Here is a 57671-nt window from a genome sequence, read left to right as displayed (position 1 = left end):
CAGTCGTACGGGAGTAGAAATGACGATCAACCCTTATGTCCCGATCGTCGGGTTGCTGATTCTAGGCGCCCTGTTCGCGTTGTTCTCGGTGTCCGTCGCCCCCATCGTCGGGCCCAAGCGCTTCAACCGCGCGAAACTCGACGCTTATGAGTGCGGAATCGAGCCGGCGCCACAACCGATCGGTGGCGGGCGGTTCCCGGTGAAGTTCTACCTGACCGCCATGCTCTTCATCATCTTCGACATCGAGACCATCTTCCTGTACCCGTGGGCCGTCTCCTTCGACATGCTCGGCCTGTTCGGGTTCGTGGAGATGGTCCTGTTCATCCTCACCGTCTTCATCGCCTACGCGTATGTGTGGCGGCGTGGCGGCCTCAACTGGGACTGATGTGACATGGGAATCGAAGAGAAACTCCCGGCAGGCATCCTGCTGACGAGCGTCGAGAAACTGTCCAACTACGCTCGGAAGTCGTCGTTCTGGGGCGCCACGTTCGGCCTCGCCTGCTGTGCCATCGAGATGATGGCCTCCGGCGGTCCCCACTACGACCTCGGTCGTTGGGGGATGGAGGTGTTCCGGGCCTCGCCCCGTCAGGCCGACCTGATGATCGTGGCGGGCCGGGTCAGCCAGAAGATGGCACCGGTGGTCCGGCAGATCTACGACCAGATGCCCGAGCCGCGATCGGTGATCTCGATGGGCGTCTGTGCGTCGTCCGGCGGGATGTTCAACAACTACGCGATCGTGCAGGGTGTCGACCACATCGTCCCGGTCGACATCTACCTTCCGGGCTGCCCGCCGCGCCCCGAGATGCTGATCGACGCGATCCTCAAGATGCGCGAGAAGGTCATGGCGCAGCCGCTCGGCCCCAATGGTCGGAAGATGCTCGAAGCTCGGCAGGCCGAGGGCCGAGTTCCGGTCGTCGCTCCGGGAGCCATGCCGTCGTCCTACCGCGTGGACAAGGTCCGTCGCGAGGAATGGACCCAGGCCGTTAAAGAGGGACGCGAAGAGCAATTGCGGATCGAGAACTGGATGAAACTCCAGCCGCATTTGCGGGAGGCTCACAAATGAGTATTGAACCCGGAACTCAGGGTAGTGTCCCGGCGGGCGCCGAATTGGGTGCTCCGGCTCAGACGCCGCCCAGCCCGGATAAGGGCATGTTCGGCGTCAAGGGGACCGGAGACGTTTCCGGCTTCGGTCGCCTGGTCCGCCCCCGACCTGCTGTTTTTGACAGCCCACGGCCGTACGGCGGGTATTTCGACGACGTCTATGACGCGTTGGAAGAAGCTTATCCGGCCATCTCCGAAGCCATCGAGAAGGTGGTCGTAGATAGGGCCGAGCTCACACTTCACGTACGCGCCGAGCACATCGTCGACGTGTGTCAGGTAATGCGTGACGACGCCTCTTTGCGCTTCGAACTGTGTTCGTCCGTTGACGCAGTGGATTATCTCGGCTCCGACGAGCGCCGTTTCCACGTCGCTTATCAATTGACTTCGATGACCTATCGCCGCCGGGTGCGGCTGGAGGTCGCGGTGGCCGAGGGCGTGACCGTTCCGAGCGTCACCCGGGTCTACCCGACCGCCGACTGGCAGGAGCGGGAGGTCTACGACATGTTCGGCGTCGTCTTCGCCGGCCATCCGAACCTGACCCGCATCCTCATGCCGGACGACTGGGAGGGCCACCCCCAGCGCAAGGACTACCCGCTCGGCGGCGTGCCCGTCGAGTACAAGGGCGCCGAGATTCCGCCTCCCGACCAGCGGAGGGTCTACCAGTGACCATTTCTGAGAACCTGTCCGGACCTGAGTACGCGACCGAGCGCGAGACCACCGAGGGCCGGGTCTTCACGGTCACCGGCGGCGACTGGGACAGCATCACGTCCAGCATCGACCCGCTCAGCAACGAGAAGATCGTCGTCAACATGGGTCCACAGCACCCGTCGACGCACGGTGTGCTCCGGCTCGTGCTGGAACTCGAGGGCGAGACGGTCACCGAGGTCCGGCCGGTCGTCGGCTACCTGCACACCGGGATCGAGAAGAACCTCGAATACCGGAACTGGACGCAGGGCGTCACCTTCGTGACCCGCATGGACTACCTCGCGAACATGTCGAACGAGACGGCCTACTGCCTCGCGGTGGAGAAGCTGCTCGGCGTCACCGACCAGATCACCGAGCGCACCACCACCATCCGCGTGATGTTCATGGAACTCCAGCGGATCGCCTCGCACCTGGTCTGGCTCGCGACCACGGGCATGGAGTTGGGCGCGATCTCGATGATGCTGTACGGCTTCCGCGAGCGGGAGTACATCCTCGACATCTTCGAGGAGACCTCCGGCCTGCGGATGAACAACGGCTACATCCGCCCCGGCGGACTCGCCCAGGATGTGCCGGACTCGGCGATCCGCAAGATCCGCGACTTCCTCAAGTACCTGCCGAAGAAGCTCAAGGAATACGAGGACATGCTGTCCGGCCAGATCATCTGGCAGCAGCGGACGCAGGGTGTCGCCGTGCTGGACGTGACCGGGTGCCTCGCGCTCGGCATCACCGGCCCGGTGCTGCGCTCGGCGGGCCTGCCCTGGGACCTGCGCAAGACCATGCCGTACTGCGGTTACGAGACCTACGAGTTCGACGTGCCGACCGCGACCACGGCCGACGTCTGGGGCCGCTACCTGGTCCGGATGGCGGAGATCCGCGAGTCGCTGAAGATCGTCGAGCAGGCGCTGGACCGCCTGAAGCCGGGGCCGATCTGGATCGAGGACAAGAAGATCGCCTGGCCGGCGCAGCTCGCGCTCGGTCTGGACGGGCTCGGGAACTCCCTCGAACACGTCGCCAACATCATGGGTCAGTCGATGGAGTCGCTGATCCACCACTTCAAGCTCGTCACCGAGGGCTTCCGGGTTCCGCCTGGTCAAGTCTATGTCGCGGTCGAGCACCCGCGTGGCGAACTCGGCGTACACGCGGTCTCCGACGGTGGCACCCACCCCTACCGGGTGCACTACCGCGAGCCGAGCTTCGTGAACCTCCAGGCCATCCCCGCGATGGCCGAGGGCGCCCTGCTGGCCGACGTCATCGCCGGCGGCGCCTCGCTGGATCCCGTGATGGGTGGGTGTGACAGGTGACAACCGTGGAATTCTCGCCGGCGGCCGAACCGCTGGCGGCGAAGCTTCTCGAACCGGCCCGGGAGATCCTGGCCCGGTACCCGGCCGGCCGGGAGCGTTCGGCGCTGCTGCCGCTGCTGCACCTGGTGCAGACCGAGGAGGGCTTCGTCAGCCCGAACGGGGTGGCGTTCTGCGCCGAGATCCTCGGCATCAACAAGGCCCAGGTCGGCGCGGTCGCGACGTTCTACACCATGTACAAGCGCCGGCCCACCGGCGAGTACCTGGTCAGCGTCTGTACCAACACCCTCTGCAACGTCATGGGCGGCCAGGAGGTGTACGACGGACTGGTCGAGCACCTCGGTGTCGGCCACGGCGAGACCTCGGCCGACGGCAAGATCACGCTGGAGCACGCCGAGTGCCTCGCGGCCTGCGACTACGCACCGGTGGTGACGGTCAACTACGACTTCACCGTCGACCAGGCGACCCCGCAGAGCGCGGTCGAGCTGGTGGAGAACCTGCGCCAGGGGAAGGAGCAGACCCCGTCGCGTGGCGCGCGGATCTGCTCGCTCAAGGAGATGCAGTACCAGCTCGCCGGATTCGCCGACCCCCGCGACGGCGCGGTCGCCGACGGCGTGGCCGGAGCGCCGACGCTGCGCGGTGTACGGCTCGCCCAGGAGCACGGCGTGGCGGTGGCCGGGTTCGACCCCGACACCCCGATCACCAAGACCAAGCCGCTGCCCAAGGACGAGGTCACCACCAAGGCCGAGGCGGCCGGCGTGGCCGCGAACAAGCCGGCCTCGGACGCCAAGCCCGCCGGTGACGCCCGCCCGAGTGGTGGGGAGGGAGCGAAGTGACACAGCCCCGACAGGAGCTCCTCCAGAAGCTCACCCCGGTCCTGACCAAGCGCTGGCTGTCGCCGGACGCCTGGCAGATCGGGGTCTACGAGCAGCTGGACGGATACCGCGCGCTGCGCAAGTCGCTCGACGTGCACCCGGACGACCTGATCCAGCTGATCAAGGACTCCGGCCTGCGCGGTCGTGGCGGCGCCGGCTTCCCGACCGGTCTCAAGTGGGGCTTCATCCCGCAGGGCGACGGCAAGCCGCACTACCTCGTGATCAACGCGGACGAGGGCGAGCCGGGCACCTGCAAGGACCTGCCGCTGATGACCTACGACCCGCACTCGCTGGTCGAGGGCGCGATCATCGCCTCCTACGCGATCCGCGCGAACCGGGCGTTCATCTACATCCGCGGTGAAGCGGTGCACGCCGCGCGGCGGCTGCGCAACGCGGTCCAGGAGGCGTACGCCAAGGGGTACCTCGGCAAGAACATCCTGGGCTCGGGCTTCGACCTCGACCTGGTCGTCCACAGCGGCGCCGGCGCGTACATCTGCGGTGAGGAGACCGCACTGCTGGACTCTCTCGAAGGGTTCCGTGGGCAGCCCCGTCTCCGCCCGCCGTTCCCGGCCATCGCCGGGCTCTACGCGAGCCCGACCGTGGTCAACAACGTCGGCACCATCGCCAGCGTGCCGTACATCGTGTTGGGCGGCGCCGACTGGTGGAAGAGCATGGGCACGGAGAAGTCGTCCGGCCCGATGATCTACTCGCTGTCCGGCCGGGTGGTCAATCCCGGTCAGTACGAGTGCGGCCTCGGCATCACCCTGCGTGAGCTGATCGAACTGGCCGGTGGCATGCAGCCGGGCCACAAGCTGAAGTTCTGGACGCCCGGTGGCTCGTCGACGCCGCTGCTGACGGCCGAGCACATCGACACCGCGATGGACTTCGAGGGTGTGGCGGCGGCCGGGTCGATCCTGGGCACCACGGCGATGCAGATCTTCTCCGACCAGGACTGCCCGGTCTACAACACGTGGCGGTGGCTGGAGTTCTACCACCACGAGTCGTGCGGCAAATGCACCCCGTGCCGGGAGGGCAACTACTGGATGGTGCGCACCTACCGGCGGATCCTCGCCGGTCACGGCACCGTCAAGGACCTGGACACCCTCCAGGACACCGCGGACAACATCTTCGGCCGGTCCTTCTGCGGCCTCGGCGACGGTGCGGCGACGCCCGTCGTGTCGACGCTCAAGTGGTTCCGGGACGACTACCTCGGCTACATCGAGGGCCGCACCGCACCGCGGCTCTCCGAGAAGTCCCTCGTAGGAGCGCACTGATGACGGACGTAGCGAAGAGGGCCGACCAGGTCACTCTGATCATCGACGGGGTCGAGGTGACCGCGGAGAAGGGTGAGCTGCTCATCCGCGTCGCCGAGCGGATGGGAACCGCCATCCCGCGGTTCTGCGATCACCCGCTGCTCGCCCCGGCCGGCGCCTGCCGGCAGTGCCTCGTCGAGGTGGAGGGCCAGCGCAAGCCGGTCGCCTCCTGCACCCAGACGGTGGCCGAGGGCATGGTCGTAAAGACCCAGCTCAGCTCGCCGGTCGCCGCGAAGGCGCAGGCCGGCGTGATGGAGCTGCTACTGATCAACCACCCGCTCGACTGCCCCACCTGCGACAAGGGCGGTGAGTGCCCGCTGCAGAACCAGGCGATGAGCACCGGCCGTGCCGACTCGCGGTTCAAGGAGGAGAAGCGGGAGTACGAGAAGCCGATCCACATCTCCAGCCAGGTGCTGCTGGACCGGGAGCGCTGCGTGCTCTGCCAGCGGTGCACCAGGTTCTCCGAGGAGATCGCCGGCGACAAGTTCATCGACCTGATGGACCGGTCCTCCGGCGAGCAGATCAACGTCTATCGGGACGACTTCTTCGGGGGTACGGGCACCGGTGACGGACAGGTCGGTGAGGGCGACGGCGACGTCGCGTTCAACTCGTACTTCTCCGGCAACACCATCCAGATCTGCCCGGTCGGCGCGCTCACCGGCGAGCAGTACCGGTTCCGGGCCCGCCCGTTCGACCTGGTCTCCACGCCGAGCGCCTGCGAGCACTGCGCCTCCGGCTGCTCCCAGCGCACCGACCACCGGCGCGGGAAGGTGCTGCGCCGCCTGGCCGGTGACGATCCGGCGGTGAACGAGGAGTGGAACTGCGACAAGGGGCGCTGGGGCTTCCGCTACGCCACGGCCACCGACCGCATCCTCACCCCGCAGATCCGCGACGCCAAGACCGGTGAGCTGCGGGAGGCCTCCTGGAGCGAGGCGCTGCTCGCGGCGGCCGAAGGATTCCGGGCGGCCCGGGAGCGCGGCGTCGGGGTCCTGCCCGGCGGCCGGCTCACCGTCGAGGACGCGTACGCGTACGCCAAGTTCGCCCGGGCCGTCCTCGGCACCAACGACGTCGACTTCCGGGCCCGGCCGATCCGCGCGACGGGTTCCGCGGTGACCACGACCGAGGAGGCCGACTTCCTGGCCGCCGCGGTCGCCGGGATCACCGAGGTGACGTACGAGCAGGTGGAGAACGCCCCGTCGGTGGTGCTCGCCGGACTGGAGCCGGAGGAGGAGTCACCGATCCTCTTCCTGCGCCTGCGTAAGGGCCACATCCGCCGGAAGCTCAAGGTCACGGCGGTCTCGCCGTACCTCTCCCGCGGTTTGGAGAAGCTCGGCGCCGCGCTCGTCGCGGCAGTCCCCGGTGACGAGGCGAACCTTCTCGCGTCCGACGCCGTCGTGGCGGAAGCGCTCGGCGCCCCCGGCGCCCTGCTGATCGTCGGTGAGCGTCTGGCCACCGTGCCGGGTGCGCTCAGCGCGGCGGCCGGTCTGGCCGCCCGTACCGGCGCGAAGCTGGCGTGGGTGCCCCGCCGGGCCGGCGACCGTGGCGCCATCGACGCCGGTCTGCTGCCGAACCTGCTGCCCGGCGGTCGTCCGGTCGACGACGACTCGGCTCGCGCCGCGCTGTCGCTGGCCTGGGGGGTCGAGGCCGGTGTGCTGCCCGGGACTCCGGGCCGCGACACCGACCGGATCATCGCGGCGGCCGCGGACGGCACTCTCGGTGCCCTGTTGGTCGGCGGCGTGGACCCGGCCGACCTGGCCGATCCGGCGCTCGCCGAGAACGCGCTGGACACGGTGCCGTTCCTGGTCAGTCTGGAGATGCGGCAGAGCGCGGTGACCCGGCGGGCCGACGTGGTCCTGCCGATCGCGCCGGCGGTCGAGAAGGCCGGCACGTACATGGACTGGGAGGGTCGCCTCCGGTCGTTCGAAGCGGTGCTGAAGAGCACCGCGATGACCGACGGCCGGGTTCTCGAGGCCATCGCCGCACTGCTCGACGTCAGTCTGAACACCGGTGACGTCAACCAGATCCGTCGTGAACTCGGCTCTCTTCCCGGCACCACGGAGCAGCGGTCCGTGCCGACCGCTGCGGCTTCAACAGCGGCCGCACCCGGCCCGGGCCAGGCGGTCCTCGCCACCTGGCACCAGCTGATCGACCTGGGCTCGCTGCTCGACGGCGACCAGGTGCTGGCCGGCACCGCCCGGCCGCCGGTGGCCCGGCTCGGCAAGGACCTGGCCGAGTCGCTCGGTCTTGCCGACGGTGACCTGGTCACGGTCGGCACCGACCGGGGCTCGATCACGCTGCCGGCCGCGATCTCCGACCTGCCGCCGCGGGTGGTGTGGCTGCCGACGAACTCGCCGGGCTCGACGGTCCGGCGCAGTCTCGGGGTCACCGCCGGCGCGGTGGTCACGCTGGCGGCCGGTGTCCCCGGCCCGATCCTGGCCGAAGGGGCCGCGCGATGAACGACATCGTGGTGGCGGCGACCGCCGTCGACCCGACTCTGGAGACGTTCGAGAACGACGTCTGGTGGATCGTCCTGATCAAGCTGGTCGGCGTGTTCGCGCTGCTCCTGCTGCTGACGCTGTTCACCATCAACTACGAGCGCAAGGTCGTGGCCCGGATGGCGGTCCGGCCGGGCCCCAACCAGGTCGGCCCCAAGGGCTGGTTGCAGAGTCTCACCGACGGCCTGAAGCTGCCGTTCAAAGAGGAGATCATCCCGAAGACCGCCGACAAGGTGGTCTATTTCATCGCCCCGGTGATCTCCGCGACCACCGCGTTCACCGCGTTCTCGGTGATGCCGTTCGGCGGTGTGGTCACCATGTTCGGCCAGAAGACGGCACTCCAGCTCACCGACGTGCCGGTCTCGGTGCTGGTGCTGCTGGCCTGCTCGTCGATGAGCGTCTACGGCGTGGTGCTGGCGGGCTGGGCGTCCGGCTCGACCTACCCGCTGCTGGGTGGTCTGCGGTCGAGCGCACAGATGATCTCGTACGAGGTCGCGATGGGCCTGTCGATCGTGGCGGTGTTCATGACCGCGGGCACGATGAGCACCTCGCAGATCGTCGCGGCGCAGGCCTCCGGCGACCCGGTGCAGCTGTTCGGCTTCGAGGTGACCGCGCCCGGCTGGTACGCGGTGCAGCTCCTGCCGAGCTTCATCATCTACATGATCGCGGCGGTCGGTGAGACGAACCGGGCCCCGTTCGACCTGCCCGAGGCGGAGTCCGAGCTGGTCGGCGGCTTCCACACGGAGTACTCGTCGTTCAAGTTCGCGCTCTTCTTCCTCGCCGAGTACATCAACATGATCACCGTCTCGGCCTTCGCGACCACGCTCTTCCTGGGTGGATGGCGGGCTCCGGCTCCGATCACCACGTTCTGGGAGGGTGCGAACTCCGGCTACTGGCCGCTGCTCTGGTTCTTCGGCAAGGTGCTGATCCTGCTCTTCGGCTTCATCTGGCTGCGGGCCACGCTCCCCCGGATGCGTTACGACCAGTTCATGCGCTTCGGGTGGAAGGTCCTCATCCCGGTCAGCCTGGTGTGGATCCTCTTCCTGGCGTTCTTCAAGGTCGCCCGCAGCGGTGCCATCTCGGACACCACCCGCTGGGTCACCACCGGCGTCGTGGCGGTGCTCGTCCTGGGCATCGCCTGGGGCTGGCCGTCGCCGAAGAAACCGAAGCAGCTCTCCATCGAGGAGGAGCTGCATCAGCGGCCACCGGGCAGTTTCCCGGTCCCGCCGATGGACCTCCAGGTCCCGCCGAGTCCCCGCGCCCGCCGTGCCGTGGCCGAACGCGCCCCGGCCACCGTTCCCGCCTCGGCGGACGGCGACGAGCCCGAAACGAAGGAGGTGTGACGTGGGTACGTTCACCGGCTCCTTCAAGGGTTTCGGCGTGACCTTCGCGCACATGTTCCGCAAGGTGATCACGACTGACTACCCGTTCTCCCCGCCGAAGCCGGCGCCGCGCTACCACGGGCGGCACATCCTCAACCGGCACCCGGACGGCCTGGAGAAGTGCATCGGCTGCGAGCTGTGCGCCTGGGCCTGCCCGGCCGACGCGATCTACGTCGAGGGCGGCGACAACACCGACGAGCAGCGGTTCTCGCCGGGCGAGCGGTACGCGAAGATCTACCAGATCAACTACGCGCGGTGCATCTTCTGCGGTCTGTGCATCGAGGCCTGCCCGACCCGGTCGCTGACCATGAGCAACGAGTACGAGCTGGCCCGCGACAACCGCCAGGACCTGATCTTCACGAAGAAGGAGCTCCTGGCTCCGCTGCTGCCCGGCATGGAGCAGCCGCCGCACCCGATGCGCCTGGGCGACACCGACAAGGACTACTACGTCGGGGCGCTCACCAACCCGGGCACGTCGGTCGGTGCCGAGAAGGCTCCGCTTGTGCAGGGGGACCAGGAATGAACGCGGTCTCCACCGGCGAGCAGGTCGCCTTCTGGATCCTCGGCTCCCTCGCCGTGATCGGGGCGCTCGGGATGGTGCTGGCCCGCAACGCGGTGCACTCCGCGCTGTGGCTGGTCGTCACGATGCTGAACCTCGGGTTCTTCTACGTGATCAACTCGGCGCCGTTCCTCGGCTTCGTGCAGATCATCGTCTACACCGGCGCGATCATGATGCTGTTCCTGTTCGTGCTGATGCTGGTCGGCCGGGACGCGTCGGACTCGCTGATCGAGACGTTGCGCGGCCAGCGGATCGCGGCGATCGTGCTCGGCGTCGGGTTCGCGGCGCTGATCGGCGCCGGGCTGGCCCGGGCGCTCGGCTCGACCTTCACGGTCGGCCTGGACAAGGCCAACGCGAACGGCAACGTCGAGGGCCTGGCCTCCCTCCTGTTCACCAAGTACGTCTTCGCCTTCGAGGTCACCTCGGCGCTCCTGATCACGGCCGCCGTCGGCGCCATGATCCTGGCGCACGTCGAGAAGGCCAAGGAGGACGTGCGTGACCAGGTGACCCGGATGAAGGAGCGCTTCCGCCCGGGCAACTACCCCGGTCCGAAGCCCGGACCCGGCATCTACGCCAACACCATGTCGGTGGCCGCGCCGGCCCGCCTGCCGGACGGCAACGGGGCCGAGCGGAGCATCTCGCCGATCCTGCCGGTTCGTGAGCTGAGCCAGTCCGAGGCCGCGCCGAAGGGTACCGAAAAATGAGGGTTGCGAAGTGACTCCTGATTATTACCTGGTGTTGTCGGCCATCCTGTTCACCATCGGCGCTGCCGGGGTGCTGGTCCGGCGCAATGCGATCGTGCTGTTCATGTGCATCGAGTTGATGCTCAACGCCGCCAACCTCGCGCTGATCACCTTCAGCCGGATCAACGGCGGCCTGGACGGCCAGATCATCTCGTTCTTCGTGATGGTCGTCGCGGCGGCCGAGGTCGTCGTGGGCCTCGCCATCATCATGTCGATCTTCCGTACGCGACGCTCGGCGAGCGTCGACGACGCGAACCTCCTGAAGTACTGAAGGGGCATTTCGTGGAACACACATTCGCCCCGGCGACGGGAGTGCTGAGCAACATCTGGTTGCTCGTGGCCATCCCGCTGGCCAGTGCGACGATCCTGCTGCTGCTCGGCAAGCGGTCCGACCGCTGGGGGCACTGGCTCGGCGTGGCCTCGGTCGCGGCGTCGTTCGTACTCGGGCTGATCTTCTTTTTCAATCTCTCCGGTCTGGACCCGGCGAAGCGTTCCGCTGAGCTGAGTCTCTGGGACTTCATCGTGGTCGGCGATCTGAAGGTCGACTTCGGTCTGCTCTTCGACCCGCTGGCCGGTGTCTTCGTCCTGCTGATCACCGGTGTCGGCTCGCTGATCCACCTGTACGCGGTCGGGTACATGGAGCACGACCCCGGCCGCCGGAAGTTCTTCGCCTACTTCAACCTGTTCGTCTCGGCGATGCTTCTGCTGGTCCTGGGCAACAACTACGTGATGCTGTACTTCGGCTGGGAGGGCGTCGGTCTGGCGTCGTACCTGCTGATCTCGTTCTGGTACACCAAGCCGTCAGCGGCGACCGCCGGCAAGAAGGCGTTCCTGATGAACCGGGTCGGCGACGCCGGCCTGGCGATCGGCATCTTCCTGATGTTCACCGAGCTCGGCACCACCCAGTACGACGGAGTCTTCAACCGCGTCGACTCGCTGGCCGCCGGGACCATCCTGCTGATGGGCATCCTGCTGCTGCTCGGCGCCTGCGGTAAGTCCGGCCAGTTCCCGCTGCAGGCCTGGCTCCCGGACGCGATGGAGGGCCCGACCCCGGTCTCCGCCCTCATCCACGCGGCGACCATGGTCACCGCCGGTGTCTACCTGATCGCCCGGTCCAACCCGATCTTCTCGGCCAACGAGACGCTCCAGCTGATCGTGGTCAGCATCGGTGCGATCACCCTGCTGATGGGCTGTCTCATCGGCGCGGCCAAGGACGACATCAAGCGGATCCTGGCCTGGTCGACGGTCTCCCAGATCGGCTACATGTTCCTCGGCGTCGGGCTCGGCGGCGGGGCGTACGCCCTGGCCATCGTGCACCTGCTGGCGCACGGCTTCTTCAAGGCCAACATGTTCCTCGGGGCCGGCTCGGTCATGCACGGTATGCACGACCAGGTCGACATCCGGCGGTTCGGTGGCCTGTCCAAGCACATGAAGATCACCTGGCTGACCTTCGGGACCGGCTGGCTCGCGATCATCGGCATCTGGCCGCTCTCCGGCTTCTTCTCCAAGGAGCCGATCATCGCGGCCGCGTTCGTGGGCGAGGGCTGGCGGCCGTGGGTCTTCGGCGGCGCCGCGATGCTGGGCGCCGGTCTGACCGCCTTCTACATGACCCGGCTCTTCGTGCTGACGTTCCACGGGCCGGCCCGCTGGACCGAGGACAACCAGCACCCGCACGAGTCCCCGGCGATCATGACCATCCCGCTGATCCTGCTGGCGATCGGTTCGGTCGGTGCCGGCTTCCTCCTCGCCACCAGCGTGCCGGACTGGTTGACGCCGGTTCTGGGTGAGCACGGCGAAGAGGCCCACGGCGTGCTCTCGCACACCGTGATCACCATCCTGTCGCTGCTGGTCACGGTGATCGGGGCGGGCCTGGCCTGGGCGCTGTTCCGTAACGGCACCGCGCTCGAACCGCAGCCGGCCGGCGTGCTGGTCACCGCGGCCCGGCGCAACCTCTACACCGACGCGTTCAACGAGGCGGTCTTCGAACGGCCCGGCATCTACCTGACCCGGGCGCTCGTCTACCTCGACAACCGGGGGATCGACGGCCTGGTCAACGGCATCGCGGCGGCCATCGGCGGCGGTTCCGGCCGGCTGCGCCGGATGCAGACCGGCTTCGTCCGCTCGTACGCGCTGTCGATGCTCACCGGCGCCATGCTCGTCGTGGGCGCCTTCCTCGCGATCCAGCTGGGGTGGTTGGCGTGAAAGACTTCCCGTTCCTTTCCGTCCTCACCCTGCTGCCCCTGGTCGGGGCGCTGGTGGTGGCCTTCATCCCCAGGACGAAGGCCGAACTGGCCAAGATGGTCGCGCTCGGCTGGTCGGTGCTCGTCCTGGTGCTGAGCATCTTCATGTGGGTGGCCTACAACGTCGGCGGCGACCGCTTCCAGTTCCGGGAGTCGTACACCTGGATCCCGTCCTGGGGTGCGAACTTCACCTTCGCCGCCGACGGCATCGCGCTCGTCATGCTGATGCTGATCGCGGTTCTGTTCCCGGTCGTGATCCTGGCGTCCTGGCATGACGTCGACCAGAGCACCAGGTCGGCTCCGGCCTACTTCGCGCTGCTGCTGTCCTTCGAGTTCACGATGATCGGGGTGTTCGCCGCGGCGGACATCTTCCTGTTCTACGTGTTCTTCGAGATCATGCTGATCCCGATGTACTTCATCATCGGGTCGTTCGGCAGTGGCCAGAAGCAGTACGCGGCGGTCAAGTTCTTCCTCTACAGCCTGGTCGGCGGCCTCTTCATGCTGGCCTCGGTGATCGGTCTGTGGGTGCTCGGCGGGAAGACCTTCGACTTCACGAAACTGGCCGAGGCGACCGCGTCGATCGACCAGAACACCGCGCGGTGGCTGTTCCTCGGCTTCTTCGTGGCGTTCGCGATCAAGGCGCCGTTCTTCCCGTTCCACACCTGGCTGCCGGACTCCGGTGGAGCCGCTCCGGCCGGCGCGGCGGCGCTGCTGGTCGGCGTGATGGACAAGGTCGGCACGTTCGGCATCCTGCGCTACTGCCTCTCGCTCTTCCCCGAGGCGTCGCGCTGGTTCGCCCCGGCCGCCATGGTTCTCGCGGTGATCGGCATCATCTACGCGGCGCTGCTCGCGGTCGGCCAGAACGACCTGAAGCGCCTGGTGTCGTACACCTCGATCGCGCACTTCGGTTTCATCGGCATCGGCATCTTCGCCTTCACCACCCAGGCCGGTACCGGTGCGGTGCTCTACATGGTCAACCACGGCCTGGCCACCGGCCTGCTGTTCATCGTGGTCGGCATGTTCGTCGCCCGCCGCGGGTCGTCGTTGGTCAGTGACTTCGGCGGGGCCGGCAAGCTGATGCCGGTGCTGGCCGGAGTGCTGTTCTTCGCCGGTCTCGCCTCGCTGGCGCTGCCCGGCACCGCACCCTTCGTCAGTGAGTTCCTGGTGCTGATCGGCACGTTCAGCACCAACAAGGGGTACGCCGTGGTGGCCACTCTGGGCATCGTGCTGGCCGCGGCGTACGTGCTGTGGATGATCCAGCGGACCACCCAGGGCACCCTGAACCCGGCTCTCACCGAGGTGCCGGCGATGTCGAAGGACATCACCCTGCGCGAGAAGGTGGTCGTCGCGCCGCTGATCGCGCTGCTCCTGGTGCTCGGCTTCTACCCGAAGCCGGTCACCGATGTGATCAACCCCGCGGTACAGGCGACCATGCAGGACGTCGGCGTGAACGACCCGGCACCCACCGTGGAAGCCGGCGGAAAGGTGGGCGGCTGAGATGGAACCGTTGAAACTGCCCCCGATCGACTACGGGGCACTGCTCCCGATGCTGATCCTCTTCGGCGCGGCATGCCTTGGTGTGCTCGTCGAGGTGATCGTGCCGCGCCGGGCCCGCAACGCGGTCCAGCTGTCACTGGCGCTGTTCGCCGTCGTGTTGTCGCTGGTCGCTGTGGTGATGGAGCGCGGCACCCGGACGATCACCATCGGCGGCGCGGTCGCCGTGGACGGGCCGACCCTGTTCCTGCAGGGCTCGATCCTGGTGCTCGGCGGGGTGTCGCTGCTGCTGATCGGCGAGCGTTCGATCGAGCGTGGTGGCGTGTTCGTCTCGCAGGCCGCGGTCACCGTCGGCTCGCAGAAGGACGCCCAGCAGGCGAGCGGCCAGCCCGGTGCCACCGAGGTGTACCCGCTGAGTGTCTTCGCGCTCGGCGGCATGCTGCTCTTCGTGGCGGCGAACGACCTGCTCACCATGTTCGTGGCGCTGGAGGTCTTCTCGCTGCCGCTCTACCTGCTGTGCGCGCTGGCCCGTCGCCGGCGGCTGCTCAGCCAAGAGGCCGCGCTCAAGTACTTCCTGCTCGGCTCGTACGCCTCGGCGTTCTTCCTGTTCGGGGTGGCCTTCATCTACGGCTTCGCGGGCGGGATCCAGCTCGGTGTGGTGCACGAGGCGGTCGCCAACCCGCAGCGCAGCCAGGTGCTGCTCTACGTCGGCCTGGCGATGGTCTCGATCGGCCTGCTCTTCAAGGCCGCGCTCGCGCCGTTCCACGTCTGGACGCCGGACGTCTACCAGGGCGCGCCCACGCCGGTCACCGCGTTCATGGCGGCCTGTACCAAGGTCGCCGCGTTCGGCGCCCTGCTGCGGGTGCTGTACGTGGCGTTCGAGGGGGTGCGCTGGGACTTCCAGCCGATCCTCGGTGGCATCGCGGTGCTGACCATGTTCATCGGCGCGATCCTGGCGGTCACTCAGACCGACCTCAAGCGCCTGCTGGCCTACTCGTCGATCGCGAACGCCGGATACCTCATGGTGGGTGTCCTCGCGCTCAACGACGAGGGCCTCAGCAGCACGATGTTCTACCTGGTGGCGTACGGCTTCTCGGTGCTCGCCGCGTTCGCGGTGATCAGCCTGGTGCGCGACGCCGACGGCGAGGCCACCCACCTGTCCCGGTGGGCCGGCGTCGGCCGGAAGAGTCCGCTGCTCGCCGGGATCTTCACGTTCATCCTGCTCGCCTTCGCCGGTATTCCGCTGACCAGCGGCTTCACCAGCAAGTTCGCGGTCTTCGGGGCGGCGGTCGACGGCGGTCAGACGTGGCTGGTGATCTTCGGTGTGATCACCAGCATGCTGCTGGCCTTCCCGTACCTGCGGGTGGTCGTACTGATGTGGCTCTCCGAGCCGGGTGAGACCACTCCGGCCGTCTCCATCCCGGGTTTCCTCACCTCGGCGGTGTTGGGTCTCGGTGTGCTCGTCACGGTGGCGCTGGGCGTGGCTCCGGACGCGCTGCTCGACCTGACCCGAGAGGCATCGGAGTTCGTTCGCTGATTCTGATCAGTGCGTGGAGGCCCCGGCGATGCCGGGGCCTCCGTCGTCTCCAGGTCGTTCATCGGTTGTCGATCACGACCGTCTAACCTCGCCGCGTGTCTGATCCGACAGCGCTTCACAAAACCCTCCAGGCCTACCGGACATGTGAGTTCGCGACGCTGACCAAGAGCGGGGCGCCGGTCGCCTGGCCGACCTCCGGGCTGGTCCGCCCGGACGGCACGATCCTGCTCACCACCTCGCTCGGATACCCGCAGAAGGCCTTCAACGTCCGACGGGACGGGCGGGTGGCACTGCTCTTCTCCGACCCCACCGCGAGCGGTCTGAAGCAGCCCGAGCAGATTCTGGTACGGGGTGACGCGATCTGCCCGGACGAGGTCCACGTGCGGCCTGAGGGCGATCTGGCGGAGTTCTGGGAACTGCTGCTGGCCCGGCAGCCCCACTCGCAGTCCTACCTGGACTGGCCGATGACGGCGATGACCGATTTCTACTACATGCGATTGTTGATCACGATCACTCCGACCGAGGTGGTCCAGCGGCCGTTGCCCGTTCCGTCCCGGTCCAAGGTGACGTCGATGCTCGGCACCGAGGTGCTCGCGGGCTTCGACTCGGTGGTGCTGACCGCCGTCGACAAGTCCGGCGCCCCGGTTCTGCTGCGGACCACGGCGAGGGTGGCGTCCGGGGGGTACCGGATCGACGTACCGGACGACGTGCCGGTCGCCGAGGGCCCGGCCGGGTTGCTGGTGCATCGCCACGACGACAAGCTGTGGAACCTCTACAACGCGAGCGTGCGGGGCGAGTTGTTCGCCGACGGGGACGGCTGGCTGCTCAAACCGGACCGTCTCGTCGAACCCGGCGCCCGCCATAAGGGGAGCCCACTCGACCAGTTCCGCATCCTGCGGGAGACCAAGGCGGCCACCAAGCGGTACCTCGAACGTCGTGGGCTGGCCCGTCCGGTGATCCCGTGGGCGGACTATCGGGCGATCCGCTCCCGGGTCCGAAACGGCAGCTGAGAGGCCGTACCGCTGGTGTCGGATTTTTGATCTTGTCCCATGCCACCCTGGGACAGAAAGCGGTAGGGCCGTATGGCAAGGTGAATGCGTGGTGAGCACCGGTGATCTGACCCCGCGCGATCTCGCGCTGTCATCGCTGGGCCTCGACGTCGATCCCGCGATGGACGAGTCGGTGTCTGCGACGCTGGCCGCTGTGGAGGTTGCGCTGAGGGGCCATGTGGCCAGCGCCGATCCACTGGTGGCCGAGGCCGCGCGTCATCTTGCCGACGCCGGCGGCAAGCGGTTCCGGCCGCTGCTCGTCGCGCTCGGGGCGCAGTTCGGTGACCCGGAGTCGCCACAGATCGTCGATGCGGCGAATGTGGTGGAGCTGACCCATCTGGCCACGCTCTACCACGACGACGTCATGGATGAGGCGCTGGTGCGCCGTGGGGCGCCGAGTGCGAATGCGCGTTGGGGCAACTCGGTGGCCATCCTGGTCGGTGACTACCTCTTCGCCCAGGCCGCCGATCTGGCCGCCACCCTCGGCACCGAGGCGGTGCACCTGCAGGCGCAGACGTTCGCGCGACTGGTGCACGGGCAGATCGCCGAGACGGTGGGCCCGCGCGGCACCGACCCGATCGAGCACCACCTGCACGTCATCACCGAGAAGACGGCGTCCCTGATCGCCACGGCGGCCCGTTTCGGCGGGCTGTTCTCCGGCGCGCGCCCGGAGTTCGTGGAGGCGCTCGCCGGTTATGGCGAGACCATCGGCATCGCCTTCCAGCTCTCCGACGACCTGCTCGACATCGCCAGCGAGTCGGTCCAGTCCGGCAAGACCCCGGGCACCGACCTGCGCGAGGGTGTCCCGACGCTGCCGGTGTTCTACGCGCTGGCCGGCGACGACACCGACGCCTCCGCGGTCCGGTTGCGCGAGCTGCTGTCGGCCGGTCCGATCACCGACGACGAGCTGCACGCCGAGGCGCTGACGCTGCTGCGCGAGTCCTCGGCGATGAAACGGGCGCGGGAGACCGTGCGGTCCTACGCCGAGGAGGCGCGGGCCCGACTGGCTCCGCTGCCGGCCGGTGAGGCGAAACGGGCGATGGAAGCGCTCTGCGACTTCATCGCCGACCGCACGAACTGAGCTCTCTCAACCCTCTCGCCCACGTTTGCGTGGGTCAAAGCGGGCATTTCGGAGTTTCTCCACTGCGGACAGTTCCGTCGGTCGCACGCGCTGTGTAAATCGACCGTGATCCACTCCTGTTTGGCATTCCGTCCGAGGCCGATTGTTCATATGGTGTAAGTCCCTGGCCTCGGAGGTAGCTGTGCGTGACCCCCTAGCGGAGCCGTCAGATCTCATCCGGAGCGTTTCGCGTGCCCTGCGCGTGCTGGAGTCCGTGGGCCGGGCTCCGCGCGGACTCACCGTGAAACAGATCGCCCGTCGATGCGAGCTGACCGTCGCCACGACGTACCACCTCGTCCGGACGCTGGCCTACGAGGGCTACGTGATCCGGCGCGAGGACGGCACGTACATCGTCGGGCTCGAGATCGCCGATCGATACCGTGAGCTGGTCTCCGCCTTCCGTGGGCCACCCGCGGTCGGTGAGGCGCTGCGCCGGGCCGCGGTCGACAGTGGATACAGCCACTACCTCGGCCGGTTCGTCGGCGGGCGGATAGCGGTCACCGCCTCCGCCGAGGGCGCCCGCTCCCCGTTCATGGACGATGTGGCGCCCGGCTTCGACGAGGGTGGCCACGCCACCGCGCTCGGCAAGGCGCTGCTCGCCACGCTCACCCCCGACCAGCGTTCGCGCTATCTGCGTGATTACGGGATGCGGGCGTTCACCCCGGCCACCCTCACCACACCTGAGGCGCTGGAGGCCGATCTGGCCGCCGGTGAACGACGCGGCATGCAGATCGAGATGGGTCAGTTCCGGCAGGGTCTCGCGTCCGCCGCGGTGGTCGTCGTCGCCGACCGAGACATGGAGCGCCGCCTCGTTCTGGCCTGCTCGATGCCCGCGGCGGAGATGCTGACCTCGGCACGTGTGGTCCGGGCGAAGCTCACCGTGGCCGCGCGGAACGTCGCGGAAGCCCTGTCCGGAGGCGAGTCCGCAACTGCCTGAACGGGTGGTCGCTCTCCGAATTTGAGCCGCCACGGCTTGAGGTGGGGGTTTAAGGAATCGTTGAACCTTAGAGCCCGATGCCGCGTACCAGAGACCGGGAGAAGTGACCCGGTTGGAGGCGGTAGGAATGCGATGCGAGGACGGGCACGACGACGCCGCCTACGTCCTTGGCGCGCTGTCGCCGATAGAACGGGCCGCATATGAGCGTCACCTGGCAACATGCTCGTTCTGCCGGGAGGCGGTCGCCGATCTGGCGCTCGTGCCGGACATGCTCGACCGGCTCGACGCGGACGAGTTCGCCAAGCTGCTCGATCCCAGTCTGTCCAATCTGTCCCGGCCCGCGCATGCGCCGTCGTTGAAGAAAGTTCGGGCCCGGCCGATCCGGATCGTCAGTTCGATCGCGGCGCTCGTGCTCTTCCTCGTCATCGGGGGCGGGCTGGCGTACTGGGGACTGAACGCGGGTGACCCGACCAGCCCACCAGCCGGGCCGCCGATCGCGATGACGAAGGTCGACCCGGCGTCTCAGATCGCGGCCACCGTACGGATCACCAGCACCGGGGCCGGCAGCCGGGTCGAGATGGAATGTTCGTACAGCGATGTGGCCAAGCCGTACACGTTCCGGCTGATCGCCTACGGACCCGACGAGCAGACCGAACAGCTCGGGTCGTGGCTGGCCCAGCCGGGCAAGAAGTTCCAGATGCCGGCGGCCACCCACTTCACCCAGGGCAGCCTGTCCCGGCTCGAACTGGTTCGCTCCGACGACAAGGTGATGCTCGTCTACGAGCCGCAGAGCTAGGCGGTCATGGCCTGCGCGGCTCGGATCCGGGCCGCGTTGCGGACGCTGCGGATGCCGTCCGCGGTGAAGACGATCAGCGCCAGCCAGACCAGGCCGAACCCGGCGAGCCGGGCCGGTGGCATCGGCTCGTGGTAGATCAGCACCCCGACCGCGAGCTGGAGGATCGGCGCCACGTACTGAAGGATGCCGAGGCCGACCAGGGGCACCCGGTTCGTGGCGGCGGCGAACAGCAGCAGCGGGATCGCGGTCAGCACACCGGCGATCAGCATCAGTACGGTGTGCGTCGCCGAGACATGCCCGAACTTCGCCTCGCCGGACAGATTGAGCCAGGTCAGGAACGCCAGCGCCGGCAGCATCAGCACCGCCGACTCGACGAACAGGCCCTCGGCCGGCGGCAGTGACATCCGCTTCTTGATCAGCCCGTAGCAGCCGAACGAGGCGGCCAGGGTCAGCGCGATGTACGGCAGACGCCCGTAGTCGATGGTCAGGATCGCCACCGCCAGCCCGCCGATGCCCACCGCGGCCCACTGCAGCGGACGCAGCCGCTCACCCATCACCGTGACACCGAGCAGGACGACCAGCAGCGGTGTGATGAAGTAGCCGAGCGCGGTCTCCACCACCCGGGACGAGTTGACCCCGTAGATGTAGGTGCCCCAGTTGACGCCGATCAGCACGGCCGCCAGGGTGACCCCGCCGAGCAGCCGTGGAGTGCGCACCAGCCGTCCCAGGAACCGCCAGTTACGCATCACGGTGAGCAGCAGGGCCACGAAGACGACCGACCACACCACCCGGTGGGCCAGGATCTCCAGTGGCGGCGAGGGGCGCAGGAATTTGAAATAGATGGGGAAGAAACCCCACATCGCGTACGCCGTGAGGCCGTACACGTATCCGCGCCGCTCGTCGCTCATGCCCCCACCGTAAGGGCGGGGGCATGTTTCGGTCCTTGCAAATATGAAGCAGGTCACGAGGCCAATTCGGGCCTCCTGGCCTGCACTTGTGAATCAGTCTCCGTCCGGCACCAGCATGTTCAGCAGCCAGCTCACGACGCCGACCAGCAGCGCGCCGAGGACCGCGGGGAGGACGCCGTCCACGTGGAAGGCCAGGTCCAGCTTGTCCGCGATCCAGCTGGTGAGCAGCAGGAGCAGACCGTTGACCAGGACCGCCACCAGGCCCAGCGTGAGGACGTAGAGGCCGCAGCCGATGGTTTTGATGATCGGTCGGAGAACCGCGTTGACCAGGCCGAAGATCACTGCGACGGCGAGCAGTGTGCCCGCTTTGTTGGCGGCGGAGTCGGCGGTCAGCTCGATGCCGTCGATCACCAGAGTCGCGATCCACAGCGATACGGCGGTGATCACCAGCCGGATGAGGATGCCCATGGCCGGGAATCGTGCCATGGCCCGTCCACCTGTGGAAACGACACTCCGCGATCTTTGCCGGATCTATGCCGGCGCAGCCTCTTTGTTCGTGGCGCCGCACATGCTCTGTGGCGCGCCTTGCTTGATCTCTAGCGCCTTGCTTGGTCTATGCGCCTTGCTTGGTCTATGCGCCTTGCTTAATTTGTGCGCCTTGCTTGATTTGTGGCGCCTCGCTTGGTCTGGGTGCCTTGCTTGATCTATGGCGCCTCACGCCGGGGTCAGGGCCTGGCCGCGGGTCGGCTCGCCGATCAGGCTCTGCTCGATCGGTGTCTGGGAGAACACCGCCCACCGGACCGCCCGCCGGTTGATCACCGCGACCATGTCGGTGCGCATCCGGGGGAAGTACGACGCGGTCTCGCCCAGCCCCAGCGTGCCGCCGAGCAGTGTCGCCTCGGCCGGAGTCAGTCGCTGGAGCACCACCAGATCGGCCTCGGTGGCGTGCGGGACGTCCGGAGCGCCGAACTCGTCCCGGACCACCAGGGTGGTCTGCCAGCCCGCGTCCCGGGCCGGCTCCGGGCCGCCCGGGGCCGAGCCGGTGTCGAGGACGGTGAGCGTCGGGTGCCGAACCGAACCGGCCGGTGCCTCGAACGGGCGCCCCGGCGGCAGGATCGTGATCGCCTCCCCGGGCACCGCCGCACCCCGCGCGAACGGCTCCCAGGCGTGCGGCCGGGTCGTCCGGACCACGACCCGGGCCCCGGTCGCCATCGAACGGAACGCCAGCAACTGCGCGCCGGGTAGACCGCCGACCAGAAGCGCCCGGGTCGGCTCCGGCCGGAACAGCCGGATCAACACCGCGCCACCACCCTGGTTGCGGCCGATCATCAGGCCGGCCGGGCTGATCGGCAGCTCCGGAGCACCGATCTGCTTGCCGTCCACCGCCTCGCCGCCGAGCGGCAGGGTGGCGGCCAGGCCCGGCAGTTGAGCGCCCTCCAGGCGCCGCAGCCGCACTCGGTCGGTGGCGAGTAGGGTGCGCAACGCGCGGACCGCCGTGTCCAGCGCGGTGGCATCGGGGGCGGCGACCCGGACGAAGAGGCCGGTCGCGGTCATCGACACCGTGGTCGCGGCCGCCGGCAGATGCAGGATCCGGGTGATCAGATTGCCGGTGAGGTCGGACCCGGCGGCCGGCCGGCACCGGAACGTCGCCTGGGCCAGACCACCCAGGCGCAGCGACGACCAGGTCTCCCGGGCACTGTCCGAGCCGCCGGTCTCGGCGTTGGCCAGGTCCGCGATGGCGCGCAGCGCGGCCACCTCACCCAGCGGGCGGGCCAGCGACGGCCCGAGCCGGCGGGTCAGGCGACGGGTCATGCCGGCCAGACTGCGGTGCAGCTCGTCGTCGGACCAGCCGCCGGCCCGCGACACCCGCAGCGCCAGCACCGCCCGCAGATAGCTGAGCGAGCTGCCCTCGGCCAGAGTCCGGTAGGAGCTCTGCGCCGGCCCGGTGCCACCCCGGGCGGTCGGGGCCGAGACCGCGCTCAGCACCAGTTGGGCACGCACCCGAGGCTGGTCGCCGACGGCCTGGTCGCGGCCGGTGGCGTGGAGCAGGGCGGCGAAGGACGGGATGGCGGACGCCTCGTCGGCCGGGTCACCCAGCTCGATCAGAACTGTGAGCCCGGAGTCGTCGGCGAGGACCGCGGCCGTGGTGCCTGGCAGATCGAGGCTGGTCAGGCGGACTCGGGGTGCGGCGAAGGACAGCAGGGCCGTGCTGCTGCCGATCGAGGCGGAGCGGCGACGACCGGAATAGCGGGCCAACACCCCGAGCCACTGGAAGGCCCACCGGCCGCGCAACCGCAGCCAGGTCAGCGCCAGCAGCCCGGTCGCGACGATCACCGCCGGCACCATGGCCAGCCCGCCGGCCACCAGACCGGCCAACACCGTCGCCGCGGCGACCTGGGTGGCGACGACCTGCTCCGGGCGCGCGCCGAGGAACCGGCCATCACGGCGGGGGCGCAGCAGGGACTCGGTCATCGGAACCGCGCTCTCGGTGCTCATGAACCGTCCCTCCCCGTGGCCCGGCATCCATCTACCCACATGCGCGGCTCATCGTAGGGCAGTTATCCACAGCTCTACTGCCCGCGTGCGGAGTTATCCACAGGTTGGCGTCTCGGGGCAGACGGAGCTCGTACCGGGCCGCTAACGTCGTCGCTGTTATTTCGCGGCGGGCCGCCGGCCTGCTCGTGAGCGGCTAACCTGGTGGCCCGCGTCGATGCGACCGGTGGTCCACAACGGATCAGATTTGGGAAAGGGGTGACGTCAGGATGTCGCAGACTGAGAGCCAGTCCGCACAGATGGCGAGTACCGCCAACGAGTTCGAACGGATCAACGGTTCGCTCCAGAGCATGCTCAGCACGCTGATGCGGGAGCTGGAGGGCCTCAGCGCCGGGTGGAAGGGTCAGGGCGCGCTGGCGTTCGAGGACGTCAAGACGCGGTATGCGGGCGACCTCAAGCGGCTCAACGACGCTCTCGCCGAGACCGCCGAGGGTATCCGTACGTCCGGTGCCAGCTACGAGCGTTCCGACACCGAGGCCGCGTCCAGCATCGGCCGGACCGGCGGCCAGTTCACCCTGCCGCTCTGATCTACCGGAGGAAGTCATGAACGACGGACACCTGCTCGTCAACTTCAACTCGCTCCACCAGGCGCGCCTGGACATCGCGAAGGCGGTGAACAAGCTGACCGCCGACCTCGAGTACCTGGAGAGCGAGGGCAAGAAGCTGCAGGGCACCTGGTCCGGCGCGGCTCAGGATGCCTACGACATCCGCCAGCGCACGTGGCAGGCGGCCTCCAAGGACCTGCAGATCATCCTGGCCGAGATCGGTTCGGCGCTGGAGCGGTCGCACGACGACTACCAGGACACCGAGCGGGCCGCGGCCAACCGGTTCCAGTGAGCCGATGAGCCGATCGGGTCGCCCGTTCGCGTAAATGGCGTCGCCGGATCCCGCGGTTACCATCGGTTGTTGGGTGATCACATCGAGCCATCGGTGCATGCCGCGGGGCCCGGACGGCTCGTTTCCGGAGGCGTCGTAGGCCCAACCTGACGGTCAGCATGCCGCCGCCCATTGTGATTGTGGCCTGACCTTGTAGGTTATACGCGTTGAGTTGGCTCGTTGACACGCGTGGGGAGAGGTGGACGTGTCCGAGTGGGAACCGGCTACGGACGCCGAGGCTGCGATGCGCGATGCGTTGCGCACCGACGACCAGGAGTCCTACTTCCGCATTCTCGCCGGTGTCGACCTTCTGTTACCGGTCTCCGCTGAGGTTCTAGCCGGCACTGCGCCGATGGGCTGGGGCACGTGGAGTACCGGCGGTCGCACCCACGTGCTGGCGTTCACGTCGAACGCCGCGCTGCAGTCCTGCCTGGCCGACTACACCGGCTCGGCCCGCCGAGTGCCGTATTCGGAGTTGGCCAACACCTGGCCCAACCTCGAGTGGTGGCTCGCCGTCAACCCCGGTCTGCCGATCGAGGGCTACCTGCCGGCCTGGTTCGTGGCCCAGCTCGCCCGGGGCGACCTGCGGCTGCCCACCCGTGGCCCGGGTCGTGAGGCGCACCCCACCTCGAAGATCCAGGAGCTGGGTGCGGCCGCGCTGGCGGCCAGCCGGGCGGGTGGCGAGAGCGCGGTCGGTGGTCCGACCTACGAGCCCGAGCCGGCCGCGGCGACTGCCGCTTCGTCGGCTCCGACCGTCCCGTCGGCTCCACCGGCTCCGGTCAGTGCTCCGCCGGCCCCTCCGGTCGCTCCCGCGGTGGCCCCGATCCCCCCGGTGGGCAACACGCCACCGATGGGTCCGGGTGGGCTCCCGGTGCGTACCCCCAGCGGGACCTCGCCGAGCGGCCTGCCGGTGCGCAGCCCGTCCGCCCCGGCGGCGACACCTGCGGCCTATGCGCCGCCGCCCGCTCCGGCCGCCTATGCGCCGCCGGTCGCTCCAGCGGCCTATGCGCCTCCCGTGGTTCCGCCGGCACCGGCCGCTCCGCAGGTTCCGGCTGCTCCGCCGACGCGTGGCGGCGCCGGGATGGCCACTCCCGGCTGGGAGAAGCCGGGCATGCCGTTCCGGCCGGACGAAGACCCTCGCGGTCCTCTCCAAGACCTGGGCGCACCCCTACCGGTTCGTACACCGATGGCCAACACGCCGCCGGTGCCCGAGCACGTGACGCCCTACAACCCGGCTGAGGCCCCGGTCGACCCGGCCTGGGCCGGGAAGCAGGGCACACAGCCGGCCAGCGCGCCTCCCTACGCTCCGCCCGCCGGTGCCGCTCCGGCGAGCGCTCCGCCGGCAGGCGCTCCGTCCTTCGGTGGTCCCGGCGGTGCTCCGTCGTTCGGTGGTCCCGGTGGTGGGCAGTCCTTCGGCGGCCCGGCCGGTGCACCACAGTTCGGTGGGCCGCCTGCGAGTGCAGCGCCGATGAGTGGGCCGCCCGCGAGTGCGCCGCAGTTCGGTGGGCCGCCTGCGAGTGCGCCGGCCGGGTCCGGTCCCGGTGGTGCCCTGCCGCGGCGGCAGCCTGGGCAGTCGACCGGCGGCGGTCCGATGACCAGCATGGCCGGGTTCGTGCCGGCCTCGTCGAATGTCGCCAACGCCACCGGCGGCTCCGGTGCGGGTCCCGCGATCCGCCCGGCCGCTCCACCGCCCGGCGCTCCCGTGTCGGCGCCCCCGTCCTATGGCTCACCCACCCCGGGTTTCGGCGGATCGCCGTCGTCCACCGGGGGAGCGGCTTCGGCCTTCGGAGGGTCGGCGCCCGCCTTCGGTGGTCCGTCGGCGCAACAGGCGGTCAGTCCGGCTTCGGCTCCGGCTTTCGGAGGCCCGTCGGCGCAGCAACCGACCAGTCCGGCTTTCGGCGGCCCGCCAGCGCAGCAGCCGGTCAGTCCGGCTTCGGCTCCGGCATTCGGTGGCCCGCCGGCTCAGCAGCCGGTCAGTCCGCCCGCATCGGCTCCCGGCTCCGGTGGGCCGGGTGGGGCCCTGCCGCGCCGCCAGGTCACGCCGCCGTCCGAGCGGCCCACTTCGATGGCCGCCGCGGCACAGGCGCTCGGAGCCCGTACCCCCGCTGAGCCTCCGGCATGGGACCGTCAGGCCCCGCCGTCCGCCGCCGACCGTTTCGGGCCGTCAGGTCCGGCGCCGTCGATCACCCCTCGGCCGGAGGCCGAGTCGCCCGCGGCGACGACGATGACGAACCTGCTGCCGCCGGTGATCCCGGGTGCCGGTGGCGCCACCGCCTATCCGTCCGGTTCCGGTTCCGGTTACCCGGCCCCGGCCGCGCCGCAGGCGTACACCCAGCCCGCGCCCGGTCCGGCCTACGGGCTTCCGCCGCAGGGCAGCCCGGCGTCGGCGTATGCCACGCAGGCGTTGTCGGGCCCGGCCTTCGCGACCCAGGCGCTGCCCGTCGCAACCGGCGGTTACACCCCGACCGGCGCGTCCAACCTCGGCGTCTCCGGGTCGGCCACCGGTTCCCGGGGCCCGTCCGGCACGGATTTCGTGCCGGCCAACGAGGTCGAGCAGGAGTTGCAGGACGCCGCGGACACCGGCAACACCGACGTGTTCCTGTCCACGCTGCTGCTGGCTCAGGTCCTGGTGCCGGTCGCCAGCCACTCCCGTCCCGGTAGTGCGCCCGGCGAGTCCGGTTTCGCGTTCCTGCCGGAGGAGGTCGACGGCGAGCGCTACCTGATCGTGTTCACCAGCAAGGACCGGCTCTCCGATCACTTCGGCGAGCCGACCCGGACGGTCGGGGTCCGCTTCTACGAGCTGATTCGCAACTGGCCGGACCCGGCGTGGTCGTTCGCGGTGAACCCGGGCACTCCGGTCGGCGCCAAGTACCCCGGTGCGCAGATCATCGCGCTGGCCAACTGGGCCACCGAGGCCGGTCTCGGCGCCGAACCGGCCGAGGCGCCGGTGACCGAGACGCAGCCCGCCCCGGTGCCGGCGCCCCAACCGGCCAGCGACGAGGCCCAGCAGGCCACCGTCATGCAGAAGACGATCGCCGCCGAGCAGGTCGATTACTACCTCGACCGGGGTTACGACCGGGTGGCCGGTTTCGTGCACCGGGCGTCCGAGGTCGAGCACCTGAGTACCCCGGCCGAGTTGTTCGGTGCCCTCGGGCTCTACTACGACTCGTCACCGTTCCAGCCGGACGCCAAAGAGGCGTTCGTGTTGCGGTGGCCGGCGTATCGGCCGAGCCTCTACCGGATCCCCTACGGTGGCCAGAACGAGCAGGCTCTGCGCGCCATGGACGGCTGGGTGATAGAGCGTCCGCCGTTCCGTGGCAACGGATTCGCGCCGGGCGAGGGCCGGGACGTCATCGCCGAGTTCAAGGTGGACAGTGTCCGCCTGCCGCACGGCGCGCAGCTGTGGAGCATCGACGTGGACGGCAACGAGCGGATGATGGCGATCTTCGACGCGGACGGCCCTCAGTGGCGCCGGGTGGGTGAGTAACGATGCGCGACGGTTACGTGGTCACCTGGCAGGGCCGGGAGTACGACGCGGCCCCTGATGGCGACAATGTCCGCATCTACAGCGCCTCCCCGGGTGACGGCTTCGAGGAGACTAAGCCGGGCCGTTACGTCCGCGTCCTGGAACCGGACGAGTACGACGAAATGGCCTACGTCCGCACCCTGTGCACCTGGCGCGGCGAGCCGTTCATCGTCCTCGCCGAAGCCGATGCCTGGCTGCGTCTGGAGTACACGGGCGGCCGCGCGCCGGTGGCCCGCCAGCTCGGCCTCGAAGAGTTCGACTACGGCGTCTATCAGGGATGGGCTCCGGCCCACGAGGTCCGAGACCGCTACGAACACCGAATCTGACCCCATCTGGTACGGCCATCGGCCCCCAACCGCATCCACACGTCCCCGGACCTACCCCGCGAGGCTCCGGCCCCTCCGGGCCGAAGCGCGCCCGCCGGGCTGATGCGATGGTTGCCAGCCTGTGGATAACTCTGTGGAAAAGGTTGGGCTCCCCGCCTGGGAGGTGGGGAGCCCGTCGACCGTTCCCGGATGTTCGGCGACCTGAGGAGAGAAGGTAATGGTCGCCGCGCACCGGTGGGACGGCCGGAACCGGTCGTCACTCACGGGCGTTGCAGGGGATGCCCGGGAGTGACGCGGTGCCTTTGCCGGATGCCGGGGCCGATGACGAAAGGGGTTCGGCCCCGGCATCCGGAGATCGTGGCCGGCCCGGGTTGGGGGACCGGGCCGACCCTGATCTGGTGGGGATGGGTGGGGAAGTCACAGTCGGGAAGCGGTATCAACCGCAACCGACGGTGAGAATAGGACAGATTGATGCCCTAGTTGATCTATTAATGGCCACTTAAGGTGATCATAAGCGGAAAATCAGGACGGGGTTTTGAGCCACCTGAGGATCTCGCCGGTCACCACGTCCGGGGCTTCCTGGTGCAGGAAGTGCCCGGCATCGGGCAACAGCCGCCACTCGTACGGGGCGGTCACGTAACGTCCGGAACCCTGCGCGGTACGGGGCAGCACAGCCGTGTCCAGCGCACCGTGCAACTGAAGTGTCGGCACACTCGACGGGCGCTGCATGAGCTTCACGAACCGGTAGCCCTGGAGCCGCAACGCACTCCGGGCCACCCAGCGGTACGCCTCCAGGGCGCAGAACGACGCCTGCGGGATCTGCATGGCCTCTCGGCAGCGCGCCACATAGTCGTCGAACTCCGGGGTGGCCGCCCAGCGCGGGCTGCTCCACCTGGTCATCAGCTCGCCGACCAGGGCCGCGTCGTCACGCGTCAGCACGTGCTCGAAGCGGGGCACCTGGAAGCGCACGACAGTCGACGAGGCGGAGAGCTGCCCCCGCGGGTCGGCGAAGAGCGCGGCCCGCAACCGCAGCGGATGGGCGGCACCGAGCACCACGAGCCTGTTCACCAGCTTGGGGTGGAACGAGGCGGCGGCCCAGCCGATCATGCCGCCCGCGCCGGCTCCGACCACGGTCGCCGACCGCTCACCGAGGGCGCGGATCAGGCCGGTGACGTCGGCGGCCATCGTGTAACCGTCATACCCCCGCGGGGGTTTGTCGCTCGCACCGTAGCCACGCAGGTCGATCGCCGCCGCCCGGAAACCGGCGTCGGCGACCCGGACCATGATGTCGTGCCAGGCCCACCAGAACTCGGGGAAGCCGTGCAGGAAGAGAACGAGCGGGCCGGTGCCGACCTCAGCGACGTGGAACCGGGAGCCGTTGGCGCCGACGAAACGGTGCGACCACGGCCCCTCCGTCAGCACGCACGACTCGTCCACCCGACCACCCATGTCGTAAGCCTAGGCTCCGCTGTCACGGACGACGTCGAACGGTGGTGAAATGGAGCCACACCGTGATCATTTGACCGGGTCGGCCTCGGTCATCGCCATCAACGTGCCCGGCCCGCAGTAGATGCGCAGCGGGGTCGTCTCCAGCTTCACCTTCACCCGGGAGCCTTGGGCCAGTTCGATGCCGGCGGTGGAGTAGAGGGCGTACCGCTGGCCGTCGTCGGCGATCAAGCCGTAACACGGACCCTTGCCGCCGCGAGTGACCATCCCGGCCACCCAGCCGGTGTTCGGCTGCTGGTCGGTGGGCTCCTTGGGCGGCTTGTCGGTCAACGTGATCGTCGGCAGTGGCTTCCCGGTGGGCGGCGTGCCCGCGGGCGTCGTCGACTCGGTGGTCGGAACGGGCGCCGGGGGCGAGGAGGGGGCCGTGGAGGGCACCGGAGCGCTGCCGGGGGAGGACACCGAAGAAGAGGGCGTGGCCGGTGAGCCCGAACTGTTCGCGCAACCGGCGATGATCGCCCCGGCCACGACGGCCAGGCCGATCCGGAACGTTGCTTGAGTGCGCATGAAGCTCATCCTTCCCGCGTAAGGCGTAGAAGATAGGACGAATCGCGGGTGTACCCGGTTCCGTGAAACACGAACGGCGCCCGGGTTGCCCCGGGCGCCGTTGTCGTACGTGGATCAGTAAACGGCCACCGTCATCGAGGTGCCGACCTGGCTCAGGACGGCCAGCTTGACGCCGACGGCGGGGAGCTTGACGCCGTGGTTCGGCAGCTCCTCGTAGAAGTACTTGTCCTTGTCGTTGAAGATCGGGTCACCGAACTGCGGCTTGATGACCGACTTCGCGCCGTTCAGGTGCAGGGTCATTCCGTCAGTCGGGTAGAGGCTGAACGGAGCGTCGTACACCTGGACCCGGGCCCGCCACGGGACACCGGTCGGGTTGAGGACCGGCTTCGGGTGAGCGTCGATGTACAGGTTGCGGCCCGTACCCGGGTGCTCGTTGGTGTTGTTGTCGACCTGCGAGGTGTCCCAGTACGAGATCAGCAGACCGGTCTGGTAGTTGTAGTGCTCCACCCAGTCCGGCTTGGTGTTCGCGAAGCCGAAGTTGTACGGGCCGGTCGCCAGGTACTTGTCGTACGAGGTGTAGCTGCGGTAACCGGCGATGTAGTAGTTCGGGTAGTTCGCGGTGCTGGTGGCACCCACGATCGAGAACCCGTTCGCGGTCCAGGTCGAGGTGCCCTCGGCGCCCTCGGTGGAGACGACCGCGCCATCGGCGGTGATGGTCAGCTCGTCACCGAAGAAGCCGCCCTCGGAGACACCACCATCGGTCACGTAGTGCAGGCGGAAGTCGAACTTCTGACCCGCGTACGCGTTCAGCGGCACGTTGACGTCGACCCAGGCGCCGTTGGAGGAGCCACTGATCGCCGGAGCGCCCGCGCCGTCCTTGACGAACGGGGCACCGCCCGCGGTGCCGTCGAGCTTGGTCCAGTTCGCGCCACCGTCGGTCGACACCTCGGCGTAGAGGTAGTCGTAGTCGAGCTCGATCGCGTACCGGCCCTTGAGCGAGACGCTGCCCGAGGTCTTGCCGGTGAGGTCGATCGACTTCGACAGCGAGACGTTCAGGTCGTCGGCGTTGCCGGAGAAGAACTGCTTGCTGCCGGCGAACGGGGCACCCAGGTCGGTGGTCACCGGCTTGTCCGGCAGGTTGACCACGATGGCCTGCTTCTTCTTGGTGTTGTACTCCTCGGGGCCGAGGTTGACGACCTTCTTCTGGCCGGCCTTGACCGTCTCGTAGTTCAGCCACCCGAGCTGGAGCTTGTTCCACGCGCCCAGGTCGCCCGGCCGCGTGCCGATGCCCTGGTCGTTCTTGGCGCTGAGACGGCTCTGCGCCATCAGCGTCCAGTACTCGCTGTTGTTGTCGCCCAGACCACTGGTGTCGTAGTCGTCCGGCAGACCGAGGTCGTGGGTGTACTCGTGAACGAAGACGCTGAGGCCGCCGTTCTCGGGCTGGACGGTGTAGTCACCGACCCACAGGTTGCTGCTGCCGACCTTGGCGCCACCGAGCTTGTTGAACGCCGGGCCGGTCACGCCGGCGCTGCTGGAGTAGGCGTACCAGCGGTGGCTCCAGATCGCGTCCTCACCCTGGTACGGGTCGCCGTCGGCCTGGTCGCCGCCGGAGTGGACGATCTGGAAGTGGTCCAGGTAACCGTCGGGCTCGTTGAAGTTACCGTTGCCGTTGTAGTCGTAACGGTCGTAGACGTCGTACTCGGCGAGCGCGGCGTTGACCTGGGCCTCGGTCTTGCCGGCCGCAAGCTGGTCCGCGTACCACTGGTTCACGCCGTCCTTGACCAGCTCCCACACGTTGGTGCAGTTGCTGCTCGCGCAGACGGCGGGGTCGTCACCGTTGGCGTCGGTCGGGTTGTCGCTGGACCGGCCGTACCGCGCCTCGTTGTACTTGACCTTGACCCAGTCGGAGACCTGGCCGTCGACGCTGTAGCGACCCGAGGACTGCTCCTCGAAGTAGGTCTTGACCGACTCGACGTTCTTGCCGGTGCCGAAGTACAGCTTCCGGAAGTAGTCGGGCGAGTAGTCCGCCTGCCAGATGGTGGAGTTGTCCACCTTCCGGTCCGGCTCCGGAATCGCGTTGTGCAGCGGGCCCTCGAAGGTCGAGGGGCCGGCGAACTGCGTCGTCGTGTCCTTGTCCGGGAAGTTCGGGTGCCGCTCGTTACCGAACTCGGTCAGGATGACGAAGATCTTGTCGGTCTTCTCCCGAGCCAGTTCGACGTACTGGTTCTTGCCCGGGTGCCCGAAGCCGCCGTTTCCATAGGTCTTGCCCAGGTTGACGACCCGGCTTCCGTTCACGGTCTCGACCTTGGCCTTGCCGCTGACCACCTCGGAGACCGCCTGCTCGCGCAGGGCGCGGCGCTTCTCTTCGAGCGGGTTGGGCATGTCATGGTCGTCGAGGTGAGCGGATTCGCTAGCGGGCGCAGCCGGGGCTGAGTCCGAGGGTGGCGCCGCCACGGCCATCATCGGTGCCATCGCACCGACGCTGGACACGACCACGGCGCCGAGCAGTCCTGCGACCACCTTGCGCACTACGTTTACCTCCGCTTTCGCCAGCCGGATCACTGGGGTACGGGCGTCCGGCGTGAAACGGTCCCGTCGTTCGGGACTCAGGTGAACGTATGCAAACCAAACGATGTTCGGGGATCACCAAGCATATTGATGACCAATGGTTACCCAATATGGTCCGGCCATAGCACGGGGACCGGCAAATACGACAAAAGGCTGGTGACATAGTTCTGTCACCAGCCTTTATTAATCGTCGTCAGTCTTCCGGTTTGGCCGTCTTCAGTCCCGAGGAGATCAGATCCATCACGGTTGAGTCCTGAAGTGTCTGGACGTCACCGAGCGACCGGTTCTCCGCCACGTCACGCAGCAGTCGCCGCATGATCTTTCCGGACCGGGTCTTCGGCAGTTCGGGAACGAGCATGATCTGACGCGGCTTGGCGATCGGGCCGAGTGTCTTGGCCACGTGGTCGCGCAGATCCTTGATCAGTGCCTCGCCGGCATCGCCCGAAGTGTCCACATTGCCCCGCGGAATGGTGAACGCGACGATCGCCTGGCCCGTCGTCGGGTCGGTCGCGCCGACCACCGCCGCCTCGGCCACCGACGGGTGCGACACCAGCGCCGACTCGACCTCGGTGGTGGAGATGTTGTGACCGGACACCAGCATCACGTCGTCGACCCGGCCGAGCAGCCAGAGTGCGCCGTCGTCGTCCTTCTTCGCACCGTCACCGGCGAAGTAGATCCACTCGTCACCGACACCCGCACCGGCGCCGAACCGCGACCAGTACGTGTCCAGGAACCGCTGGTCGTCGCCCCAGATCGTGCGCAGCATCGACGGCCACGGGTCACGCAGCACCAGGAAGCCGCCACCGCCGTTGGGCACCGACTGGGCCTGGTCGTCGATCACGTCCGCGGTGATGCCGGGCAGCGCGGTCATCGCCGAACCCGGCTTCGCGGCGGTCACACCGGGCAGCGGCGAGATCATGATCGCGCCGGTCTCGGTCTGCCACCAGGTGTCCACGATCGGGGTCCGCTCCCGGCCGACGTGCTCCCGATACCAGATCCAGGCCTCCGGGTTGATCGGCTCACCCACACTGCCGAGGACCCGCAGCGACGACAGGTCGTACTTGGCGGGGATGTCGTCGCCCCACTTCATCATGGTGCGGATCAGGGTCGGCGCGGTGTAGAGGATCGACACCTTGTACTTGTCGACGATCTGCCAGAACCGGCCTCGGTCCGGGGTGTCCGGCGTGCCCTCGTACATCACCTGGGTCGCGCCGTTGGAGAGCGGGCCGTAGACGATGTACGAGTGCCCGGTCACCCAGCCGATGTCGGCGGTGCACCAGTAGACGTCGGTCTCCGGCTTCAGGTCGAAGACGGCGTGGTGGGTGTACGACGCCTGGGTCAGGTAGCCACCGGTGGTGTGCAGGATGCCCTTCGGCTTACCGGTCGTGCCCGAGGTGTAGAGGATGAAGAGCGGGTGCTCCGAGTCGAACGGCTGCGCCTCATGCGAAGGGCTGGCCTGCTCGACCGTCTCGTGCCACCACTTGTCCTTGTCGGTCCAGGCGACCTCCTGGCCGGTCCGGCGGACCACGAGCACGTGCTCGATGCGGTTGGTACGGGCCACCGCCTCGTCCACGGTCGGTTTCAGTGCCGACGGCTTGCCCCGGCGGTAGCCACCGTCCGCGGTGATCACCACCTTGGCGTCGGCGTCGTCGATCCGGGTGGACAGCGCGTCCACCGAGAAGCCGCCGAACACCACGCTGTGGGTGGCGCCGATCCGGGCGCAGGCCAGCATCGCGACCGCGGCCTCCGGGATCATCGGCAGGTAGATCATCACCCGGTCGCCCGCGGTCACACCGAGGTCGGTCAGGGTGTTGGCCGCCTGGCTGACGAGCTTCAGCAGCTCGGCGTAGGTGACGGTACGGGTGTCGCCGGGCTCGCCCTCCCAGTGGATGGCGACGCGATCACCGAGGCCGGCCTCGACGTGCCGGTCCACACAGTTGTAGGCGAGGTTCAGTTCGCCACCGACGAACCACTTCGCGAACGGGGGGTTCGACCAGTCCAGGATCTGGTCCCACGGCTTGCTCCAGGCCAGACGCTCGGCCTGCTTCGCCCAGAAGGCGAGCCGGTCGTCGGCGGCCTCCTGGTAGGCGTCGGCCTGCACATTGGCGTTCGCCGCAAGGTCGGCGGGCGGCGGGAACTGCCGCGTCTCCGAGGACAGGTTCTCCAGTGTCTCGCTCATGAGGGCGGCTCCTCTGCCGTGACCGGGGTCTCTATTCCTGCACACTAGTTGCGCCGGTAGGCCCGGCGAAGGTTTGCACGCCAGCCCGCGCTCGATGGTGTCGTGCGCGCGCCGACTGGCGAATCGATGCTCACTACTGCGCGAATCTTGCCAGTTCCGCGCTCGTTTGTGCACCCCAGGTTTCCGTACTTTTACCGGTTACCGTGTTCACGTGGATCCACTTGCCCCGTTGCTCGACCTCGCGGATGTCGCGCCCGCCTTCGCGAGCGCACGAGAAGCCGTCGACGCCGCCCACAAACACCGCGCTCTGCGCCGGCACGGCGGCCAGGTGGCCGCAGAGGCCAGCCTCCGGGCCGCGGTCGCCAGCGCGGCTCTCGAAGGCAACACCTACGACCTCGATGAGGTACGCGGCGGAACCGTCACCGATCCGGTCGTGCAGGGCGCCCTCCGCGTCGCCGAGTCGCTACCGGGCCTGGTCGACCTCTGGCCCCGCGCGCCCCGTCAGGTGCTCGCCAAACTGCACGTGCTCGCCGCCCGCGGTGTCGTCCACGAGCACGACCTCGGGCGCCTGACCTCCGGGGCGGAGCGGATCGACGCGCTCGCCGGTCTCGTCGCCGGCAACGAGACCACCCCGCCGATGCTGCTCGCCGCGATCGTCCACGCCGAGCTGATCACGCTGCGCCCGTTCGCCGGCCCGGCCGGTGTGGTCGCCCGCGCCGCCGCCCGTCTCACCCTGACCGCCCGCGGCTTCGACCCGCGCGGCCTGGTCGTGGTCGAGGCCGGCCACCACTCCCGCGAGCCGGAGTACGTCGGGTCGGCCGGCGCCTACGCCACCGGAACCCCGGACGGTGTGCGGTCGTGGCTGCGGCACTATGCCGCGGCGATCACGGCCGGTGCCCAGGAGATCAGCGTGATCGGAGACGGTGTCCTGGCCGCCGTCTGAACGGCGGCATACTTCTCTGCGTGGGTTCGCACTGGGTCCGTCCCTATCCGCCGGGTGTCGGCCGCTGGCTTGTGATCATCTGGGAAGCGGTCGCACTGGCACTGCTCACATGGGCGTCCATCCGACAGTTCGACCTGATCGGGCACGGAGTGCGTGCCATCGCCGTGGTGCTCGCCGCGGTCTGGGTGATCGGCGCCTGGCGGATCATCCAGCACGGTGTCTACGTCAGCAGTGAGGGCGTGCTGATCCGTGGGCTGCTGCGGTCGCGCATCCTGCGCTGGCGGGAGATCGCCGGGGTGCACCTGCATCAGGCCACCCATCGGGTCGGGCGCTGGGAGCTGCAGCGGGACACCACGGTGCTGATCGAGCGGCATGACGGCGCCACGGTGAACACCGAACTGTGGGCCCAAGGGGTCGACTTCCACGCCCGGCCGAAGCTGTTCCGAGCCGTCTACCAGGAGATCCGTAACCGGCACCGGGCGGCTGGGAAAGCCTGAGAAACCGAAGAGCCGGCGTCCCTCGCGGGGGCGCCGGCTGTGCGCGTCCGGACCGGGTTAACAAGCGTGCACCTGGGTCGTTGTCGACGGTCCAGCGCCCCGCAGGGCGGAGGTCCCATCGCAACGTGCCTGCCGTGGCTGATCGCGCGTGGGTTCCCGGTGGCCGTGCACGGTGCCCGATGTTTCCGGGCCCGCGACTCATTTCTACGCCGCTCGTCGCTTGATCGCCAGATTTCAGCGGGAAAGGTGGCCGAAAGGGAAATACTCAGACCAATAGCCGGGGAACCACCGGATAAGCCCGGCGGTCGCGTTTCGGCCTGGAGTGGTTGATCACGTCGCGTGGACAGCCACGGTGCTCTTCGTAGCCGTACCGAATAAGGGGTTTCAAGCGACCGCGCGGGATCGGCGGTGGCGACCGTAAAGGGCCACGCCGATGGCGACGCCCACGCCGACGCCGAGCGCAGCGGCGACCGGCACCGCCGGGCGGTCGCGAAGGCGGCGACCGAGCGGTACGGGATGGCGGAACTCCAGGATCGGCCAGGAGCGCAGGGCGGCCACCCGGCGCAGCGCGCGGTCCGGATTGACGGCGCTGGGATGGCCGACCGCCTCCAACAGCGGAAGATCGCTGCTGGAATCCGAGTAGGCGTAGCACTCGGAGAGGTCGTATCCGCGCTCGTCGGCGAGCCGCTGGACGCCGGTGACCTTGGCCGGGCCGGCCGCGTAGAACTCCACCGCGCCGCTGTAACGCCCGTCGACGATCGCCATCCGGGTCGCGATCACGTCGGTGATGCCGAGTAGCGCGCCGATCGGGCGGACCATCTCATCACCGGAAGCTGAGACGAGCACCACATCTCGGCCCGCGGCCTGATGTTCGGCGATCAACGCGGCGGCTTCCGCATAGACATACGGATTGATCAGAGTCCCGAGGGTCTCGGCGACGATCTGCTGCACCTGCTCGACCCGCCAGCCCTTGCACAGGGCGGCCATGTAGTCACGAGTGCGGGCCATCGACTGCTCGTCGGTGCCGCCACCCAGCCGGAACATCAACTGGGCATAGGCGGTCTTCACCACGTCACGCCGGCTGATCAGGCCATCCCGATAGAACGGCCGTCCGAAGGCCAGCGCACTGGACTTGGCGATGACGGTCTTGTCGAGGTCGAAAAAGGCGGCGCTCAGCCCCACGGGCCGAAAGTGTAGCCGCACCACACCCGAACCCGTTGTCCCGCACGCGTGACGCGCCCTGCGGTGACAGCCTGTGAAATCGGTCAGACGGGTAGGACCCGGGCCAGTCGGCGACAATCGGTACTCGACGCGGAGCGTGATCCTGAGGCAAACTTGTGTTTGCTATGAGGTGTGTGTTGTTCCCGCTTCAACCAGTGACCTACAACTAGGTGATTTCAGGCCTCGGTGATCGCGCCCCCCGCGATCACCGGGTGATTCGGCTCGACCCCCCCCGGAGCCGAATCCCAGGACGGCCCCCGTCTCCCCCGACGGGGGTCGTTCCCTATCCGGGACCGACCCCCGATCGTGCTCCTATGCAGGTAGCGGCAGAGCCGCCCCGCCATCGTCGTCCTCGTCCGAGCGGTCCGAGGCCGGAAAAGTCAGCAGATCGTCAGCAGAGGGGTCGAAAACGCCCCGTACAAGCGCCTGATAGTCGGTCGGGGCGTGGGTGTAGCGGTCGAGGGTCGTGGACGCGTTGGCGTGCCCCATGACCTTCTGGACGGCGTTGACAGGTACGCCCTCGGAGATGAGCCACGTCGCGTAGGAGTGGCGCAGGTCGTGAAACCGAAGGGTCGTCGGCAGGCCGGAGCGGGCCAGCGCGAGATTCCACACCTCCCGGCGGAAGTTGCCCCGGAGGATCGGTGTTCCGTGCCGGGTCGGGAAGACGAGGTCGGTAAGCGCGGGCCGTTCGCGGAACCGTCCGAGGTGGGCGCATAGCTCTGCCGTCAAGAACGAGGGGAGCGGCGCGGTGCGAACACCTGCCTTCGTCTTCGGGTACGGCCGGAGGGTCACGCCATGGGGCGTCTCCTCGGCGACCTGGACCACGCGCACCGTGGCCGCGTCGAGGTCGAGTGCGCTCCACGTCAACCCGGCGCATTCACCCCAGCGCAGACCTGCTCCGGCTGCCAGACAGACGATGGCCTTGTGCCGGACGGAAACGGCCGGCAGCAGCTTGCCGAAGAACTCGTCGCGGGTGATGGCCGAGGAGCGCTGGGCGGCCTCGCGTGCCTCCCGGCGCACCTTCACGCCCTCGGCCGCGTTGTACGGCAGAATGCGCGCCCGGACCGCTGTGGCCAGGATGGCCTTCAAGAGGCCGTAGCACTTGGAGACAGTGGGCGGAGCGAGTTTGGTGCCCAGCTCCACCACCCACTCCTGAACCGACATGTAGTCGATCTGCGCGAGCTGCAAAGCGCCCCATCGGGGAACGAGATGCGTCCGCAGGAGCGACATCGTGCGCTCGGCCGTCCGGGCCTCGACCTCCCTACCGAGGAGCCATCGCGCGGCGAAATCAGCGAACCGGACCTTGCCCGCGTCCGGATCGACGTAGGTGCCCCGGTGCTTGCTGCTCTCGACCTCGGCAAGGTGGGCATTGGCTGCCTTCTTGGTCTTGAACGTCTTGGCTTTCTGCTTGCCGGACGGGTCGCGCCAGTTGGCACGCCAGTTGCCCGAAGGGGTTGAGATGACGTGACCCACGGTGATGGATCTCCTTCGTGTTGTGGGTAGCGGGTAGCGGCCCGCGTGGGTGTCTGTCCCGCTGTTTCTGGGGGTTGGTGCGGGGTTGGTGGCGGGTGCCGCTACCCGCTACCTCGGGCTGTTCGTGCTGATCAGTTCGGCCGAGGCAGGTAGCGGCGGGGGTAGCGTTTCCGCTACCTTTCGGCGTTCCGTTACCCCTGCCGCTACCTCTGTGAGCGAGGCAGGGGCGTGACTCTGCGCTACCGTGATCGCCGTGTAGAGCGGGTGTCGGTAACGCCGTGAGGGGTGCCGGGTCGGGGCGGTGTCGGCGGGTCGATGCGGCGGCCCGGTTGCGGTCGCGGCGGTCGCGGCCCGGTGAGGCGTCTTTTCCGGCCGTTCGTGACGGGTGGCAGGTTGGCCGCGACGCACGGCCGGCGGGTGGTCGTGCTGGCTAGGCCGGTCGCGGTGGTGGTCGCGTCGCCGCGACCGGTCGCGGACGGCCCGCGCCCGTGGCCGGTCGTGCGGGTGGTGAGGTGGTGTAACTGTCGCGCGGGTGTCTCATGCGACGTGAGACAGCAGGCGGGGGCGGTCTTCGCGCGGGCGCGCGAGGAGGGACAGGGTGAGACAGTCACGGTCAGTGCGCGGGCTGGTGGCCTAGCTAGCGGCTGGGCGGAGTGGCGTGGATCGCCGTGGGGACCGGTTCCGGGTGGTCGTGTGGTTTGGCCGCGATGCCGCTAGGTCGCTGGCAGAGGCCGCGAGGCCCCACCCTCGCGGCCCTGCGATGCATCGCGGTCTAACCCGCGATGCATCGCGGCGAGTGGCCCGCTGAATTCGTCACGGTCGGTGCGTGGTGCTGTGGCCTAGCTAGCGGCTGGGCGCACTGTTGTGAACCGCCGTGCGGGCCGGTTTCGAGGGGTTGGGCGGTTTGGCCGCTAGGCCGCTAGATCGCTGCTCAGAGGGGCAAGGGTGGGGCTAGCGGTGCCGCTAGGCCTAGCGGCGGTAGGGGCTAGGCCTAGCGGCTACCGGCTCCCGAGATATCACGGAAAGTGATTGGATTGCTGGTCCGTCTAGCAGGCGGCGGAGAGGGCGGGAATTGCCTTCCGGGGCGGTTCTCGGGGCCATGGTCGATTGGCCTGCTATCCGCTATCAACCTGATCAACGCCCGGATCGGGTGCTAGCGGAGGTGCTAGCGCTAGCAGGGGTGGTTGCTAGCGCTAGCACCTTCACCGGCCTTCGATCCGGTCACGCTCCGTGCCGCTCGCGGCGGCGTTGGATGGCGGCCAGGACCTCGGCGTGTGCCTGCTCGATCAGCTTGGGGTCGATGTCCGGATCGGCCTCCGGCTCGACGCGGCAGGAGTCGAGCCACGCGTGGAAGCGGCCCTTGGGGATGACCCACCGGCCGCCCAGCTTGATCGCGGGAATCTCACCCGACCGAATCAGGGCATAGGTGCCGCCGAGCGCGAGCGAGAGCATCTCGGCGACTTCCTTGACGGTGTAGACCACGCGGCCGACCGGGGCGGGAGCGCCGGGCAGGGCAGGTGCCTCGGCGGCCGTGGTGCGCGGAGCGAGGTTATAGATGCGGGCGTTCAGTTTGCTGCCTCCGATGTGGGATGTTGTGACGCGGCATTGACTAGCCGCAGCGTGCGGCTCGGTAGACAGGAGGTGCACTGTGCGGCTGGAGGAGCTACAGGCCGGTGACCGCTTCGAAATCTGGAATGGTCCACGAGTGCAATGGCGCGGCCAGATTGGCCACCCGGAGTACGGCACGACACACGCGACCTTGGAACCTGACGGTGCGGTCCATCCGATTGCGGATCTTCAGGCTGACTGCGACCTGCGCAAACTCCGGATCCAGAGGCTCTAGGTAGCTGAAGCGAGGCGATGGCAGGCGCCGCAGAGGCCGTAGGCGAAGAGGATCGGGCCGACCTGGGCAATGCCGGGCCAGATCGGCTCACACGGTCTGCGGCACCGGTCGCACGTATTGTCTTCGGCCGCGTCCGGCGTCGCGAGGTGCCGACAGCCGGTGCAGACCAGCAGGCCGGGTGTCCACGCGAACGCGCAGACGACGCGCGGTGCGGGGCCGATGTGCGGGCAGATGCGGCCTCGGCCGGAGCGCAACGCCTCGGCGTGGTGGTTGAACAGGTCAGCGAGCCACCCGGGTGTGGCGGGGTCGTGGGTGTATCGCAGGTGCGGGAGGTGCCCGGCGCGGCGGAGTCGGGCGTTCGCGTCGGCGCTGGCGGCCTTGAGCTGGTCGGTCAGGGCGGTCGGGTCGTTCATCGGGGTGAGTCCTCCAAGGGCCGGATCGGGCGGAGAGGCGCTGACAGCGTTGACACGTTGACAATCGCCACTCGCAGGGATATTTGCGCTGCTAGGTGGGGGTGTGTGGCTGTCAACGGGGGCGTTGACAGGGCGTTGACATCGTCGACAACCGGGTGGGTGTCAACGCCTGTCGACGGGGTGTCAACGCCCCCGTTGACGGCTCAATCGGTGTCTTGAACTGCGGAAAAGGCCGTGTCGAGGTCGTTTGTCAACGTGTCAACGGCTTTCGCGAGTTCCGCCGCGCGGGGGTGGGTCTCCCATCGGCCCTCGCGTTGGCGCACCCACCCGCGCTGGGCCAGAGCGTCGAGCGCGGCGGCGACGTCGGCGGACTTCGGCAACTGCCGGATCACCCGGCGATGCAACTCCCGGACCGTGAACGCGCTGATCTGCTTATCGACCAGCACGCCGAGCACGTACCGGGCCGGTCCGAGTGCCGTGTCCGCCACGATGGTGTTGCGGGCCGCTTTGTAGTGCGCGACCAGGAACCCGGTCAGCTTGACCGCGTCCGCCATCGTGTCCGCCTCGATCGGGTGTCGCCATCCGTCGCCCGGACGCCGCGCGACGTGCAGCAGTCCTGCAAGCCGGACCATGGTGCCGCCCAGCTTGTTCGCCCAGTCCGGCACGTCGCGAAGCGTGCCACCCGGCCGTAGTTGCCGCTCGACCTCAGCGGCGGCGGCCGACCGGATCGGCGCGGCCTCCGGCGTCAAGGTGATGACGGCCGGGTCGGTCCACTCGGCGAGCGTGGCGGCCAGGTCGTGAACCTGGGTGGCGTACCGGTGCCGGACGTCGTCCGGGATCGGGTCTGGGTCCGTCTCGCGCCACCCGGCGAGACTGGCCGGAAGCACGAAGAGGAACCGGGCAACCAGACCACGTCCGGCCAGGTCGTCGTTACCGCCGAACTTGCGCAGCACCGACGGTTGGATCATCACCCCGACCGTCAGTGCCGGACGCGCGATGTACTCCGCCGCGCGGCCCTTGCGGTCGACACGGATCGGGCGGCCGACGTGCCCCTTGAGGTAGGGGTCGAGGTTCGGTGCCGACGAATACCGTCCAGCCAGCATGTCGAACACGCCGCCCTCATCGCTGATCACGGCCATCCGGCCGCCGTTGGCGGCCATCAGCGATACCAACTGTTCCGGGGTGGCGTCATCGGCGAACAGCCGTGGCAGCTCCGGCACGGTGATCGCCTCGGCCGCCACCGACGCGGCCAGCGCCTCGGCGGTTGCGTCGTCGCGCTTGGCCGGATCGGCCTTCGCCGCAAGGGCTTTCGCGTGTTCGGCCTGTCGGGTCGCGATGTCCTTGAGCGCGGCGGCCTCGGCGATCCTCGCCTCGGTCTTCGCTCCCAAGGTCTTCTCGGCCGACTCCAGCGGGTCGGTCAAGGCACCGTGCACCGGGCTCTTACGCTCGCCCGGATCGGCGACCACCGCGAGAAACAGGTTCACCTGCTCCCGCCACCCCGGACGCGCCTCGATCTCCAGACGTCCGCCCGCACAAGCGGACAGCACGGCCAGGGCGACTCCGCCGGCCATCGCCACATCGGTCTGAGTGAACCGGGCCGTAGCGGTGACCATGTCGGCCAACCAGCCGGGGAACACATCGACCGGGAACGGTGGCAACGCCAGCGTCTGGGAAAGCGGAACCGGGATCTCCCACATCGGACCGTCGCCGGAGCCGGAGGATGCCGGGCCGGACGCCGTCCGTCCGTTGACGCTCGTGACGGTCATGCGGACCTCCGAGCGGTGCGCGGGTTGAGCTGTCCGGCGGTCAGTCCGGACCCGATCGTCCGGGCCGCTTCCCGGGGGCCGAGTCCGCAGGCTGCGGCAGCGGCGGCGAGTGCTTCGGCCGCGTCGTCATAGCCGAGGTGTCCGACGGCAACGAGCTGGCCGAGGTTGAACGCGGCTCGGTTCAACCGGTTGTTGCGGCCGGAGTCGGCGGACATCGCGGCCAGAGCGTCGCACTCGGCCCGTAGGGCGGCCTCGGCGTACGGGCGGGTCTGGTTCGCGTGCCACGCCCGCGCGGGGGTGGCACGCAAAGGTCGCGGTTGCAGCGCCTCGCGCAGACCCACCGGAGCCGGAGGGAACGCCACCCGCGTGCCCGGGTCTGCGACCGGGCTGACCAGCGGCACGGCCAACCACTCGTACGGGTCGCCGGACGAGTGGCCGGACGGTGGGAGGACCACGTACCCGCCGCGTCCGCGCCAGTCGCACCCGGGCAGGAACTTCGCCCGGTTGCCGTGTCCGGTCGGGTACACGAACACATGCGTCCCGCCGGACCCCGTCCGCGTCGACGGCCAGGACGCGGCCAGGTCGCCGAGGTAGTCCGCCAGCAGGTCGCAGGCGGAAGCCGCGGGAAGGTCGATGTCCCACACGTCGAACAGGTGACCGGTCGCCGCGCCGACGTTGGCGTCCGGCCACCAGCGCCACCACTGTGCCACCCGCCCGAGGTCGGCGGACGCGTCGTGTACGCCCTTCGGCAGGCGTGGGTGTTTGCCGGGCCGGTCGCATTCTGGCCGGTCGCAAGCGCACCCGCCATCGGCTCGGATCTCGTACAACGGCAGTACCGGAACCCCGTTCCTGGCGTACGCCAGCGCGGCGGACGCTCGGCGTGAGCGCGGCGATCCGGGGTGAGTCCCACCGTGCTCACGCATCGGTGGTGAGGCCGCCGTCAGGCGGTCCCTCATGGGGTTGATCGGGATCGTCATCAGCTCTCCTGACTATTTCGATCGGAGAAGCAGGGAATGAGGCATGCAAGCTGCCGTTTGCGCAGCGTGCGTGCCGGTTGGTGACGCGTCGATGACGCGTCGGGTTGCGCCCCGTTGGCAGGGGGAGGCGCGGCCCCGGATGGAGTTGTCAGAGAACATGCGCAGAGCGCGAACGCCCGCAGGGTGGTGCGAGGTGTGCTGGTGAATCAGGCAACCCGAGCAAGCTCGCGACGGGCACCGATCGAGCGCGACGCGGCCCGGGGCTGGGTAGCCGGAGCGAGTCCGAACGCAGCCTCGATCCGCGACGCGCACAGCGCCTTGTAGGCGATGACGTCGGCATCGGCAAATCGGCCGTTGCGCTCGTGGAACACCGTCTCGTGAACGGCCGTCATGCCGTACGCGGCCAGCGCGTACGCCACCTCATGCCGTACCTGCTCGATCGTCATCGAAGCGACCTGCTCGGCGTCGATCTCGGCCAGCAGCAGCGCGGCGACCAGGTCCTCACGCGACAGAGTGACGACCGGGGCGAGGCTCACGACCGCCGGGCCGGTCACCTCGAAGTCGCCAGGGTGACACGCGATCGACAGAGGCGGAACCGAGGCGGTAGAGATAGCCTTGACCTGCATCTTTGTACTCCAATCACAGGGGAGGACGGGATGTCTGGCGTCGATCGGGGTGGCCGCCCCGACCGACGCCGTTCTTAGGAGCAAAGTACTAACTAAGTTAGTACTTTGCAACCCGGTTGTTCGTCGCGCCCTGTCGGTCGCTGTCATCCGTTGTCGCTTATGGATCTAGCTTGATGCCCGTTAGCGGAAAAGATCAGGGGACGGCAGGGGACTCGGGGGACTCGTCCCCTCGCGATCCCCCGCTACGATTCCGTGATCATGCGGATTGCTGATCAACGATGGCGGGTTGTCGGATCATGATGGACGGAACCGACCTCGTCAGGCTTTGTGACCAGCAGGGGTGGAGCCGCGCCCGGCTCATGCTCGAACTCCGCAACGCCGCGCGCAGCAGGAATCGCGGACTACTCCCGGATGACCCGAGTCTGAAGAGGATGATCCGCGAGTGGGCGCACGGCCGACGCGGCCTCGGGCCTTACCCCCGGAACTTGGACACGGGGTTTATGCGGCTTGTGTGATGGTAGCTGATCTTTCTTGGGTCCGCTCGTAGGTGATCGGGGGCTGTTGTCCGAGGCGGGAATGGCGGCGGACGGTGTTGTAGCGGTGTAGCCAGCGGAACGAGGTCAGGCGGGCGTCGCGTTCGTCGGTGAACGCGCGGCGGCCTTGCAGGGTTTCGCGTTTGAAGGTGGCGTTGAACGACTCGGCGAGGGCGTTGTCGGCCGAGCTGCCGACCTTGCTCATCGACTGCCGGACCCCGGCCGCCGCGCAGACGGCAGCGAAGGCCTTCGATGTGTACTGGGCGGATTCAAGTGGTCGTCGCAACACCCTGATCGAGGGGTGTGTCATGGGAAGACCTCCGGGCTGGACAACGGCGATGACGGGCAGGCCGGCGTTGCGGTCGCCGGGCCGTCCGGGCGTGAACGAGCACCGGGAGGTGCGGCGGCAGTTCTGGCTGCGGATCGCTGAAGGGCTGTCGAGTGAGGAGGCTGCCGCGGCGTGCGGTGTGTCGCAGCCCGTAGGCGGGCGCTGGTTTCGCCAGGGTGGCGGTATGCCACCTTTGTCGCTCGCGCCGCTGTCGGGCCGGTATCTGTCCTTCGCTGAGCGTGAGGAGATCGCCCTGCTCAAAGCGCAGGACAAGGGCGTGCGCGAGATCAGCCGGGCGGTGGGCCGTGACGCGTCGACGATCTCGCGGGAGCTGCGCCGCAACGCGGCGACCAGGGGTGGTCGCATCGACTACCGTGCGGTGAATGCGCAGTGGCACGCCGAGCGGCGTGGCCGCCGCCCGAAGGTTGCGAAGCTGGCGGTCAACGAGCGGCTTCGTGACTACGTGCAGGAACGGCTCGCCGGGGCGATCACCGATGGTGAGGGCCGGCCGATCCCCGGCCCGAACGTCCCGTGGAAAGGCCGCCGGCATGGCCGTCGCGCGGATCGGCGCTGGGGAACGGCATGGAGCCCGGAGCAGATCAGCCGCCGGCTTCGGCGGGACTTCCCGGATGATGAGTCGATGCGAATCTCGCACGAGGCGATCTACCAGGCACTGTACGTCCAAGGACGAGGCGCGTTGCGTCGGGAGCTGACGGCGTGCTTGCGGACCGGCCGGGCGTTGCGGGCGCCGAGAGCACGCACACGCCGCCGCGGGAAGCACTTCGTCAGCCCCGAGGTCATGATCAGCCAGCGGCCGCCGGAGGTCGCCGATCGGGCGATTCCCGGGCACTGGGAGGGCGATCTGATCATCGGCCTCGAGAAGTCCGCGATCGGCACGCTGGTCGAGCGGACCACACGGTTCACGATGCTGCTGCATCTTCCCCGGATGGAAGGACATGGTCAGCAGCCTGTCGTGAAGAACGGTCCACCGCTGGCCGGGCACGGCGCCGAGGCCGTGCGCGACGCGATCGCGGAGCAGATCCTCACCCTGCCCGAGCAACTGCGACGCTCGTTGACCTGGGACCAAGGGGCCGAGATGGCCCAGCATGTCCAACTGCGACTGGACACCGGCCTCGACGTCTACTTCTGCGACCCGCACAGTCCTTGGCAACGCGGAACGAACGAGAACACCAACGGCCTGCTGCGCCAGTACTTCCCGAAGGGGACCGACCTATCACGACACACCGTCAGCGACCTCAACGCCATCGCCGCCGCACTCAACGGCCGACCGCGCAAAATGCTGGAATGGAAAACTCCTGCTGAAGCCTTCGAGGAGCATCTAAGATCGCTCCAGAGAGCCAGTGTTGCAACGACTCCTTGAACCTAAGCTGGGCCCCGTGGTCGCTGTGGAAGATCGCCCCGGCCAGGCTGCCGCGGGTGCGCTGGGCGGCGGTGAGGGCGTCGATGATCAGGTCGGTGCGCATGTGGTCGGCGATCGCCCAGCCGGCGAGGCGGCGTGAGTGCAGGTCGATGACGGTGGCCAGGTAGAGGAACCCGCGCTCACCGACCGGCAGATACGTGATGTCACCGACGTAGCGCTGGTTGACCGCCGGGGCGGTGAAGTCCCGGCCGATCAGGTCCGGGGCCTTGGCCGCGGCCGGATCGCTGATCGTGGTGCGGGTCCGGCGGCGCAGCCGTAGCCCTTGTGCACCGATCGAGCGCATGACCCGTTCGACGCGTTTGTGGTTGACCAGCGTGCCACGGTCTCGCAGTTCGGCGGTGATCCGCGGCGCCCCGTAGGTGTTGTCGGCCGCGTGGACCTTACGGATCTGCCGGGCCAGGACGGTGTCGGCGGCCTGCCGGGCTGCCCGGGCAGGCGCGGTCGACGTCCAGTAGTAGTAGCTCGATCGGGCCACGCCCAGGATCTGACACAACCGCTTCACGCCGTAGCGCTGCTGGTGGTCGGCAACGAACTGGAAGCGGTTCACCAGCGCGTCTCCCCGGCGAAATACCGGGCCGCCTTGCGTAGGATGTCGCGTTCCTCCTCCAGTTCCCGGACCCGCCGGCGCAGTTCGGCGTTCTCCGCCTCGACCGAGCCCGGCTCCGGCGTGGCCGCCGCGGGCCGGCCGACGCGACCACCGCCGCGGCGCTGATCGTCGGCGCGGACCCAGCTCCGCAGCGTCTCCCGGTTGATCCCGAGATCGGCGGCGATCACCGCGATCGTGGCGCCTGGCCGAGACCGGTACAACGCCACCGCGTCGGCCTTGAACTGTGCGGGATAGTGCTTGTTCGCCATGCTGTTCCAGGACTCCTGATCTACCCGGACCTCACGATCCAAGGTTCAAGTGTCCAAGATCAAGGGGGAAGGCCCCTCTCCGCCGACTACGCCGAACTGTTCGCCGAGGTGTTCGGTGTGCCGTTCGCGGTCGGCAAGGGCGTGGCAGCGTCGCCGGTCTCGCTTCCGCCTGCCGAGGCCGACCTCGCGGCGAGGCTCGCGGCAGCCGAGGCGCTTGACGCGTCCCTGGTCAGTCTGCTTGAGGCGCAGACGCAATCGTTCCGGACGCTCGATCGGCAGCTCGGGGCCGCGCGGCTCTTGCAGCAGACCGAAGCGCATATCGGGCAGATGGCTGATTTGTGGCGGTATGCACTACCGGGGCCGCACCGGACGGCGCTTGCGGCAGCGCTCGCCGAGGGTGCCGCGTTGGCCGGATGGCAGGCGCTCGACCTGGGTGACCCTGGCAAGGCCTGGGCGTTGCACGAAACCGCCAAAGCAGCCGCTCGGGACAGCGAAGATCCGTCGATCGTTGCCCATGTGACAGCGCAGCAGGCATACGCCCTGCTCGACCTCGATAGACCAGCCAGCGCGGTAGCACTTATTCAGCACGCTCGGCGTACAGCCGACGGGAAGGTGCCGGGCCAACTCCGCTCGTGGTTATGGGCGGCCGAGGCGGAGGCGCTCGCGGCGGCCGGCGCGGCTACCGAGGCCCAAACCGCGCTCGACAACGCGAGCGAGGTTCTGGCGGCTCACGGCAAGGACGACAGCTTGCCGTTCCTGTTCCTGGACGAGGTGCACTTGGCTCGCTGGCGAGGACACTGCCTTGCCCGCCTCGGCAAGGCTGCCGCAGTGCAGGAGCTGACGGACGCGGTGAACCAGCTGGACCCGACGTTCACGCGGGCCGCCGCAGGGCTACGCGTCGATCTCGCGCAGGCGTATTCGGTCCGGGGCCAGCACGAGGAAGCACGCACCGAGGCTCGCGCGGCCGAGGTGCTGGCCACACGAGCCTCATCGGAACGTCAACGACGCCGTATCGCCAAGCTGCTCAGGAGCGGTATGGAGCCTTCGGGCCGCTGATCGCCAGCACGTGCAGCAGGGCGACCAGCGTTCCAGAGTTGCTGACCTGCCCCTGAGCGATCAGGGCCGGAACCTGGGTCAGCGGCACCCACTCCATGCGTTGCATCTCGGTCTTCTCGGTGGGCTCACCGATCCGCTCCGCGCCTCGCGCGATGAAGACGTGGTGCGGGGTGCTGACCATGCCGATCATCGGCTCGAACGTCACCAGGTGCTCGATGCTCCGGGGCCGGTACCCGGTCTCCTCCTCGATCTCGCGTGCCGCCGTCTGCGCGGGCTCCTCGTCCGCGTCGACCAGGCCGCCGGGCAACTCCCAGTTCCACAGGTCGGGCACGAACCGGTGTCGCCACATCAGGAGCACGTGCGTCAGGGCGTCGTTCAGAACCGCCGTCATGGCGGCGGTCGGCATCCACACCGTGTGGTGCTCGAAGCGCTGGCCGTCCGGCAGTTCAACATCGGTCATGTAGAGCTTGATCCACTCGCTGTCGTACAACGGTCGACGACCGTGTGTGACCCACCGGCTGAGATCGTCCGGCTCGGGTGCCGGAACGGGTGCCAGTTCGGCCTTGCTTCCGCGCGGCCGGCCACCGACGCCAACCCGGTCACGGGAGCCGTGCCAGTCGATGATCCGAGCCGGTTTCCACAGGTGCGTGCGGGTGCCGATGGTCTTGTCAGGCTCGGGCATCTGCCCGCGACGCCGGTAGCTGCTGACGGCGGCAACCGCGATGCCGAGGTACGCCGCAACATCCTTCGTCGTCCACCACTCAGCCTCAGGGTCCGGCCGCGTTGTCGTCGTCACCAAGTGATTCTCTCTGATCGTTGGGACAGAGTCCCAGCCTCAACGGATGCCTCATCAAGGCATCCCCACCGGCGGAGAGTCCATCGATGGCGATGTGCTCGATGGACTCTGTAGCTGAATGGACGCGATGGGACGAGGTGCAACACCCCGCAACGTCGAGGCCAGGGACCGGCGCTGCGAAGATTTACATAGACGAGTCGGTGTAGCACAGCGGGTGTTGCGCGCGAGGCCTTGTTACGGCGTATTCCCAACTCGCAGCGAACGGTGATCTTGGCGAAGCTGTAACTTTTGAAACTGCAAGAGCGGCGCTAGATGAAATGTGAGACATTATGATACATGAGGGAATTTTCTGGACAGAAGTGGACGACACCAAGAAGATCCCGGGCGAGTTGGATCTTTCCAAGCGATGGCCAAAGGTAGTGGTAAGGGGTGAGATCTTTCCCCTATTTTCCAGCGTTCTTAATCCCGGTGTTATTTATGGTGAAGTAGAGAAACTTGGAACGGTCACACTCCTGGATTCGACGGTTACCCACGAAGTTTTTTCGACCAGCGGAAATATGCAGACGATCGCTCCGAGGTATGTACTTTCCGGAAGGGGTGTTCTTGCTGAATCTGGTGATTCGTACGCCGCTGTTCGCGTGGAACTCACCGGTCTTGAAAGTTGGGTAGAAATTCCGGAATTCTCTATCGCTTTGACCGGTCAATATGTGTCGGTTGAGGGAAGGGTTCCTAACCCTGAGTCTGTAGAGATAGGTGAAGGATTCGGAAATATTTCGCTCTTCGCTACGCACGGGACGGCCGACTCTAGCCCGATTTCAGTTCGAGCATGGCGGGCGGTCTCGCTTTGTGTGTCGGACGCTAGTCCATCATCGCTGGATGAAGTTGTTGACTCATACGTCGAACCGCTCCGTACGATTGTGAGTATCTGCGTAGATGCTCGTGTCAATGTGCGTGCGGTGTATGTGCAGCCCTCGGATATGCCTGGCAGATGGATGCGCGTATTTGGTCCAAGAGTTTGGGATGAGATTGGGAGCGAAACCTCTCTGGCGGAGCCACTTTTTAAATTCAAGGATATTGGGCTAGCGGGACTTGCGGGCTGGATTAAGCTGAATCCCACGATTTCGCCACTTGGTGAACTGGTTGTGGACGCTAAGTTTTCTTCGGCCGCTACTCCTAGCTCTGGAGTTCTTTTTCAGTTGGCGTCCGCAATTGAAGGACTGCATCGGCGACTTTATGATGATCGTGCCCGTATTGATCGTGGGCTGGCAAAGACTATAAGGCGTAGCGCTAGGAAAATCTTTGCTCGGTTTGGCCCAGAGGTCGTCAATGTACTCAATGATAGCCTGGCCTTCCTTTCTCAGGTGACGTATCACCAGAGGCTAGAGCGAATAATCTCAGAGATGCATGAGATTAATGCGGATATCTTCGGCAGGCGCGTTGATTTGTGGATAAAGAGCGTAAAAGTGTCACGGAACAGGGTGGCTCATCAGCTTCATGAGGGTGAAGATCTATCGGATTCAGAAAAGCGGGTTCTGGCGGCTTCGCTCTACTGGGTTCTAATTTCACTTATGATTCGTGAATCGGGCATTAATCCTCAGAAGATTGCAGAGGCGTTTCGTGAGAATCTCGTGTTCCAGATATTCATGAGGCAGGCGCAAACCCGGATGCCGGAAATATATGCGAGCGAATCGGAGGATGCAGAATCTGTCTAATGGTCCTAGGTTTGGCTAGTGATGTCCGCCGGAGCGGGGTGGAGGTGGTAGATCGCGCTCTCGCCGGCACCATCGTCAGCGTCGGCGAGTGTGAGCCGATCGCTACATACCTGGCGCACGTAGCCCGGTCCCGACCCGGTGTCGATCCACACGTTTACCCACCCGTCAGTCGGCAGACGACGCGGACCGACCGTCAACACCGCCCGACGGGAGCGCGGGTTACGTACGGGGATCACCGGCTCTTGCGGGTCCGGCTGCGTTGTGGTCATCGCCGATTGACTCTCTCTGGTCATTGAGGATGGATTTCCTGGACTCTGAAAGGCGACAGGACCGTCGGATCGTTTGCCTCATGGCGAATCGCGGACCCATCCGATGAACCGTTCACGCAGATCCGCCGGTATATGGCCACGGGCGGCAAAGTCGTCGAACGCTTCCCACATGTGCAGGGCCAAGCGGACCAGCGCGGCCGCCGGAGTGGTGAGGTGTTCGTACAGAAGGTCAGACTTCGCGTTGGCGCACGGCCAACTCTGTCCGCACTTGCCGCAGTCCCACGATGGCCGCTCGGGAACGTGCTCTCCCGGCTGTTCGAGGATCGGCCGGGCCGTAATGATCAACTCGGTCGACATGACGGTGTTCCCGGAACGGGCTGTTCAGGAACGGTCGCGGTCGTCATCGAGCCGCAGTGTGGGCACCAGCGCTGTTTGACCTTGAAAAGGAAGAGTCCGACCGCGAAGCCGACCGCGAAGAACACGATTGCTGCGCCTAGCATTGATCCCCCCACCCGTGTGACATTCGATGTGGATCCACGATGCGTGCTGGTAGGGGCTGTTCTCTTCCCCTGCGTGGGGGTACCCATGATGGGGGTACCGGGTCGGTGGGGAGGGGGTGTACGAGTGACGGCGGACAGGTCGGCAACCGGTATTCCGGCGCACGTACTTGATCGGGCCGATGTTCGGGAAGCCCTTGCGCGACACGACTTCGGGCAGGTCTTCGCCCTGGTGAGGAAGTGGGCGGGAATCAGCTACTCCAAGATCGGCGAAGCGTGCGGAATCAAGCCCGAGCGTGTGGGCGCATTGGCGCGCGGGGTTGGCAGCATCACGTCGTATGAGAAGATCGCGCAAATCTCTGACGCGCTGCTCATCCCAGGTTGGATGATGGGTCTCGCCCCTCGCGTGTGGGAGTGCTTCCCTCATGGCGAAAGCCCGCAGCTACTTGCCGATGATCGATGGGATGGAGACAGTTCCGTGCACCGCAGAGACTTCCTCAAGGCTGCCACTGTCGGCACGGGGTTCGCGGTCGGTCTCCGGCTGGAAAACGGAAGATACCGCGTGGGTTCGCATTTTCCGGCTGTCCTGAGGAAGCGTACGGCGCGCCTCAGACGCCTTGACAATGTGCTCGGCGGTGGTGACACATTTCGTATCTACGCTGGTGAGTACAAGGCTACGAAAGCTCTCATCAAAGACGGGATGTATTCGGAGGCTACCGGCCGCGAACTGTTGTCGGTTCTGGCCGAGCAAGCCCAGCAGGCGGGGTGGGCCGCATTCGATGCTGGCGACCACGCCGAAGCCGGACGGCTCTATGAGGCAAGCCGCGCGGCGGCCGAGCAGGCCGGTGAGCCGCTGCTCGCGGGCAACGCGTTCGCGTTCCTTGCCTATCAGCGAATCCAGGCGGATCCGGCTGCCGCTGTCCAACTCGCCACCGCCTCATGCGAGGTGGCTGGCGTCGCCGCCGTCGGCTCGGCGGGTGCCCTGCTTCACGAACGTCGTGCCTGGGCACACGCCATCGCCGGTAACGCCAATGAGACTGCCCGAGCACTCGACGATGCTCAGCAGGCACTCGTGGCCGGCGGGCAGGAGCCGGACCCTGACTGGTCGGCCTGGGTCGACGAGAGCGAGCTACAGATCATGGCAGGACGTTGCTGGACGGAGTTGCGGCGACCGCTCCGGGCCGTACCTATCCTGAAGGCGGTTCTTGCCGATTTTGACGACGCATACGCTCGTGACAAGGCGCTCTATCTGTCGTGGCTGGCGGACTCGTATCTGAATGCCGGAGAGGTCGAGGAATCGGCCGTCACCGTCAGTCGGGCACTCGACCTCACGGCGGGAGTCGCCTCGGTTCGCCCTCGGCAGCAGCTTTCCCGAGTCCTTGGGGGACTAGCCGAATTCCGCACCGTTCCCGAGGTTGCGGAGGTTTTCGAGAAGTTGACGCCTAGCTGACTGCGTCACGCGTCGAGGCTCGAATCCACTCAAGACATTCCGTTGAACCAGCGAGAATCGGCGTTGCGATGATTTCGGGATTCTGCCACGGATGGTTTTTCATCAGATCGGATCGCAGGTCGTCAAACAGGTCGAACCGTGTCCGCAGGACAAGTCGCCATTCTTCGCCAGTCCCGAATTCGCCGAGGTGCCAGAACGCCGAAATGACTGGCCCGGTGATCTGTGCCCCGGCGGCAAGGCGGGACTCGACAGCCATCCGAGCGAGCGCGACCGCGGCCTCTCGGGTCTCGGTGGCCGTACTCACCTCGATGAACTCGGTTGCGTTGCCCGGATCAGGTCGTGCACTCGTGGTCATCCCGTCATTCTCGCTGATCGCCCTCGGGCTACCCGACCTGCTCGACGGGCTGTCTTACGCGCCTGCGGGGCTTGGCCTGTATGGACCGGCGTGCTGACCGGTCAGGCATCCACGACCACCCATTCGCGGCACTGCGCCGCGAGTGTCCGACTGGCAGCATGGCCGGATGCCCACACCGTCCACACCCGCCTTGCGTAAACGGTGGCGGTGGATCGCCGTCACCGGCACCGCCTTCGCCGTCACAGCCGCTGGCATCACGGTCGCGTCGGCGGCGACGACCAGCGTTCCGAACGTGCGGTTCACGAAGATCTACTACAACTCGCCCGGTACCGACTCCCGCTCCAACACAAGCCTGAACGCCGAATACGCACAGATCACCAACCGTGGCAAGACCACCGTCACGCTCACCGGCTGGACCATCCGCGACAAGACCGGCCACACCTACCGACTGTCCGGCACCCTGCCTGCCGGCCACTCCCGGATCATCCACACCGGCCGAGGCGTCGACGGGCGACCCAATGGGCACCGCTACTGGCAGTCCGGGAACTACATTTGGAACAACACCGGCGACACCGCCACCCTGCGCACCAACAAGAACACGGTGGTGCACACCTGCACGTGGGGCCGCACCGGCTCTCACACGCTGTGCGGTGGCCCGGCCCCAGCACCTACCAGAACGTCTGCGTCCCCGGCCAAGAGCACATCTCCGTCCCCGGCCCGGTCGTCGACGTCACCGACACCTGTCAGGTCGTCAAACTCACCGATTCCGGATCCGACGCCGACACCACCTTCCATGCCGCCGATCCCGACCGCGGAGTAGCCAGCCCCCTGCCCCGGCATCGGGTGGGCCGTCCTGACCCGTTGATGACGGCCCTCGCTTGCCGACGCGACGGGCTTTTGCGTATTCCGGGACCAGCGACGCATCGGGGGGCGGCTGACATTGCGGCAGTAGAGCAAGCGGCATAGCGTTCCGGGCCATGGCCAGATCACCTGAAGGACATACGTGGGACGGGTTCACCCCCGAACAGGGCAAACTGCTGGACTTCCTTGACCACCTGGGCAATAACGGTTGGGCGCGCAACAGCCAGTCCGAAGCATTGATGCCAAAGGTCTTGAAGGACTTCGCGGACGCTGGCGTACGCCTTGAACAGGTCAAAACCGCGATGGCCAGCATCGGCTACGACCGGAACGACCTTCACCAGCTCGACCGCTGGGAGTCCAAGCGCACCACAGGGCGGTTCGGCAAGTAGACCGCTTCCGGTCAAGGATCAGCTTGGTGGTGGCCAGCACAGCTCAGCCTTGAACCCACGTTTGGGACTTCTCACCCATAAGGTCCGGATCGTTACTCCGCTGAAGGAACGGTTCACGAGCCTCCGTGATCAACTCGGCATGCAAGGTGAACCTCACCAGCTTCACCCATCGGGAAGGCCTTGCGGACGGTTCGACCCGAACGTCAACCGTGGCCCGATACGGGACCGCCGCCAACTGGGAGTTGGGGACATTGCGCTGAAACTCCAGATACTTCTCTACAGACTTCCGGCCCTCTACCGCGAACGGCGAGGCAAAGGTGCGCCCGCCGTTCGCGGCGTCCGTATAGATCGCGGTCCGCAGCGCATGCCAGTACAGAACGATCTCACCCGAACCGTCGGCCATGTTTGCCGGGCGAAGCCGTAAGCGGGCATTGATGACCGCGAGCGGTGCCGGCCCAGTGTTGTGAATGACCAGCGGCAGGTTGACCAAGGTCTTGTCTTTGCCGTAGCTAGCGGCATAGGCCGACGGTCCGAAACTACGCAACCGTCCGCGGCGTACCTGGATCCACCAGAACGACGCCACGGTGAACAGCAGAGCCAGCACAGAGACTGCTATCGGCGGGGTGATCCAGGCGTTGGCAGCACCGAACAGCGGCATCGATGAAGTCATCGGCGGACCGTATCGTGACTGGCCATCGAGGACAGTCGACCGTCTAGCCGCTCTTGGGTGGTCTGCCGCGCCTATGCGGCAGCCGGAACGGCTTTAACTGGGCCGGCAACGCCTGCGGGTCTCTCACCAGCAGAGCCAGGCAGGCCACTCCGGCCGCATCCTCAACGAACTCAACTGGATCGTCCGCCAGCCGTCCGGCTGGGGCGGGCATCCGGCACGGCTTCTGACGCATCGTGCTTCCCCATTCCGACCTGCGGATACGCGGGTCAGATCGTCAGCGGAAAGTCAGCGGGATGCCCGGCAACGGACGACAACAGGCGACAGCGGATCATGGCGCGCGGCAGGTCAGCCTCATGCAGCAACCATGACCGGCAGGCCAAGATCACGGTGTAGCCGTCTCCCCCGACGGGGGTCGTTCCCTTTCAGGAGCCGGTCGCCTGTGACTGCGCGTCAGCCGCCTCGATCAGACCGAAGAAGTCGGAGAGGCCGGTCACCGTCAGCACCCGGCGGAACGTGTCGCTCGGATTGACGACCCGGAAGTCGATGCCTGAGGCGACCGCGGCCCGGTAACCCTCGATCAGCGCGCCCAGCCCGGTCGAGTCGATGAACGTGGCGTCCCGCAGATCCACCTCGATCGCCGGCGGCGACCAGTCCGTGACGGCGTCCCGGATACCGCGCGCGATCTCGTCACAGTTCGAGAAGTCGATCTCACCCGACACGGTGACGGTGACCGTGCCGTCGTCGGCGAGCGTCGTGCGGATCGAGTTCTCCATGCCCACTCCATCGCTTATTTACGAGCACACCAACTTACCCAATCCGATCTGAGACACACCCGCGCGTAGCAGATCAACACGGCGGGTGGCGGCTGTCCACGGCTCCACGTTGTCCACAGCCGGGTCGTATCGGCGTTTGTCGAGGCGGATCGGGCCCGGCGACGGTGGGCGCTCCAATCCGCCGTCCCCGCTGGAGGTCAGCGATGCCCGCCCCGCGCCGCCCCCTGATCGTGACCGCCGACCCGGACCTGCTCGACGAGCTGCTACGCCTGGCCGCGGCGGGCGGCGTCGAGGCCGAGGTGTCCGCCGATCCGGCCGGCGCCCGCGCCCGCTGGTCCGCCGCGCCACTCGTCCTGGTCGGCACCGACCAGGCCGTTCCCTGCCTGCGCGCCCGCCTGCCGCGCCGGAGACGGCTGATCCTGGTCGGCTCCGGTGACGTCGCCGATCCCGCCTTCAACGTCGCCGATTTGATCGGTGCCGCGAACGTCGCGGTCCTGCCCGCCGCCGAACCGTGGATCGTCGACCAGCTCACCGCCGAGGACCGGCCCACCCCCTCGACCGACGGGCGCACCCTCGCGGTGATCGGCGGACGCGGCGGCGCCGGCGCCAGCATCCTCGCCGCGGGACTCGCCACCACCGCGGTGCGATCCGGGTATCGCACGCTGCTCATCGACGCCGACCCGCTCGGCGGTGGCCTCGACCTGGTCCTCGGCTGGGAACAGGTCGGCGGCCTACGCTGGCCCGCCCTCGCCGGTGCGGACGGCCGGGTCGACCCGCCCACCCTGCTCGGTGCGCTACCGCACCGCGGCGACCTGGTGCTGCTCTCCTTCGACCGCGACGAGTTGCCCGGCGTGCCGATCGAGGCGATGGCGGCGACCCTGGACGCGGCCCGCCGCGGACGGGACGTGATCGTCGCCGACCTGCCCCGGCAACTCGACGACGCGGCGATCCTCGCGCTCCAGGCCGCCGAACGGACCCTGCTCGTCGTCCCGGCCGAACTGCGCGCCACCGCCTCGGCCGCCCGCACCGCGGCGACCGTCGCGGCCCACTGCGAGAACATCGCCGTCGTCGTGCGCGGCCCGGCACCCGGGCGGCTCAAGGCCCGCGAGATCGCCCGTGCGCTGGGTCTTCCGCTGGCCGGGACGCTCCGGCCGGAGACCGCCGTCTGCCAGGGCATCGAACGCGGAACGGCACCCACCGCCGACGGCAAGGGCGCGCTCGCCGACCTCTGCCGACGGCTCGTCGACGACCTCATGGGTACCGACCGGAAAGCGGCCGTGGCATGACCGTCGCCGATCGGGTGCGCAGGCGGTTCGCGTACGACGGGAGCGAGGCGA

At 67.8% G+C, this 57671-nt stretch carries 51 protein-coding genes and 2 pseudogenes (1 of these 53 cut by a window edge); 32 read left to right on the top strand and 21 right to left on the bottom strand.

The genetic code is table 11. The features are described 5' to 3' along the window. The first annotated feature begins 19 nt into the window (after window positions 1-19). The 18 genes and pseudogenes from Q0Z83_RS42420 (at window position 20) to Q0Z83_RS42335 (ending at window position 19644) form a co-directional block, all read left to right on the top strand. Window positions 20-385, top strand: a complete 366-nt coding sequence (locus tag Q0Z83_RS42420) for an NADH-quinone oxidoreductase subunit A (protein ID WP_203896409.1) — start codon at window positions 20-22, stop codon at window positions 383-385. 6 nt (window positions 386-391) lie between these two features. Beyond that, window positions 392-1063 (top strand): NuoB/complex I 20 kDa subunit family protein, encoded by a 672-nt coding sequence (locus Q0Z83_RS42415; RefSeq protein ID WP_317789077.1) that lies wholly within the window; start codon window positions 392-394, stop codon window positions 1061-1063. Next, window positions 1060-1767, top strand: a complete 708-nt coding sequence (locus tag Q0Z83_RS42410; RefSeq protein ID WP_317789076.1) for an NADH-quinone oxidoreductase subunit C — start codon at window positions 1060-1062, stop codon at window positions 1765-1767. The genes Q0Z83_RS42415 and Q0Z83_RS42410 overlap by 4 nt, the downstream gene beginning before the upstream one ends. A 14-nt stretch (window positions 1768-1781) precedes the next feature. Further along, window positions 1782-3107, top strand: a complete 1326-nt coding sequence (locus tag Q0Z83_RS42405; RefSeq protein WP_317797277.1) for an NADH-quinone oxidoreductase subunit D — start codon at window positions 1782-1784, stop codon at window positions 3105-3107. Window positions 3108-3139: 32 nt separating this feature from the next. Beyond that, window positions 3140-3874 (top strand): annotated as a pseudogene (gene nuoE, locus Q0Z83_RS42400) (NADH-quinone oxidoreductase subunit NuoE); the annotation flags it as partial. A gap of 62 nt (window positions 3875-3936) precedes the next feature. Further along, on the top strand, window positions 3937-5253 hold the full coding sequence (gene nuoF / locus Q0Z83_RS42395) for an NADH-quinone oxidoreductase subunit NuoF (protein WP_317789075.1): 1317 nt from the start codon (window positions 3937-3939) through the stop codon (window positions 5251-5253). Continuing rightward, window positions 5253-7748 carry an NADH-quinone oxidoreductase subunit G gene (locus tag Q0Z83_RS42390; RefSeq protein ID WP_317789073.1) on the top strand — a complete coding sequence of 832 codons (2496 nt, stop codon included), beginning with the start codon at window positions 5253-5255 and terminating at the stop codon, window positions 7746-7748. Before nuoF ends, Q0Z83_RS42390 begins: the two co-directional genes overlap by 1 nt. Then, window positions 7745-9130: an NADH-quinone oxidoreductase subunit NuoH gene (gene nuoH / locus Q0Z83_RS42385; RefSeq protein ID WP_378079075.1), complete on the top strand. Its 1386-nt coding sequence runs from the start codon at window positions 7745-7747 to the stop codon at window positions 9128-9130. Before Q0Z83_RS42390 ends, nuoH begins: the two co-directional genes overlap by 4 nt. 1 nt (window position 9131) lies before the next feature. Then, window positions 9132-9692: an NADH-quinone oxidoreductase subunit NuoI gene (gene nuoI, locus Q0Z83_RS42380; protein ID WP_317789072.1), complete on the top strand. Its 561-nt coding sequence runs from the start codon at window positions 9132-9134 to the stop codon at window positions 9690-9692. Beyond that, window positions 9689-10432, top strand: a complete 744-nt coding sequence (locus Q0Z83_RS42375) for an NADH-quinone oxidoreductase subunit J (protein WP_317789070.1) — start codon at window positions 9689-9691, stop codon at window positions 10430-10432. Before nuoI ends, Q0Z83_RS42375 begins: the two co-directional genes overlap by 4 nt. Before the next feature lie 10 nt (window positions 10433-10442). Beyond that, window positions 10443-10742, top strand: coding sequence for an NADH-quinone oxidoreductase subunit NuoK (gene nuoK, locus Q0Z83_RS42370; RefSeq protein WP_093620071.1), 300 nt, complete (start codon window positions 10443-10445; stop codon window positions 10740-10742). Window positions 10743-10753: 11 nt separating this feature from the next. Continuing rightward, entirely contained in the window at window positions 10754-12673 is a 1920-nt protein-coding gene (gene nuoL / locus Q0Z83_RS42365) for an NADH-quinone oxidoreductase subunit L (RefSeq protein WP_317789068.1), read from the top strand. Then, window positions 12670-14208, top strand: a complete 1539-nt coding sequence (locus Q0Z83_RS42360) for an NADH-quinone oxidoreductase subunit M (protein WP_317789067.1) — start codon at window positions 12670-12672, stop codon at window positions 14206-14208. Before nuoL ends, Q0Z83_RS42360 begins: the two co-directional genes overlap by 4 nt. Window position 14209: 1 nt before the next feature. Next, complete coding sequence (gene nuoN / locus Q0Z83_RS42355) at window positions 14210-15742, top strand: NADH-quinone oxidoreductase subunit NuoN (RefSeq protein ID WP_317789066.1); 1533 nt, start codon at window positions 14210-14212, stop codon at window positions 15740-15742. Window positions 15743-15837: 95 nt separating this feature from the next. Beyond that, a complete protein-coding gene (locus Q0Z83_RS42350; RefSeq protein WP_317789065.1) occupies window positions 15838-16752 on the top strand; it encodes a pyridoxamine 5'-phosphate oxidase family protein in 915 nt (304 codons plus the stop codon). Between the two features lie 160 nt (window positions 16753-16912). Continuing rightward, window positions 16913-17872, top strand: coding sequence for a polyprenyl synthetase family protein (locus Q0Z83_RS42345; protein WP_317797275.1), 960 nt, complete (start codon window positions 16913-16915; stop codon window positions 17870-17872). A 181-nt stretch (window positions 17873-18053) separates the two neighbouring features. Next, window positions 18054-18848: an IclR family transcriptional regulator gene (locus Q0Z83_RS42340; RefSeq protein WP_220147032.1), complete on the top strand. Its 795-nt coding sequence runs from the start codon at window positions 18054-18056 to the stop codon at window positions 18846-18848. A 127-nt stretch (window positions 18849-18975) separates the two neighbouring features. Further along, window positions 18976-19644: an anti-sigma factor family protein gene (locus Q0Z83_RS42335; RefSeq protein WP_317789064.1), complete on the top strand. Its 669-nt coding sequence runs from the start codon at window positions 18976-18978 to the stop codon at window positions 19642-19644. On the opposite strand, the gene rarD is transcribed toward Q0Z83_RS42335, so the two are convergent. The 3 genes from rarD to Q0Z83_RS42320 all read right to left on the bottom strand — a co-directional run bounded on the left by rarD (window position 19641) and on the right by Q0Z83_RS42320 (window position 23048). Further along, window positions 19641-20552: an EamA family transporter RarD gene (rarD, locus tag Q0Z83_RS42330; protein ID WP_317789063.1), complete on the bottom strand. Its 912-nt coding sequence runs from the start codon at window positions 20550-20552 to the stop codon at window positions 19641-19643. The genes Q0Z83_RS42335 and rarD overlap by 4 nt on opposite strands. A 93-nt stretch (window positions 20553-20645) precedes the next feature. After that, on the bottom strand, window positions 20646-21038 hold the full coding sequence (locus tag Q0Z83_RS42325) for a phage holin family protein (protein ID WP_317789062.1): 393 nt from the start codon (window positions 21036-21038) through the stop codon (window positions 20646-20648). Window positions 21039-21266: 228 nt separating this feature from the next. Further along, window positions 21267-23048 (bottom strand): type VII secretion protein EccE, encoded by a 1782-nt coding sequence (locus Q0Z83_RS42320; protein ID WP_317789061.1) that lies wholly within the window; start codon window positions 23046-23048, stop codon window positions 21267-21269. 266 nt (window positions 23049-23314) lie between these two features. Here Q0Z83_RS42320 and Q0Z83_RS42315 point away from each other — a divergent pair, with 266 nt between their 5' ends. The 4 genes from Q0Z83_RS42315 to Q0Z83_RS42300 all read left to right on the top strand — a co-directional run bounded on the left by Q0Z83_RS42315 (window position 23315) and on the right by Q0Z83_RS42300 (window position 27833). Next, a complete protein-coding gene (locus Q0Z83_RS42315) occupies window positions 23315-23632 on the top strand; it encodes a WXG100 family type VII secretion target (RefSeq protein ID WP_317789060.1) in 318 nt (105 codons plus the stop codon). 16 nt (window positions 23633-23648) lie between these two features. Next, on the top strand, window positions 23649-23942 hold the full coding sequence (locus Q0Z83_RS42310) for a WXG100 family type VII secretion target (protein WP_317789059.1): 294 nt from the start codon (window positions 23649-23651) through the stop codon (window positions 23940-23942). Between the two features lie 244 nt (window positions 23943-24186). Then, window positions 24187-27468, top strand: coding sequence for an SseB family protein (locus Q0Z83_RS42305; RefSeq protein ID WP_317789057.1), 3282 nt, complete (start codon window positions 24187-24189; stop codon window positions 27466-27468). Window positions 27469-27470: 2 nt separating this feature from the next. After that, complete coding sequence (locus Q0Z83_RS42300) at window positions 27471-27833, top strand: hypothetical protein (RefSeq protein ID WP_317789056.1); 363 nt, start codon at window positions 27471-27473, stop codon at window positions 27831-27833. Between the two features lie 522 nt (window positions 27834-28355). On the opposite strand, the gene Q0Z83_RS42295 is transcribed toward Q0Z83_RS42300, so the two are convergent. From Q0Z83_RS42295 to acs, 4 genes are all read right to left on the bottom strand, one after another. Continuing rightward, window positions 28356-29282, bottom strand: a complete 927-nt coding sequence (locus Q0Z83_RS42295) for an alpha/beta fold hydrolase (RefSeq protein ID WP_317789055.1) — start codon at window positions 29280-29282, stop codon at window positions 28356-28358. A 66-nt stretch (window positions 29283-29348) separates the two neighbouring features. After that, entirely contained in the window at window positions 29349-29843 is a 495-nt protein-coding gene (locus Q0Z83_RS42290; protein ID WP_317789054.1) for a hypothetical protein, read from the bottom strand. Window positions 29844-29957: 114 nt separating this feature from the next. Further along, window positions 29958-32315, bottom strand: a complete 2358-nt coding sequence (locus tag Q0Z83_RS42285; protein WP_317797274.1) for an immune inhibitor A domain-containing protein — start codon at window positions 32313-32315, stop codon at window positions 29958-29960. Window positions 32316-32604: 289 nt separating this feature from the next. Then, window positions 32605-34590: an acetate--CoA ligase gene (acs, locus tag Q0Z83_RS42280; protein WP_317789053.1), complete on the bottom strand. Its 1986-nt coding sequence runs from the start codon at window positions 34588-34590 to the stop codon at window positions 32605-32607. A gap of 211 nt (window positions 34591-34801) precedes the next feature. Between acs and Q0Z83_RS42275 the strand changes: the two genes are divergently transcribed. Together Q0Z83_RS42275 and Q0Z83_RS42270 are read left to right on the top strand one after the other, a co-directional pair. After that, a complete protein-coding gene (locus Q0Z83_RS42275; RefSeq protein ID WP_317789052.1) occupies window positions 34802-35533 on the top strand; it encodes a Fic family protein in 732 nt (243 codons plus the stop codon). A 20-nt stretch (window positions 35534-35553) separates the two neighbouring features. Continuing rightward, on the top strand, window positions 35554-36030 hold the full coding sequence (locus Q0Z83_RS42270; RefSeq protein WP_317789050.1) for a PH domain-containing protein: 477 nt from the start codon (window positions 35554-35556) through the stop codon (window positions 36028-36030). Window positions 36031-36414: 384 nt separating this feature from the next. Here the strand turns inward: Q0Z83_RS42270 and Q0Z83_RS42265 are convergent, their stop codons facing one another. The 8 genes from Q0Z83_RS42265 to Q0Z83_RS42230 form a co-directional block, all read right to left on the bottom strand. Continuing rightward, on the bottom strand, window positions 36415-37212 hold the full coding sequence (locus Q0Z83_RS42265) for an HAD family hydrolase (RefSeq protein ID WP_317789049.1): 798 nt from the start codon (window positions 37210-37212) through the stop codon (window positions 36415-36417). Window positions 37213-37563: 351 nt separating this feature from the next. Further along, window positions 37564-38724 (bottom strand): tyrosine-type recombinase/integrase, encoded by a 1161-nt coding sequence (locus Q0Z83_RS42260; protein WP_317789048.1) that lies wholly within the window; start codon window positions 38722-38724, stop codon window positions 37564-37566. 1221 nt (window positions 38725-39945) lie between these two features. Next, the gene (locus Q0Z83_RS42255) at window positions 39946-40206 is read right to left on the bottom strand and encodes a helix-turn-helix domain-containing protein (protein WP_317789047.1); all 261 of its coding nucleotides are present in this window, start codon (window positions 40204-40206) and stop codon (window positions 39946-39948) included. Between the two features lie 357 nt (window positions 40207-40563). Next, complete coding sequence (locus Q0Z83_RS42250) at window positions 40564-40980, bottom strand: hypothetical protein (RefSeq protein WP_317789046.1); 417 nt, start codon at window positions 40978-40980, stop codon at window positions 40564-40566. Window positions 40981-41183: 203 nt separating this feature from the next. Further along, window positions 41184-42746, bottom strand: a complete 1563-nt coding sequence (locus Q0Z83_RS42245) for a YfjI family protein (RefSeq protein WP_317789045.1) — start codon at window positions 42744-42746, stop codon at window positions 41184-41186. After that, the gene (locus Q0Z83_RS42240) at window positions 42743-43669 is read right to left on the bottom strand and encodes a bifunctional DNA primase/polymerase (protein ID WP_317797273.1); all 927 of its coding nucleotides are present in this window, start codon (window positions 43667-43669) and stop codon (window positions 42743-42745) included. The genes Q0Z83_RS42245 and Q0Z83_RS42240 overlap by 4 nt, the downstream gene beginning before the upstream one ends. A gap of 260 nt (window positions 43670-43929) precedes the next feature. Then, on the bottom strand, window positions 43930-44277 hold the full coding sequence (locus Q0Z83_RS42235; protein WP_317789044.1) for a hypothetical protein: 348 nt from the start codon (window positions 44275-44277) through the stop codon (window positions 43930-43932). 570 nt (window positions 44278-44847) lie between these two features. Continuing rightward, on the bottom strand, window positions 44848-45087 hold the full coding sequence (locus Q0Z83_RS42230) for an integrase core domain-containing protein (protein ID WP_396349891.1): 240 nt from the start codon (window positions 45085-45087) through the stop codon (window positions 44848-44850). 103 nt (window positions 45088-45190) lie between these two features. Between Q0Z83_RS42230 and Q0Z83_RS42225 the strand changes: the two genes are divergently transcribed. After that, on the top strand, window positions 45191-46591 hold the full coding sequence (locus Q0Z83_RS42225; RefSeq protein WP_317789043.1) for an IS30 family transposase: 1401 nt from the start codon (window positions 45191-45193) through the stop codon (window positions 46589-46591). Between the two features lie 7 nt (window positions 46592-46598). Here the strand turns inward: Q0Z83_RS42225 and Q0Z83_RS42220 are convergent. After that, window positions 46599-47506 (bottom strand): annotated as a pseudogene (locus Q0Z83_RS42220) (IS3 family transposase); the annotation flags it as partial. 117 nt (window positions 47507-47623) lie between these two features. Between Q0Z83_RS42220 and Q0Z83_RS42215 the strand changes: the two are divergent. Continuing rightward, on the top strand, window positions 47624-48562 hold the full coding sequence (locus tag Q0Z83_RS42215; RefSeq protein WP_317789042.1) for an XRE family transcriptional regulator: 939 nt from the start codon (window positions 47624-47626) through the stop codon (window positions 48560-48562). Here Q0Z83_RS42215 and Q0Z83_RS42210 read toward each other — a convergent pair. Further along, window positions 48531-49358, bottom strand: coding sequence for an NUDIX hydrolase (locus Q0Z83_RS42210; RefSeq protein WP_317789041.1), 828 nt, complete (start codon window positions 49356-49358; stop codon window positions 48531-48533). The genes Q0Z83_RS42215 and Q0Z83_RS42210 overlap by 32 nt on opposite strands. 329 nt (window positions 49359-49687) lie before the next feature. Between Q0Z83_RS42210 and Q0Z83_RS42205 the strand changes: the two genes are divergently transcribed. After that, window positions 49688-51070, top strand: a complete 1383-nt coding sequence (locus tag Q0Z83_RS42205; RefSeq protein WP_317789040.1) for an ApeA N-terminal domain 1-containing protein — start codon at window positions 49688-49690, stop codon at window positions 51068-51070. Between the two features lie 347 nt (window positions 51071-51417). Here Q0Z83_RS42205 and Q0Z83_RS42200 read toward each other — a convergent pair whose 3' ends face one another. Beyond that, window positions 51418-51696 carry a hypothetical protein gene (locus Q0Z83_RS42200; RefSeq protein ID WP_317789039.1) on the bottom strand — a complete coding sequence of 93 codons (279 nt, stop codon included), beginning with the start codon at window positions 51694-51696 and terminating at the stop codon, window positions 51418-51420. Window positions 51697-51963: 267 nt separating this feature from the next. On the opposite strand from Q0Z83_RS42200, the gene Q0Z83_RS42195 reads away from it, so the two are divergent. Then, complete coding sequence (locus Q0Z83_RS42195) at window positions 51964-53286, top strand: tetratricopeptide repeat protein (protein WP_317789038.1); 1323 nt, start codon at window positions 51964-51966, stop codon at window positions 53284-53286. On the opposite strand, the gene cutA is transcribed toward Q0Z83_RS42195, so the two are convergent. Continuing rightward, complete coding sequence (cutA, locus tag Q0Z83_RS42190; RefSeq protein ID WP_317789037.1) at window positions 53279-53641, bottom strand: divalent-cation tolerance protein CutA; 363 nt, start codon at window positions 53639-53641, stop codon at window positions 53279-53281. The genes Q0Z83_RS42195 and cutA overlap by 8 nt on opposite strands. A gap of 166 nt (window positions 53642-53807) precedes the next feature. Here cutA and Q0Z83_RS42185 point away from each other — a divergent pair, with 166 nt between their 5' ends. Both Q0Z83_RS42185 and Q0Z83_RS42180 read left to right on the top strand, forming a co-directional pair. Beyond that, window positions 53808-54461, top strand: coding sequence for a lamin tail domain-containing protein (locus Q0Z83_RS42185; RefSeq protein WP_317789036.1), 654 nt, complete (start codon window positions 53808-53810; stop codon window positions 54459-54461). 157 nt (window positions 54462-54618) lie between these two features. Further along, window positions 54619-54891 carry a hypothetical protein gene (locus tag Q0Z83_RS42180; protein ID WP_317789035.1) on the top strand — a complete coding sequence of 91 codons (273 nt, stop codon included), beginning with the start codon at window positions 54619-54621 and terminating at the stop codon, window positions 54889-54891. Between the two features lie 43 nt (window positions 54892-54934). Here the strand turns inward: Q0Z83_RS42180 and Q0Z83_RS42175 are convergent, their stop codons facing one another. After that, the gene (locus Q0Z83_RS42175) at window positions 54935-55561 is read right to left on the bottom strand and encodes a hypothetical protein (RefSeq protein WP_317789034.1); all 627 of its coding nucleotides are present in this window, start codon (window positions 55559-55561) and stop codon (window positions 54935-54937) included. Between the two features lie 422 nt (window positions 55562-55983). Further along, window positions 55984-56334: an STAS domain-containing protein gene (locus tag Q0Z83_RS42170; protein ID WP_317789033.1), complete on the bottom strand. Its 351-nt coding sequence runs from the start codon at window positions 56332-56334 to the stop codon at window positions 55984-55986. 230 nt (window positions 56335-56564) lie between these two features. Between Q0Z83_RS42170 and ssd the strand changes: the two genes are divergently transcribed. Both ssd and Q0Z83_RS42160 read left to right on the top strand, forming a co-directional pair. After that, on the top strand, window positions 56565-57620 hold the full coding sequence (ssd, locus tag Q0Z83_RS42165; RefSeq protein ID WP_317797272.1) for a septum site-determining protein Ssd: 1056 nt from the start codon (window positions 56565-56567) through the stop codon (window positions 57618-57620). After that, on the top strand, window positions 57617-57671 hold the beginning of the coding sequence (locus Q0Z83_RS42160; RefSeq protein WP_317789032.1) for a TadA family conjugal transfer-associated ATPase. 1118 nt of this gene lie beyond the right edge of the window; only the first 55 of its 1173 coding nucleotides appear in the window; its start codon is at window positions 57617-57619; the stop codon falls past the right edge of the window. Before ssd ends, Q0Z83_RS42160 begins: the two co-directional genes overlap by 4 nt.

It is taken from the genome of Actinoplanes sichuanensis, assembly GCF_033097365.1.
Taxonomy (GTDB): Bacteria; Actinomycetota; Actinomycetes; order Mycobacteriales; family Micromonosporaceae; genus Actinoplanes; species Actinoplanes sichuanensis.
Note: the sequence above shows the minus strand (reverse complement) of the source record. Positions and strands in the feature narration are given on the sequence as shown.

Bases quoted from the DNA above. Each gene is read 5' to 3' on its own strand.
- Q0Z83_RS42420 (WP_203896409.1), top strand. From the start codon at position 20: ATGACGATCAACCCTTATGTCCCGATCGTCGGGTTGCTGATTCTAGGC.
- Q0Z83_RS42415 (WP_317789077.1), top strand. From the start codon at position 392: ATGGGAATCGAAGAGAAACTCCCGGCAGGCATCCTGCTGACGAGCGTC.
- Q0Z83_RS42410 (WP_317789076.1), top strand. From the start codon at position 1,060: ATGAGTATTGAACCCGGAACTCAGGGTAGTGTCCCGGCGGGCGCCGAA.
- Q0Z83_RS42390 (WP_317789073.1), top strand. From the start codon at position 5,253: ATGACGGACGTAGCGAAGAGGGCCGACCAGGTCACTCTGATCATCGAC.
- nuoH (WP_378079075.1), top strand. From the start codon at position 7,745: ATGAACGACATCGTGGTGGCGGCGACCGCCGTCGACCCGACTCTGGAG.
- Q0Z83_RS42375 (WP_317789070.1), top strand. From the start codon at position 9,689: ATGAACGCGGTCTCCACCGGCGAGCAGGTCGCCTTCTGGATCCTCGGC.
- nuoN (WP_317789066.1), top strand. From the start codon at position 14,210: ATGGAACCGTTGAAACTGCCCCCGATCGACTACGGGGCACTGCTCCCG.
- Q0Z83_RS42345 (WP_317797275.1), top strand. From the start codon at position 16,913: ATGGACGAGTCGGTGTCTGCGACGCTGGCCGCTGTGGAGGTTGCGCTG.
- Q0Z83_RS42335 (WP_317789064.1), top strand. From the start codon at position 18,976: ATGCGATGCGAGGACGGGCACGACGACGCCGCCTACGTCCTTGGCGCG.
- rarD (WP_317789063.1), bottom strand. From the start codon at position 20,552: ATGAGCGACGAGCGGCGCGGATACGTGTACGGCCTCACGGCGTACGCG.
- Q0Z83_RS42325 (WP_317789062.1), bottom strand. From the start codon at position 21,038: ATGGCACGATTCCCGGCCATGGGCATCCTCATCCGGCTGGTGATCACC.
- Q0Z83_RS42320 (WP_317789061.1), bottom strand. From the start codon at position 23,048: ATGAGCACCGAGAGCGCGGTTCCGATGACCGAGTCCCTGCTGCGCCCC.
- Q0Z83_RS42315 (WP_317789060.1), top strand. From the start codon at position 23,315: ATGTCGCAGACTGAGAGCCAGTCCGCACAGATGGCGAGTACCGCCAAC.
- Q0Z83_RS42310 (WP_317789059.1), top strand. From the start codon at position 23,649: ATGAACGACGGACACCTGCTCGTCAACTTCAACTCGCTCCACCAGGCG.
- Q0Z83_RS42300 (WP_317789056.1), top strand. From the start codon at position 27,471: ATGCGCGACGGTTACGTGGTCACCTGGCAGGGCCGGGAGTACGACGCG.
- Q0Z83_RS42295 (WP_317789055.1), bottom strand. From the start codon at position 29,282: ATGGGTGGTCGGGTGGACGAGTCGTGCGTGCTGACGGAGGGGCCGTGG.
- Q0Z83_RS42290 (WP_317789054.1), bottom strand. From the start codon at position 29,843: ATGCGCACTCAAGCAACGTTCCGGATCGGCCTGGCCGTCGTGGCCGGG.
- Q0Z83_RS42285 (WP_317797274.1), bottom strand. From the start codon at position 32,315: ATGGCACCGATGATGGCCGTGGCGGCGCCACCCTCGGACTCAGCCCCG.
- acs (WP_317789053.1), bottom strand. From the start codon at position 34,590: ATGAGCGAGACACTGGAGAACCTGTCCTCGGAGACGCGGCAGTTCCCG.
- Q0Z83_RS42250 (WP_317789046.1), bottom strand. From the start codon at position 40,980: ATGAACGACCCGACCGCCCTGACCGACCAGCTCAAGGCCGCCAGCGCC.
- Q0Z83_RS42245 (WP_317789045.1), bottom strand. From the start codon at position 42,746: ATGACCGTCACGAGCGTCAACGGACGGACGGCGTCCGGCCCGGCATCC.
- Q0Z83_RS42240 (WP_317797273.1), bottom strand. From the start codon at position 43,669: ATGCGTGAGCACGGTGGGACTCACCCCGGATCGCCGCGCTCACGCCGA.
- Q0Z83_RS42230 (WP_396349891.1), bottom strand. From the start codon at position 45,087: ATGAGCAAGGTCGGCAGCTCGGCCGACAACGCCCTCGCCGAGTCGTTC.
- Q0Z83_RS42225 (WP_317789043.1), top strand. From the start codon at position 45,191: ATGGGAAGACCTCCGGGCTGGACAACGGCGATGACGGGCAGGCCGGCG.
- Q0Z83_RS42205 (WP_317789040.1), top strand. From the start codon at position 49,688: ATGATACATGAGGGAATTTTCTGGACAGAAGTGGACGACACCAAGAAG.
- Q0Z83_RS42200 (WP_317789039.1), bottom strand. From the start codon at position 51,696: ATGTCGACCGAGTTGATCATTACGGCCCGGCCGATCCTCGAACAGCCG.
- cutA (WP_317789037.1), bottom strand. From the start codon at position 53,641: ATGACCACGAGTGCACGACCTGATCCGGGCAACGCAACCGAGTTCATC.
- Q0Z83_RS42185 (WP_317789036.1), top strand. From the start codon at position 53,808: ATGCCCACACCGTCCACACCCGCCTTGCGTAAACGGTGGCGGTGGATC.
- Q0Z83_RS42180 (WP_317789035.1), top strand. From the start codon at position 54,619: ATGGCCAGATCACCTGAAGGACATACGTGGGACGGGTTCACCCCCGAA.
- Q0Z83_RS42175 (WP_317789034.1), bottom strand. From the start codon at position 55,561: ATGACTTCATCGATGCCGCTGTTCGGTGCTGCCAACGCCTGGATCACC.
- Q0Z83_RS42170 (WP_317789033.1), bottom strand. From the start codon at position 56,334: ATGGAGAACTCGATCCGCACGACGCTCGCCGACGACGGCACGGTCACC.